The following is a 55573-nucleotide window of genomic DNA, read 5'->3' as shown; positions in this document are numbered from 1 at the left end:
GCACGCCGCGCTGGGCTCGGGCGTCCTGCTCGGCGAGGTCGACCAGGCCCGCAAGCTGTTCCACGGCGAGGAGGCCCTGCTCGACGCCTTCCGCACGGCCGTCCCCGACACCGAACCGGTCGAGATCCGCACGCTGCTGGCCAAGTTCGGCCTGAAGAAGGACCATGTCCTGCGGCCCGCGGGAAGCCTCTCCCCGGGCGAGCGCACCCGGGCAGCCCTGGCGCTGCTCCAGGGCCGGGGCGTCAATCTCCTGGTCCTCGACGAGCCGACCAACCACCTCGACCTGCCGGCCATCGAGCAGCTGGAGTCCGCCCTCGACGCCTATGAGGGAACCCTCCTGCTGGTCACCCACGACCGCCGCATGCTGGACGCCGTGCACGTCACCCGCCGCCTGGACGTGGCGGACGGCAAGGTGACCGAGCGCTAACGGGCCGTCAGGCGCCCGGCCGGTCGCGGATAGTCGACGACGAACCCGTCCTCGTCGAACTCCAGGTCGCTGTGGAAGCCGCCGCAGGAGTAGTGGACGCGCCCGGCTCCAGATGCGTGTACGTCTGCCGTGAGGGCCGCACGGTCAGGTCCGGCACCGATACCCAGGCCATCAGGAAGTCCCGCTCGCCGGGCGTCCGGCGGAGCCCGTGCCGGAGCACCGGCACGGTGTTGGTGAGCGGGCACAGCCCGAGATCGCAGTCGAGGGCTCCGGTCGACGTCCGGGAGCGGCTCGCCGTTCGCGGTCCAGCAGCCCTCGCCGTCGTGGAGCGGGTCGAGCGTGCGGAACCCGTCGGCGGACTCGGCGGTCACCCGCACCCGGCGGGTCACGAAGCGGTCGGCCGTGTCGAGTTCGTACGTGACCCAGCAGGGCTCGGGAGCGGTCCCGACGGCGCGCCCCCGCGCCCGCAGCACGCCTTCCCCCAGTTCGGGCCAGGCGGTCTCGCCTCCCCCCGCTCGCGCACACTTCCCGGGTGATGGCGGACATGCCCTCACTCCAGGTCCCTGAAGGGGGAGCGACGCTCCCCCTTCAGGGACCTGGAGAACCGCGCGCCGCCCACGACGGACCCGCAGCTCCCCACGGCCACCCCGGCGCAGCCGTCAGCGGCGCCCGTTCTTCGGATCGGCCAGACCCGCCCGGCGCAACGCGTCGGCCATCGCGCTGTTGGCCGGCGGCGGAGCCTGCCGCTGCTGACCGCCGCGACCGCCGCCTTGGCCCCCACGGCCACCGCCCTGCCGCTGCTGCGGCGGACGCCCGCCGCGCTGCCGGCGCTCGCCGGGACCGGCGCCCTGCCCCTGCGGGGCCGCCTCGTCGTCCAGCCGCAGCGTCAGCGAGATCCGCTTGCGCGGGATGTCGACGTCGAGGACCTTCACCTTCACGATGTCGCCGGGCTTGACCACGTCGCGGGGGTCCTTCACGAACGTCTTCGACATCGCGGACACGTGCACCAGACCGTCCTGGTGGACACCGATGTCCACGAACGCCCCGAACGCGGCGACGTTCGTCACGACGCCCTCCAGGATCATCCCGGACGACAGGTCGGAGATCTTCTCCACACCGTCCTTGAAGGCGGCGGTCTTGAAGGCCGGGCGCGGGTCGCGGCCGGGCTTCTCCAGCTCCTTCAGGATGTCGGTGACCGTCGGCAGGCCGAATGTCTCGTCCACGAAGTCCTGCGGCTTCAGCGAGCGCAGCACCCCGGTGTTGCCGATGAGCGAGGCGACCTCCTGCCCGGCGGTCTTCACCATGCGCCGGACCACCGGATACGCCTCCGGGTGCACGCTCGACGCGTCCAGCGGATCGTCACCGCCGCGGATCCGCAGGAAGCCCGCGCACTGCTCGTACGCCTTCGGGCCGAGCCGCGCCACCTTCTTCAGCTCACCGCGGGCCTTGAACGGCCCGTTCTGGTCGCGGTGCGCCACGATGTTCTCGGCGAGCCCGGAGGTGATGCCGGAGACCCGGGCGAGCAGTGGGGCCGAGGCCGTGTTGACGTCCACGCCCACACCGTTCACACAGTCCTCCACCACCGCGTCCAGCGAACGCGACAGCTTCACCTCGGACAGGTCGTGCTGGTACTGGCCGACGCCGATCGACTTCGGGTCGATCTTCACCAGCTCGGCCAGCGGGTCCTGGAGCCGGCGGGCGATCGACACGGCGCCGCGCAGCGACACGTCCATGTCGGGCAGCTCCTGCGAGGCGAAGGCGGACGCCGAGTACACGGACGCGCCGGCCTCCGACACCATCACCTTCGTGAGGTTCAACTCCGGGTGCTTGGCGATCAGTTCACCGGCGAGCTTGTCGGTCTCGCGGGACGCGGTGCCGTTGCCGATCGCGATCAGCTCGACCGCGTGATCCTTCGCGAGCCGGGCCAGCTTCGCGATGGCCTCGTCCCACCGGTTGGCCGGGACGTGCGGGTGGATGACGTCCGTGGCGACGACCTTGCCGGTCGCGTCGACCACGGCGACCTTCACACCCGTGCGGAAGCCGGGGTCGAGGCCGAGTGTCGCGCGGGTGCCCGCCGGGGCGGCGAGCAGCAGGTCGCGCAGGTTCGCGGCGAAGACCCGCACCGCCTCGTCCTCGGCGGCCGTGCGCAGCCGCAGCCGCAGGTCGATGCCGAGATGGACGAGGACGCGGGTGCGCCAGGCCCAGCGGACCGTGTCCTTCAGCCACTTGTCGCCGGCGCGGCCCCGGTCGGCGATCCCGAACTTGTGCGCGATGATCCCCTCGTACGAGGAGGGGCCGTCCGTGGCTTCCTCGGGCTCCAGGACGAGGTCGAGGACCTCCTCCTTCTCGCCGCGCAGCATCGCGAGGACCCGGTGCGAGGGCAACTCCGTGAACGGCTCGGCGAAGTCGAAGTAGTCGGCGAACTTCGCGCCCGCCTCCTCCTTGCCCTCCCGGACCTTGGCGACGAGCCGCCCACGCACCCACATGCGTTCGCGCAGTTCGCCGATCAGGTCGGCGTCCTCCGAGAACCGCTCGGTGAGGATGGCCCGGGCGCCGTCCAGGGCGGCCTGCGGATCGGCCACGCCCTTGCCGGCGTCGACGAACGCGGCGGCCGCGGCGAGGGGCTCGACGGAAGGATCGCCGAGCAGCCCGTCCGCCAGCGGCTCCAGTCCGGCCTCGCGGGCGATCTGCGCCTTGGTGCGCCGCTTGGGCTTGTACGGGAGGTAGATGTCCTCCAGGCGCGCCTTCGTCTCGGCGCCCCGGATGCTCGCCTGGAGCTCCTCGGTGAGCTTGCCCTGCTCGCGCACCGACTCCAGGATCGCCGTCCGCCGTTCCTCCAGCTCCCGCAGATAGCGCAGTCGCTCCTCGAGGGTGCGCAGCTGCGCATCGTCGAGCATCTCGGTCGCTTCCTTGCGGTAGCGGGCGATGAAGGGCACCGTCGAACCGCCGTCGAGCAGTTCCACGGCGGCCCTGACCTGCCGCTCCCGTACGCCGAGTTCCTCGGCGATCCTGCCTTCGATGGACCCTACGCTGATGGACCCGTTGGACCCGGGTGTCGTCACGATCCCGTACCGCCTTCTCCACTGAGGTTGCGCGGCAATTGTGGCAGGTGGCACGGACACGCGGGGATCAGGGCGGCACCCGGCAGGCCGGGGTCCCGGTCAGGCCCTGCGGCTGCGGGTGGAGGACGAGGCTCCGCCGAAGAGCCGGGCAAGCGCCCGGAAGGGCAGCGTCACGACGGTGGCGATGGCCCCGCCGATCTGGCGCAGCACGTCTGCGATAGCACGGAACACGGAATTCCCCTTTCTCAGGCCCGGCCGCGGCGGCCGGTGGAGAGTGGGTACCTCACCATCGCGTCACTATGCGTCACCCTTGCCGATCAGATCCGCCGGGAACGCCCCCGCCACGAGCGCCGCGTGTGCGAACGTCCCGCCCAGTTCGGTCAGCCGGGCCACTCCCTCCGGGCCCAGGTGCTCGTACGGGGCACGGTCCAGGCGGTCCGTCTCGTGCTCGATCTCCCGGCGCAGGGCGACACCCTGTTCGGTGAGGTCGCCGGAGGCCTCCAGCAGCCCGCGCTCCCGCAGCCGGTCCGTCGCGGCGTCCCACTCCTGCCGGTTCCAGCCCCGAGTGGAGAAGACCCACTTCGGGGTCATGCCCTTGCCCGTCGCCGTGTGGGTCACCATTGCCTCCAGCCCGTCCAGGCCCGCGGACATCAGGACCGCCAGGTGCCCGTCCCCCCGGTGTTCGCGCAGCAGGGTGGCCGCGTGCCAGTAGGCGAGGTGCGGCTCTTCGGGGACGGGCAGGTCGGCGTGCGCGGAGTACAGCGGCCGCGCCTCGCGCGAGCAGGCCTCGGCGGCGCGCAGGGCGAGCCGCGCCGCCTCGGACATCTCCGCCGACGCGAGGGCCTCCTCACCGAGCAGGCGGCGCAGCGTCGCGTCGACCGCACGCGCGCGTGCCGCCAGCACCTGCCCGGGTGCGGCGGTCTCCCACACCGCCGGCACATGCCGGGCCACGAGCGCGTACTTGTAGGTGTAGAAGGTGGCCGTCACGGCCCCGGCCCCGACCGGCCCGAGGGCGGCGGACCGCACGGCGAAGTTCACGGCCCGCGGATGGGTGACCCCCACGGCGCCCAGCTCGCGCCCGAGGTCGGGCGAGAAGTAGTGCGTCGAGTGGAGGGAGTTGAGCATGTTGTGGCAGCGTCGGCCGGCGCGCGGCTCCAGGGCGGCAGTCGTCATGCCCGGCAGGTTACCAACCGCTTGGTATGTCCTACACGGCCGATCTCGCAGGGCAGGAAAGGTGGGGTACTCGTCATTGCGGCCACCCTCCGCCCCCGCGAACAATCGACGGCATGACCCAGCGCACGGTTCTCGTCGTCCTCTTCGACGGCCTGCAGAGTCTCGACGTCACCGGGCCCGTGGAAGTCTTCGCGGGCGCGGAGCTGCTCTCCCCGGGTGCCTACCGGATCCGCACGGCGTCCCTGGACGGCGCGCCCGTGCGGACCACCAGCGGCCTGACCCTCGTCCCCGACGAGTCCCTGGCCACCGCGCCCGACCCGGACATCCTCCTGGTCCCCGGCGGAACGGGCAGCCTGCGGCCCGACCCGCGTCTGGTGGCCTGGGTACGCGTACGAGGCCCGCGCGCCGCACGCCTGGTCTCCGTGTGCACCGGCGCCACCGTGCTCGCCGAAGCCGGCCTCCTGGACGGCCGCCGCGCCACGACGCACTGGGCGCACTGCGACCGGCTGGCCCGCGAGCACCCGGCCGTCGAGATCGACCCCGACCCCGTCTACGTACGCGACGGGAACATCGCCACCTCGGCCGGTGTCACCGCCGGCATCGACCTCGCCCTCGCCTTGGTCGAGGAGGACCTGGGCCGGGACGCAGCCCTCACCATCGCCCGCCACCTGGTGGTGTTCCTGCGCCGCCCGGGGAACCAGGCCCAGTTCAGCGCCCAGCTCGCGGCCCAGACCGCACGCCGCGAGCCGCTGCGGGACGTCCAGCGGTGGATCACCGACCATCCCGACGCGGACCTCTGCGTCGAGACCCTCGCCGCCCGGGCCCGCCTCTCGCCCCGCCACTTCGCCCGCGCCTTCCGCGCCGAGACGGGCATGACACCGGGCCGCTACGTGGACCGCGTCCGCCTCGAACACGCCCGGCGCCTCCTGGAGGACACCGCCGGCGGCGTCGAGGAGATCGCCCGCACCAGCGGCTACGGCACGCCCGAGGCCATGCGCCGGGCCTTCGTCAGGACCCTGGGCACGCCCCCGGCCGAGTACCGCCGCCGTTTCCGTCCCGCGAGCACACCTTGAACCCAGCGACATCAGCCGACCGAAGGGACCCCATGCAGATCGCCATCGTCCTCTACGACCGCTTCACCGCCCTCGACGCCGTCGGCCCCTACGAAACCCTCGGCCGGCTCCCGGACGCGGAGACCGTCTTCGTCGCCGAGGAAGCCGGCCCCGTACGCAACGACTCGGGGAACCTCGCGCTCACCGCCGACAGGACCCTGGCCGACGTACCGCACCCCGACATCATCGTGGTCCCCGGCGGCCCGGGTCCCCTCCCGCTGGCGGCGGACGGCCCCCTCCTCACCTGGCTGCGCACCGCCGACGAGACCAGCACCTGGACGACGTCCGTGTGCACCGGCTCCCTGCTGCTCGCCGCCGCCGGACTCCTCCGGGGCCGCCGCGCCACGTCCCACTGGCTGGCCCTGGAGGAGCTGAGGCGCCATGGCGCCGAGCCGACGGGGGAGCGGGTCGTCACCGACGGCAAGTACGTCACCGCGGCCGGTGTCTCCTCCGGCATCGACATGGGACTGACCCTGCTCGGCCGGATCGCGGGCGACGACCACGCGCAGATCGTCCAGCTCGCCACCGAGTACGACCCGCAGCCGCCTTACGACGCCGGATCACCCGAGAAGGCGCCCACGCACCTCGTCGAACTGCTCCGGTCCCACGCCGACGTCACCCTGACGTAGGCACACTCCAGCCGAACCGCGGCTGCCGGCGCTCCAGGAACGCGGCGACACCCTCCGCGGTGTCGCCGCTCGCGCGCGCCTGCCCCGCCCAGTGCGCGTCCCGGTCGGCACGCCCGTCCGCGAACTCCTTGGCCGCCGCCTGCGTCAGCTGCGAACGCGACACCAGGATCCGGGTGAACTCGGCCACCCGCTTGACGAGTTCGCCCTCGGGCAGCACCTCGTCCACCAGTCCGGTCCGCAGGGCCCGCGGCGCGTCGATCAGCTCCCCCGAGAACAGCAGGTACTTGGCGGTGGCCGGCCCCACCAGGGACACCAGCCGCCGGGTCGAGGACGCCGGGTACACGATGCCGAGCTTCGCGGGCGTCACACCGAACAACGCCCCTTCCTCGGCGAACCGCAGATCACAGGCCGCCGCCAACTGCGCCCCGCCGCCCACGCAGTGACCCCGGATCGCGGCCAGCGTCGGTTTCGGGAACGCGGCCAGCGCCTCCTCGGCCCGCACGGCCAGCCCCTGCGCCTCCTCGGGCGAGCTCCGCAGCGTCGAGATGTCGGCCCCGGCGCAGAACGTCCCGCCCTCGCCGGTCAGCACCAGCGCACGCACGGCCGGATCACCGGCAGGCTCCTCCAGCAGCGGGGGCAGGGAGCGCCACATCGCGGCCGTCATGGCGTTGCGCTTCTCGGGATGACGGATGACGACCGTCGCGACCGAGTCGGTCACGCGGTACTCCAGCTGCGGCTCCATGCGCCGGATGCTATCCGGATGCCAAACCCGTACAACCCGAATAGTTCGCCGAGACGGCACAACAGGGACAGGACCAGTCCCACAACTGACCGTGTCATACGCCAACGGTCAGAAGTGCTCGATAGTTGCTGACTTCTGTTCAGTCCCGGAGTGTGAGGCGCATCCTTACCAACACTCGACGTGTGGCGACAATCGAGCGCGAGGGTGGCGACCGGACGATGGACGACGACGGGCGAGGGTTCGGCCCCCGCCCAGAGGACGGCGCGGCGCCCCTCGGCCCCGCGCCCGCGGATCCGCTTCCGTACGAAGGGGTCTGGAGGTTCACCGCGTCGGCGGTCGAGGCCTCGGTCCCCCGGGCACGGCACGCCGTACGGGACCTGCTGCTGCGACAGGGGGTGCCGGTCTCGGACGATCTGGCCCAAGGGCTGCTGCTGATCGTCTCGGAGCTGGTGACGAACGCCGTCAAGCACGCGGCGGTGCTGTCCCCGACGATCGCCGTCGAACTGGCCGTCGGCGCCGACTGGCTCCGCGTGTCCGTGGAGGACAACCATCCGTACCGGCCCACCGCCCTGGAGACGGACCACGCCCGCACCGGTGGGCGCGGGCTGCTCCTGGTGCGCGAGATCACCCGGGAGGCCGGCGGGGTGTGCGAGGTGGACCACACGGCGAGCGGCGGCAAGGTGATCTGGGCCGCCCTGCCGCTCAAGCCCGCGCGCTTTTCCTGAACCCGGCCGCCGGGGCCGGACTCACCAGCCCGCGGACGGCCCCGTCAGCTCCCTGATCGCCGGCCGGGCCGCGTCCAGGACGGTCATGAACCAGGCCGAGAAGGTGTCCTTGGCGTGCCGCTCCGCGAGCTCCGGCGGGGTCACGAAGACCGTCGACGCCACCTCCTGCGGGTCCGGCCGCACCACGGCCTGCACCATGCCGACGAAGAGGTGGTTGTACTCCTGCTCCACCAGACCCGACTCCGGGTCCGGGTGGTTGTAGCGGACCGTGCCCGCCTCGGCCAGCAGGGACGGGGAGGCGCCGAGCTCCTCGAACGTGCGCCGTGCCGCCGCCGCGAAGGGCGCCTCGCCGGGGTAGGGGTGGCCGCAGCAGGTGTTGGACCACACACCGGGGGAGTGGTACTTGCCCAGCGCGCGCTGCTGGAGCAGCAGCCGGCCGTACTCGTCGAAGAGGAACACCGAGAACGCGCGGTGCAGTTGCCCGGGCGGCTGGTGGGCGGCGAGCTTCTCCGCGGTGCCGATCGTCACGCCGTCCTCGTCGACCAGTTCCAGCAAAATCGCGTCTGCGGTGCCGTTCGACGGGTTGTGCGTCGCGGTGGCAGGTGTGATCGGCATACCCATCCTTCACATCGGTCTTCGCGCCCCAAGTCTGCCGTACGAATCCGGCACTCCCGGCACTTCGCGGCACGCCCGCATGTCCCGCGCGCTGGCGCGGACCGCGGCCGGCGCCGGTCGGACGCCGGGGAAAGGGACCCGGTAGATGATCGTGCCCGGGCGGGCAGGCGGAAAATCGTCCCCACCGGAGCTGTGGGGCTCAGGACGCGGGCGCGCGCGGCGGAGGGTTGCGTTCCCCGGCGCACTCGCAGTGGAGTGCGCCCCCTCAGTGGCAGAGCCGCGCCTCGTGCTCCGCGTGACCGATCGGTTCCAGCTGGAAGGTGCAGTGCTCCACGTCGAAGTGGTCGCCGAGACAGCCCTGGAGCTCGTGGAGCATCTTCTCGTGGCCTATCGCGTTCAGGGCCTCCGAGCTCACGACCACGTGTGCCGACAGCACCGGCATGCCGGAGGTGATCGTCCAGGCGTGCAGGTCGTGCACGTCCTCCACACCGTCCGTGGCGAGGATGTGCGAACGCACCTCCGCCATGTCGACGCCCTTGGGGGCGGCCTCCAGCAGCACGGCGAGCGTCTCGCTCAGCAGCTTCCACGTCCGGGGCGCGATCATCAGCGCGATGACGAGCGAGGCGATCGGATCGGCGGCCTGCCAGCCCGTGAGCATGATCACCGAAGACGACACGATCACCGTGACCGAACCCAGGGCGTCCGCCGCCACCTCCAGGAAGGCGCCCCGCACGTTCAGGCTCTCCTTCTGCCCGCGCATCAGCAGCGACAGCGACACCAGGTTCGCCACCAGGCCGATCACGCCGAACAGCAGCGCCAGCCGGCCCTCGGTCTGAGCCGGCGCGATGAAGCGCTGGACCGACTCGTACACGACGTACCCGCCCGCACCGAGCAGCAGCAGGCAGTTGGCCAGGGCGGCGAGGATCTCGGCCCGGGCGTAACCGAAGGTGGCCCGCTCGCTCGGCGGCCGGTTCGCGAAGTGGATCGCGAGCAGCGCCATCCCGAGACCCAGGGCGTCCGTCGCCATGTGGGCCGAGTCCGCGACGAGGGCGAGCGAGTCGGCGAGGGCACCACCGACGATCTGCACGACCACGATGCCCAGCGTGATCGCCAGCGCCATGCGCAGCCTGCCGCGGTACGCCGAGGTCGCCGTACCGCCGGCCGCCGCGCCGTGCGCGTGCCCGTGATCGTGCCCAGCCCCCATGAGAAGTCAGCCTCCGTGTGTCCGCCTGATCGCGCTCGGGCACCCCAGTGAACTACGGGGAGGGGGTATGCGCAACGCGGCACTGAACACCGTTGTCATCTGCCCTGACCTGCGTAAACGATGGGCAGGTCAGGACGCCCTCAGGGGGTCAGGAGCCGTGGTGCAGCCGCCAGCCCCGCCAGGCCGACTCGGTCATCTCGCGCACCCCGCGCCGGGCCGTCCAGCCGAGTTCCACGGCGGCCCGGGCGGCCGACGCCACCGCCCGTGGGGCGTCACCGGGACGCCGGTCCTCGACGAGCGGGGGCCGGCGGTCACCGGTGACCTCGCCGATGACCGTGATGAGCTCGCGGACCGAGACGCCCTCGCCGCGGCCGATGTTGACCGTCAGGTCACCCGCGAGGCCGCCCTCGGCCAGCCGCCGGGCCGCCGCCAGATGGGCCTCGGCCAGGTCGGCCACGTGGATGTAGTCACGGACACAGGTGCCGTCCGGGGTCGGGTAGTCGTCGCCGAAGATCCTGGGCGCCTCGTCGCGCGTCAGCCGGTCGAAGACCATCGGAACGATGTTGAAGACACCCGTGTCCGCCAGTTCGGGTGCGGCCGCGCCCGCCACGTTGAAATACCGCAGGCACACGGTGGAGATCCCGTGCGCTTCTCCCGCCGCCCGCACCAGCCACTCCCCGGCGAGCTTGGTCTCGCCGTACGGGTTCACCGGCGCGCACGGGGTGTCCTCCGTGATGAGGTCCACACCCGGGTCGCCGTAGACGGCAGCCGACGAGGAGAACACGAAACGCTCGATCCCGGCTTCGGCCACCGCGTCCAGCAGCGTCACCAGGCCGCCGACGTTCTCCCGGTAGTAGCGCGTGGGCTGTGCCACGGACTCGGCGACCTGCTTGCGGGCCGCGAGATGCACCACACCCGTCACACCGTGCTCGGCGAAGATCCGCTTCAGCAGCTCCCCGTCCAGTGACGAGCCCCGCACGAGCGGCACATCGGCCGGGAGCCGGGCGGGCACCCCGGCCGAGAGGTCGTCCAAGGCGAGGACACGCTCCCCGGCCTCGGTCATGGCCCTGGCCACATGGGCTCCGATATAGCCGGCACCGCCGGTGATCAGCCACGTCATGGTCGCCCACCCTATGCGGCCACGGCGACCGCCCCCGCAATGTCCCCGATGTCCGCTTAGGGGACGCGGTTTGTGGGGCGGGCCCCGGATCCCCGATGATGATCGCGGCAAAGGCTTGTGCGAACCACGTCGATCCAGCCGCCGAACGGCCGGTGAACGTGGCCTTCCCGGTATCCGATAGCCTCTGCCGACATGCCGCCCGGGAGCCACCGGAGAGGGCGCCCCCATCATGTACGTCACCGGCGCGGACGCGTCGGTACCCAGGGAGTGAATTCGGTTGTCGACCGCCATCCTCACCGGCCAGCCGGTCCCCGGATCGTCGATCGAGGCCGACCTGCGGTCCCTCGGGTTCGACCTCCGGACCGCGATCGACGCCGCCGAGGCCGAGACCCTCCTCGCCGAGGTGCCGGGCGACGAACGGGTCGCACTGGTCGACGCCCGGTTCGTGGGGCACGTCCACGCGCTGCGCCTCGGCCTCACCGACCCCCGCTTCCCGCTCGCCGCGATCCCCGGAGCCGTCACCGCCCAGCCCGCCGGCCGTCAGGCGCTGACCCGGGCGATGGCCCGCGAGAACTCGGCCGGCGGCGGCACCACCCTGGTCGACAGCCTCGCCGACCGCATCCTGACCGCCCTCGATGCCGACGGCACCGACGTGCACCGCCCCGAGCTGGGCACCCTGGTCGCCGCCGTCCCCGCCGACCCGCAGGCCCGCAACGAGGCACGGCAGGCGGTCACGGACGTCGACGACGAGGCCGTACGCCTGAAGTCGGCCGTGAAGGCCCGCGACGGCTTCTTCACCACCTTCTGCATCAGCCCGTACTCCCGCTACCTCGCCCGCTGGTGCGCCCGCCGGGGCCTCACCCCGAACCAGGTCACCACCGCCTCGCTGCTCACCGCCCTCATAGCGGCGGCCTGCGCGGCCACCGGCACCCGCGGCGGCTTCGTCGCGGCCGGCGTCCTGCTGATCGCGTCCTTCGTGCTGGACTGCACCGACGGCCAGCTCGCCCGCTACTCGCTGCAGTACTCCACCCTCGGCGCCTGGCTGGACGCCACCTTCGACCGGGCCAAGGAGTACGCCTACTACGCCGGCCTCGCCCTCGGCGCGGCCCGCGGCGGCGACGACGTCTGGGCCCTGGCCCTCGGGGCGATGGTCCTGCAGACCTGCCGGCACGTCGTGGACTTCTCCTTCAACGAGGCCAACCACGACGCCACCGCGCTCGGTACATTGTCGCTGGCCAGCCCCACCGCCGCCCTCTCCGACAAGCTCGACAGCGTCGGCTGGACGGTCTGGGTCCGGCGGATGATCGTGCTGCCCATCGGTGAGCGCTGGGCGATGATCGCGGTCCTGACGGCGGCCACGACTCCCCGCATCACCTTCTACGTGCTCCTCGTCGGCTGCGCCTTCGCCGCGACCTACACCACGGCCGGACGGGTGCTGCGGTCGCTGACGCGCAAGGCCAAGCGGACCGACCGCGCGGCCGTCGCCCTGGCCGACCTCGCCGACAGCGGCCCGCTCGCGCAGGGCTTCGCCGAGGCGTTCAAGAAGGCCGCCCGCAGGCTGCCGGGCTTCACCGCCCCCACCGCCGCCCTGCTGGGCGGTCTCGCCGTGGTCCTCACCGCGGCGCTGACGGACTTCGGCGGCCCCTGGCCGATCGTCGCGGCCCTCGGCTACGCCCTGACCTCCGGCCTCGCCGTCGCCCGCCCCCTCAAGGGCGCCCTCGACTGGCTCGTCCCCCCGTTCCTGCGCGCCGCCGAGTACGGCACCGTCCTCGTCCTGGCGGCCGAGGCGGACGTGAAGGGGGCCCTGCCCGCGGCTTTCGGGCTGGTGGCCGCGGTCGCCTACCATCACTACGACACGGTCTACCGCATCCGCGGCGACGCCGGAGCGCCCCCGGCCTGGCTGGTGCGCTCCATCGGGGGGCACGAAGGGCGGACGCTGCTCGTCACCGTCCTCGCCGCAGTGCTCACCGCCTCGCAGTTCAAGGTCGCGCTCACGGCACTGGCCGTGGCCGTCGCCCTGGTGGTGCTCGTCGAGAGCATCCGCTTCTGGGTCGCCGCCCACCGTGGTGGCGCACCCGCCGTACACGATGAAGGAGAACCCGCATGATCGGCCTCGTGCTCGCGGCCGGCGCCGGACGGCGTCTGCGCCCCTACACCGACAGCCTTCCCAAGGCACTGGTGCCGGTGGGCCCCGCGGGCATAGAAGGCGAACCCACGGTTCTGGACCTGACCCTCGGCAACTTCGCCGAGATCGGTCTCACCGAGGTCGCGGTCATCGTCGGCTACCGCAAGGAGGCCGTGTACGCGCGCAAGGAGGCCCTTGAGCGGAAGTACGGCCTCAAGCTCACCCTCATCGACAACGACAAGGCCGAGGAGTGGAACAACGCCTACTCCCTGTGGTGCGGGCGTGACGCCCTCAAGGACGGCGTGATCCTCGCCAACGGTGACACCGTCCACCCGGTCTCCGTCGAGAAGACGCTGCTCGCCGCCCGCGGCGACGGCAAGAAGATCATCCTCGCTCTGGACACGGTCAAGGACCTGGCCGACGAGGAGATGAAGGTCGTCGTCGACCCCGTCGAGGGCATGACGAAGATCACCAAGCTCATGGACCCCGCCGAGGCCACCGGCGAGTACATCGGCGTCACGCTGATCGAGGGCGACGCCGCCCCCGAGCTGGCCGACGCGCTCAAGACCGTGTGGGAGACCGACCCGCAGCAGTTCTACGAGCACGGCTACCAGGAACTGGTCAACCGCGGCTTCCGTATCGACGTGGCACCGATCGGCGACGTCAAGTGGGTGGAGATCGACAACCACGACGATCTCGCCCGCGGACGGGAGATCGCGTGCCGGTACTGACCCGCCTCATCCCCTCGCCGCTCGTCGTCGACATCCGCCCGGGTGCCCTCGACGACCTGGCGTGCGTCCTCGCCGACGAGCGCATCTCGCACTCCGGCCGCCTCGCCGTCGCCGTCAGCGGCGGCTCGGGGGCCAAGCTGCGCGAGCGCATCTCGCCGAGCATGCCCGGCGCCACCTGGTACGAGGTCGGCGGCGGGACCCTGGACGACGCGGTCCGGCTGGCGAGCGACATAAAGGCCGGCCACTTCGACGCGGTCGTCGGCCTCGGCGGCGGCAAGATCATCGACTGCGCCAAGTTCGCCGCGGCACGTGTCGGCCTGCCCCTGGTCGCCGTGCCGACGAACCTCGCGCACGACGGCCTGTGCTCGCCGGTCGCCACCCTCGACAACGACGCGGGCCGCGGCTCCTACGGTGTGCCGAACCCGATCGCGGTCGTCATCGACCTGGACGTCATCCGCGAGGCCCCGGTCCGTTACGTCCGCGCCGGCATCGGCGACGCCGTCTCCAACATCTCCGCGATCGCCGACTGGGAGCTGGCGAACCGTGTCAAGGGCGAGCGGATCGACGGCCTCGCCGCGGCCATGGCCCGCCAGGCCGGCGAAGCCGTACTGCGGCACCCGGGCGGCATCGGGGACAACGACTTCCTCCAGGTGCTGGCCGAGGCGCTGGTCCTCAGCGGCATCGCCATGTCGGTGTCGGGCGACTCGCGGCCTTCCTCCGGGGCGTGCCACGAGATCAACCACGCCTTCGACCTGCTCTACCCCAAGCGCGCCGCCGCCCACGGCGAGCAGTGCGGTCTCGGCGCGGCCTTCGCGATGTGGCTGCGCGGGGCGCACGAGGAATCGGCGTACATGGCCGAGGTGCTGCGCCGGCACGGCCTGCCCGTGCTGCCGGACGAGATCGGCTTCACGACGGACGAGTTCGTCAAGGCCGTCGAGTTCGCCCCGGAGACCCGGCCCGGCCGCTACACCATCCTCGAACACCTCGACCTGAACACCGAACAGATCAAGGACACCTACGCCCACTATGTCAAGGCCATCGGTAGCTGAACTCCGCCCCGTCGTTCACCCCCCAGGGGTGAAGGACAGGCGCAGCGGTGAGCACTGGATGGGACGCCTCTACATGCGCGAGGTGTCCCTGCGGGTCGACCGCTACCTGGTCAACACCAGGATCACGCCCAACCAGCTCACGTACCTGATGACCGTCTTCGGTGTGCTCGCGGCCCCGGCACTGCTCGTGCCGGGGATCGCGGGTGCCGTTCTCGGTGTGGTGTGCGTCCAGATGTACCTCTTGCTGGACTGCGTCGACGGCGAGATAGCGCGCTGGAAGAAGCAGTACTCGCTGGGCGGCGTCTACCTGGACCGCGTCGGCGCCTACCTCACCGACGCCGCGGTGCTCACCGGCTTCGGCCTGCGCGCCGCCGACCCGTGGGGCAGTGGCCGCATCGACTGGCTGTGGGCCTTCCTCGGCACCCTGGCCGCGCTCGGCGCCATCCTGATCAAGGCCGAGACCGACCTCGTCGGCGTCGCCCGGCACCAGGCCGGCAAGCCGCCGGTCGAGGAAGCCGCCGCCGAGATGCGCTCCTCCGGCATGGCGCTGGCCCGCAAGGCGGCCGCCGCCCTGAAGTTCCACCGGCTGATCCTCGGCATCGAGGCCTCCCTGCTGATCCTCGTGCTGGCGATCGTCGACCAGGCCCGCGGAGACCTGTTCTTCACGCGCCTCGGCGTGGCGGTGCTGGCCGGCATCGCGCTGGTGCAGACCCTGCTGCACCTCGTGTCCATCCTCGCCTCGAGCAGGCTGAAGTGAGCGGCATGAAGGTCGGCGCCGTCATCATCACGATGGGAAACCGGCCCGAGGAACTGCGCGCCCTCCTCGACTCCGTCGCCAAGCAGGACGGCGACCCGGTCGAGGTGGTCGTCGTCGGCAACGGCTCGCCCGTGCCGGACGTCCCCGAAGGCGTCCGCACGATCGAACTGCCCGAGAACCTCGGCATCCCCGGGGGCCGCAACGTCGGCATCGAGGCCTTCGGCCCGGCCGGCCGGGACGTCGACATCCTGCTCTTCCTGGACGACGACGGGCTGCTCGCGGGCCACGACACCGCCGAGCTGTGCCGCATGGCGTTCGAGGCCGACCCGAAGCTCGGCATCGTGAGTTTCCGCATAGCCGACCCCGACACCGGCGTCACCCAGCGCCGCCACGTCCCCCGGCTGCGCGCCGCCGACCCGATGCGCTCCTCCCGGGTCACCACCTTCCTCGGCGGCGCCAACGCCGTCCGCACCCGGGTCTTCGCCGACGTCGGCGGACTTCCGGACGAGTTCTTCTACGCCCACGAGGAAACCGACCTGGCATGGCGGGCCCTCGACGCGGGCTGGATGATCGACTACCGGTCCGACATGGTGCTGTACCACCCGACGACCGCTCCCTCACGGCACGCGGTCTACCACCGCATGGTCGCCCGCAACCGCGTCTGGCTGGCCCGCCGCAACCTTCCCGCGCCGCTCGTCCCGGTCTACCTCGGCGTGTGGCTGCTGCTCACTCTCCTGCGCCGTCCCTCCCGCAGTGCGCTGCGGGCCTGGTTCGGCGGATTCCGCGAGGGCTGGACCAACTCGTGCGGGCCCCGCCGGCCCATGAAGTGGCGTACGGTGTGGCGGCTGACCCGGCTGGGCCGGCCTCCCGTCATCTGACAAGCTCGTATCCGGGAACACCCGGGAGCCCCCGGGCCGTACCCCGGCCCGGTTCATGCCAGGCCGGCACAGGCCGAGCATCTCGAAGACGAAAGTTTCCACTAGTGAGTGAGACAACGCACGACGCCACGGTCGCGGTGGACGCGCCCGCGGCGCCCGACGAGGGCCTCACGGCGAGGGAACTCGCCGCCAAGCACGGGCTGACCGTGAGCGGCGCCCGTCCGTCCCTCATCGAGTACGTCCGTCAGCTCTGGGACCGGCGGCACTTCATCCTCGCCTTCTCCCGGGCGAAGCTGACCGCGCAGTACAGCCAGGCCAAGCTCGGCCAGCTGTGGCAGGTGGCCACGCCGCTGCTGAACGCGGCCGTGTACTTCTTCATCTTCGGCCTGCTGCTGGAGGCCGACCGGGGCATGTCCCGTGAGGTGTACATCCCGTTCCTGGTCACGGGCGTGTTCGTGTTCACCTTCACGCAGAGCTCGGTGATGGCGGGCGTGCGCGCGATCTCCGGCAACCTCGGCCTGGTCCGGGCCCTGCACTTCCCGCGGGCCTCGCTGCCGATCTCCTTCGCGTTGCAGCAGCTCCAGCAGCTGCTGTTCTCGATGGTCGTGCTGTTCGCCATCGCGGTCGGCTTCGGTCACTACCCGGATCTGTCCTGGCTGCTGATCGTGCCGGTGCTGGTTCTTCAGTTCTGCTTCAACACCGGTCTCGCGTTGATCATGGCCCGGGCCGGGGCCAAGACCCCCGACCTCGCGCAGCTGATGCCGTTCGTGATGCGGACGTGGATGTACGCGTCCGGGGTGATGTTCTCCATCCCGATCTTCCTCGCTGACAAGCCGGGGTGGATCGCGAACGTGCTGCAGTGGAACCCGGCCGCGATCTACATGGACCTGATGCGCTTCGCGCTGATCGACGACTACGGCTCCCAATACCTGCCCGACCACGTGTGGGCGGCCGCGGGCGGCTGGGCCGTGCTGTTCGCCCTCGGCGGTTTCGTGTACTTCTGGAAGGCGGAGGAGAGGTACGGCCGTGGCTGAGCAGAACCAGGACGCGCGGATCCCCACCGTCATCGCGGACGACCTGCACATCGTCTACCGCGTCAACGGCGCCAAGTCCGGCAAGGGCAGCGCCACGGCCGCCCTCAGCCGCATACTCAAGAGGGGCTCCGACGACGCGGAGCGCGGCGTGCGCAAGGTGCACGCCGTGCGCGGCGTCTCCTTCGTCGCCTACCGCGGCGAGGCCGTCGGCCTGATCGGCTCCAACGGTTCCGGCAAGTCGACTCTGCTGCGGGCCATCGCCGGACTGCTCCCCGCCGAGCAGGGCAAGGTCTACACCGACGGCCAGCCCTCGCTGCTCGGCGTCAACGCGGCCCTGATGAACGACCTCACCGGCGAACGGAACGTCATACTGGGCGGGCTCGCCATGGGCATGTCCCGTGAGGAGATCAAGGAGCGCTACCAGGACATCGTCGACTTCTCCGGCATCAACGAGAAGGGCGACTTCATCACCCTGCCCATGCGCACCTACTCCTCCGGCATGGCGGCCCGGCTCCGCTTCTCCATCGCCGCGGCCAAGGACCACGACGTCCTGATGATCGACGAGGCCCTGGCGACCGGTGACCGGAAGTTCCAGAAGCGCTCGGAGGACCGCATCCGGGAGTTGCGCAAGGAAGCCGGCACGGTGTTTCTGGTCAGCCACAACAACAAGTCCATCCGCGACACCTGCAACCGCGTCCTGTGGCTGGAGCGCGGCGAGCTGCGCATGGACGGCCCCACGGACGAGGTGCTCAAGGAGTACGAGAAGTTCACGGGCAAGTAGCCGGGCTCGGTCAGGGCCCCGCCGGAACTGCTCCGGCGGGGCTCCGCGTCTGCGAAGGAAACGTCAACTCCGGCCCGTCTCAGGAATCTTGGGGCCAATCGGTGTGTTCTCGTGATGCGCAGGACACCCTGACGAACCGTGTCGCGTTGTACAACGTAAGCTGTACCGGCCCCGAAACACGGCAATCAGGGCAATAATGCGCGACACCGCCCCTCGGACCACCGCGCGGGCCGGTGGGCGGCGTGTCCGAAATAGTGTGTATTGGGTCGGCAGTGTAGAACGGGAGATGTGACGGCGATGGCTACGGAAACTCCCCAGCTCCACGCAGCACGTGCCGTCCCCGCGCCGGGCAGCCGGCGGTGACGGGAACCGGCACGGTGCGCGCCCTCGATCCGGAGCGCGGCACACTCGACAAGGCCGCCGGTGAGAACTTCCCGGTGGCCCCCTTCTTCCTGCCCCGGGCCTGGCGCACCGACCTCATGGCCGTCTACGGCTTCGCCCGTCTGGTCGACGACATCGGCGACGGCGATCTGGCCCCCGGCGGCGCCGACGCCCGCCTGCTCGGCGTCTCCCCCGAGGAGGCCGAGGACCGGCTGGTCCTGCTGGACGCCTTCGAGGCCGACCTGCGCAGGGTCTTCGACTCGACTCCCCGTCACCCCCTGCTGCGCCGACTCCAGCCGACGGTGCGCCGCTGCTCGCTGACCCCCGGGCCGTTCCTCGGCCTGATCGCCGCCAACCGTCAGGACCAGCTGGTCAGCCGCTACGAGACCTACGACGACCTGCTCGCCTACTGCGAGCTGTCCGCCAATCCCGTCGGCCGTCTCGTCCTCGCCGTCACCGGCACCTCGACACCCGAGCGGATCCGCCGCTCCGACATGATCTGCACGGCTCTCCAGGTCGTCGAGCACCTCCAGGACGTGGCGGAGGACCTCGCCCGCGACCGCGTCTACCTGCCGGCGGCCGACATGAAACGCTTCCACGTCCAGGAAGCGGACCTCGCCACGAGATCCGCCGGAGCGTCGGTGCGTGCCCTGATCGCATACGAAGCGCAAAGGGCCCGGGATCTGCTGAATGAAGGCGCCCCCCTGGTGGGTAGCGTCCACGGCAGGCTGAAGCTGCTGCTCGCGGGGTTCGTTGCGGGGGGAAGGGCGGCCGTCCACGCGATCGCCGCCGCCGGATTCGACGTTCTTCCCGGCCCGCCCAAGCCCGGCAAGGTCCGGTTGCTGCGTGAGGTGGGCGTGACTCTGCGAGGAGAGGGGTGATCCGGACCGTGGAGTCGGAACCACACGCGTCACCACCGGTACTCGCCGCCTACAGCTACTGCGAGGCCGTCACCGGGCGGCAGGCCCGTAACTTCGCCTACGGCATCCGGCTGCTGCCGGCGCCCCAGCGCCGTGCGATGTCGGCGCTGTACGCGTTCTCGCGGCGGGTCGACGACATCGGCGACGGCGCGCTCGCCGACGACGTCAAGGTGGCCAGGCTGGAGGAGACCCGGGCGCTGCTCACCCGGATCCGCGAGGACGAGGTCGACGAGGACGACACCGACCCGGTCGCCGTCGCCCTCGCCCACGCAGCCGGCCGGTTCCCGATCCCGCTCGGCGGCCTGGACGAACTCATCGACGGTGTCCAGATGGACGTCCGCGGTGAGACGTACGAGACCTGGGACGACCTGAAGGTCTACTGCCGCTGTGTGGCGGGCGCGATCGGGCGTCTGTCGCTCGGCGTGTTCGGCACGGAACCGGGGACACGCGGAGTGGACCGCGCGCCGGAGTATGCCGACACGCTCGGGCTCGCTCTTCAGCTCACCAACATCCTCAGAGACGTCCGCGAGGACGCGGTCGACGGGCGGACCTACCTTCCCGCCGACGATCTCGCCAAGTTCGGCTGCTCGGCCGGCTTCAGCGGGCCGAGGCCGCCGGAGGGCTCCGACTTCGCGGGCCTCGTGCAGTTCGAAGTGCGACGGGCACGCGCTCTGTTCGCCGAGGGCTACCGGCTGCTCCCCCTGCTCGACCGGCGCAGCGGCGCCTGTGTCGCCGCCATGGCCGGCATCTACCGCCGCCTCCTCGACCGCATCCAGCGCGACCCGGAGGCCGTGCTGCGCGGCCGGGTCTCGCTGCCGGGCCGCGAGAAGGCCTACGTCGCCGTGCGCGGCCTGTCCGGCCTGGACGCCCGGCACGTGACCCGGCGGACCGTCAGGAGGCGTGCGTGACGGATACCGATGCCGCCGTCGGCGCGCAGCGGCGGGCAACCCTCCGGCCTGGGACCGCGTCCCTGACAAAGACGGCCGGCCGTGCACCGTTCGAGCAGCACGCCCGGGCCGCAGGGGAGGGTGCGCGATGACCCGTGGCACACGGCCCGCGGGACCGGTGGCACAAGGCAGGCACGCCGTCGTGGTCGGCGGCGGGCTCGCCGGTGTCACCACCGCCCTCGCGCTCGCCGACGCCGGAGTGCCCGTCACCCTGCTGGAGGGCAGGCCGCGGCTCGGCGGTCTGGCCTTCTCCTTCCGGCGCGGCGACCTCACCGTCGACAACGGCCAGCACGTCTACCTGCGTTGCTGCACCGCCTACCGCTGGTTCCTCGACCGCGTCGAGGGCGCGGCGCTGGCCCCGCTGCAGGACCGGCTCGACGTCCCCGTCCTCGACCTCGCCCGTCCCGAGGGGCGGCGGCTCGGCCGGCTGCGGCGGGACGCCCTGCCCGTGCCGCTGCACCTGGGACGCAGCCTCGCCACCTATCCGCACCTGTCGCTCGCCGACCGCGCCAGGGTGGGCCGCGCCGCGCTCGCGCTCAAGGGACTCGACCTCGCCGATCCGGCGCTGGACACGCAGGACTTCGGCAGCTGGCTGGCCGCCCACGGCCAGTCGGCACGGGCCGTCGAGGCCTTGTGGGACCTGGTCGGAGTCGCCACCCTCAACGCGGTCGCCTCCGACGCCTCCCTGGCACTCGCCGCGATGGTGTTCAAGACCGGTCTGCTGTCCGACCCGGGCGCGGCCGACATCGGCTGGGCGCGGGTCCCGCTGGGCGATCTGCACGACCGGCTGGCCCGCAAGGCGCTGGAGTCCGCGGGAGTGCGCACCGAGGTCCGTACGCGCGTCACCTCCGTCTCCTCGGACGGGGCCGGGCGGTGGAGCGTGCAAGTCCCCGGCGAGACGCTGGAGGCCGACGCGGTGGTCCTCGCCGTACCGCAGCGCGAGGCGCACGACCTGTTGCCGACGGGCGCCCTCGACGCGCCCGAACGGCTCCTGGAGATCGGCACCGCGCCGATTCTCAACGTCCATGTGGTGTACGACCGGAAGGTCCTCGGCCGGCCGTTCTTCGCCGCCCTCGGCAGCCCGGTGCAGTGGGTCTTCGACCGGACCGAGGCGTCCGGGCTGCGCGAGGGCCAGTACCTCGCCCTGTCGCAGTCGGTCGCCCAGGACGAGATCGACGAGCCCGTGGCCGTGCTGCGCGAGCGGTACCTGCCCGAGCTGGAGCGGCTGCTGCCCCCGGCCCGCGGCGCCGCGGTGAGGGACTTCTTCGTCACCCGGGAGCGCACCGCGACATTCGCTCCCACCCCCGGCGTCGGCCGCCTCAGGCCCGGCGCCCCCACCAAGGCACCCGGCCTCTACCTGGCCGGAGCGTGGACCGCCACCGGGTGGCCCGCGACCATGGAGAGTGCGGTCCGCAGTGGTGTGAGCGCGGCGGACGCCGTGCTGGGCGCCCTGGGCCGGCCCCGCCCGCAGCACCTCTTCACGTTCGAGGAGGCGGCATGATGCCGGCCCAGGCCGGAGCGGCAGGCGGCCCCCGCACCCCCGGTACCGCGACAAGAGGAGAGACTGTGCCCACTGTGCCCCCGGCCTCGAATACTGCCGAGGCGGTGGACGTGACCGCGCTGCTGGAGCGCGGCCGAACCCTGGCCACACCGGTACTGCGGGCGGCCGTCGACCGCCTGGCACCTCCCATGGACACTGTTGCCGCCTACCACTTCGGCTGGATCGACGCCCAGGGCAGGCCCGCGGAGGGGGACGGCGGCAAGGCCGTGCGCCCCGCCCTCGCGGTGCTGTCCGCCGAGGTCGTGTCGGCCGCGCCCGAGACCGGCATCCCCGGCGCCGTCGCCGTGGAACTCGTCCACAACTTCTCCCTCCTCCACGACGACCTCATGGACGGCGACGAGCAGCGCCGTCACCGCGACACGGTCTGGAAGGTGCACGGCCCCGCCCAGGCCATCCTGGTCGGCGACGCCCTGTTCGCCCTCGCCAACGAGGTGCTCCTCGAACTCGGCACCGTCGAGGCGGGCCGCGCCACCCGCCGCCTGACCACCGCCACCCGCGCCCTCATCGACGGCCAGGCCCAGGACATCTCCTACGAGCACCGCGACCGCGTCAGCGTCGAGGAGTGCCTGGAGATGGAGGGCAACAAGACCGGCGCCCTGCTCGCCTGTGCCAGCTCCATCGGCGCGGTGCTCGGCGGCGCCGACGACCACACCGCCGACACCCTGGAGAAGTACGGCTACCACCTGGGCCTCGCCTTCCAGGCCGTCGACGACCTGCTCGGCATCTGGGGCGACCCGGTCTCCACCGGCAAGCAGACCTGGAGCGACCTGCGCCAGCGCAAGAAGTCCCTGCCGGTCGTGGCCGCCCTCGCGGCGGGCGGCTCCGCCTCCGAGCGGCTCGGCGAGATCCTCGCCGCCGACGCCAAGAGCAGCGACGTCGAGAACTTCTCCGAGGAGGAGTTCGCGGCCCGTGCCGCTCTGATCGAGGAGGCCGGCGGCCGCGAGTGGACCGCCGACGAGGCACGCCGCCAGCACACCATCGCCATCGAGGCCCTCGACGCCGTGGACATGCCCGACCGGGTGCGGGAACAGTTCACGGCCCTCGCGGACTTCGTCGTCGTACGGAAGAGATGATCACTATCGGCCGAATAACCCTCGCGTAGTCGCCGGCCGGTGCCGCGAGTCATCACGGAGCACCGGCCGACGGCGGACCCACAGCAGCTGCACACCTTGCACCACTGCACGAAGGGGAAGCCATGACAGCGACGACCGACGGAAGCACCGGGGCCCTGCCGCCCCGCGCCGCCGCGGCCAGCGACACCGACCCGGACATCCCCGCGGCGGCCGGGGTTCCGGAAGCCGCCGCACGCGCCGCCCGGCGTGCCACCGACTTCCTGCTTGCCCGGCAGGACCCCCAGGGCTGGTGGAAGGGCGACCTCGAGACCAACGTCACGATGGACGCCGAGGACCTGTTGCTCCGTCAGTTCCTCGGCATCCGCGACGAGAAGACCACCCGGGCCGCCGCCCTGTTCATCCGCGGCGAGCAGGGCGAGGACGGCACCTGGGCCACCTTCTACGGCGGGCCGGGCGACCTGTCCGCCACCGTCGAGGCATACGTCGCCCTCCGCCTGGCCGGTGACGCGCCCGACGCACCGCACATGGCGAAGGCCTCCGCCTGGATCCGCGCGCAGGGCGGCATCGCCGCGGCCCGGGTCTTCACCCGGATCTGGCTGGCCCTGTTCGGCTGGTGGAGGTGGGAGGACCTGCCCGAACTCCCGCCGGAGCTCATCTTCTTCCCCAAGTGGGTGCCGCTCAACATCTACGACTTCGGCTGCTGGGCGCGCCAGACCATCGTCCCGCTGACGATCGTCTCCGCCCAGCGGCCGGTACGCCCCGCGCCCTTCCCGCTCGACGAGCTGCACACCGACCCGGACCGGCCCAACCCGTCCAAGCCCCTGGCACCGGCGTTCAGTTGGGACGGGGCCTTCCAGCGGATGGACAAGGGCCTGCACGCCCTGCGGAAGGTCGCCCCGCGCGGACTGCGCAGAGCCGCCATGAACAGCGCCGCCCGCTGGATCATCGAACGGCAGGAGAACGACGGCTGCTGGGGCGGCATCCAGCCCCCGGCCGTGTACTCGATCATCGCCCTGCATCTGCTCGGGTACGACCTCGAACACCCCGTGATGCGCGAGGGGTTGGCCTCCCTGGACCGGTTCGCCGTGTGGCGCGAGGACGGGGCCCGCATGATCGAGGCCTGCCAGTCGCCGGTGTGGGACACCTGCCTGGCCGCCATCGCGCTGGTGGACGCCGGACTGCCCGCCGATCACCCGCAGTTGGTCAAGGCGGCCGACTGGATGCTGGGCGAGGAGATCGTCCGGCCCGGTGACTGGTCGGTGAAGCGGCCCGGACTGCCGCTCGGGGGCTGGGCGTTCGAGTTCCACAACGACAACTACCCCGACATCGACGACACCGCCGAAGTCGTCCTCGCGCTGCGGCGGATCACCCACCACGATCCGGAGCGGCTCGAGGGGGCCATCGCACGCGGTATGCGCTGGACGCTCGGCATGCAGTCGAGGAACGGCGCCTGGGCCGCCTTCGACGTCGACAACACCAGCCCCTTCCCGAACCGGCTGCCGTTCTGCGACTTCGGCGAGGTCATCGACCCGCCCTCCGCCGACGTCACCGCGCACGTCGTCGAGATGCTCGCGGTGGAGGGACTCTCCCACGACCCGCGCACCCGGCGCGGCATCGAGTGGCTGCTGGCCGAACAAGAGCCGGACGGCTCGTGGTTCGGGCGCTGGGGCGTCAACTACCTCTACGGCACCGGGTCCGTCGTGCCCGCCCTGACCGCCGCCGGCATCCCCGCCGCCCACCCCGCGATCCGGCGGGCCGTGGCCTGGCTGGAATCGGTCCAGAACGACGACGGTGGCTGGGGCGAGGATGTGCGCTCCTACAAGTACGTCAAGGAGTGGAGCGGCAGGGGCGCCTCGACCGCCTCGCAGACGGCGTGGGCGCTGATGGCCCTGCTCGCGGCGGGGGAGCGGGACTCCAAGGCCGTCGAACGCGGTGTCGAGTGGCTCGCCGCCACGCAGCGGGAGGACGGCTCCTGGGACGAGCCGTACTTCACGGGGACGGGCTTCCCGTGGGACTTCTCGATCAACTACCACCTCTACCGGCAGGTCTTCCCGCTCACCGCGCTCGGCCGCTACCTGCACGGAGAGCCCTTCGCCGAGAAGCTGCGGGGGAGCGGGGAGGCAGGGGAGCTCGGGGGGAGCCGGGCCGGGATGCCGCTCGCCGAGGCCAAGGGGAACGGATGAGCGCACAGCCCGCCGCGGCCCCGCTGCTGATCGCCTGCGCGCTCGGCATCGAGCAGTTCGCCCTGCGCGCGGGCGGCCGCGGAGGGGCCGGCGGGCCGGTCACGGTGCTGCGGACGGGCATGGGACCGGTGGCCGCCGAACGGGCCGTCATCCGCGTGCTGGCCGACCCGGCCCTGCGCGGTGCCGCCGTGCTGGCCACCGGCTTCTGCGCCGGGCTCGCGCCGGGCATGCACCCCGGCGATCTGGTCGTCGCCGAGGAGACCCGCGGTCCACGCGGCACGACCCCCTGCGTCGGGACCGGCCTGCTGGTCGAGGAGCTGGCCCGCGCGCTGCCCGGGCGGACCGTGCACACCGGCCCGCTCACCGGCTCCGACCATGTCGTACGCGGCCCCGAACGGACCGCCCTGCGCGCCACCGGCGCGATCGCGGTCGACATGGAGTCCGCCGTCACGCTCCTGAGCGCCGTGCGCGTGGGCGAGCGCCCGGTTGCGGCCGTCCGGGTGGTCGTGGACGCTCCTGAACATGAACTCGTCCGGATCGGCACGGTGCGCGGTGGAATATCAGCTTTCCGTGTTCTTCGCTCCGTTCTTCCCGCTTTTTTCGAATGGCACCGTTCCTTGCTGCTCCCCAGGAGGTGAGCCAGATGGCCATGCCGCTCCGACAGTCCATCAAGGTCGCTACGTACTTGGCTGAACAGAAGATCCGCCGACGGGACAAGTTTCCGCTGATCGTCGAGCTGGAGCCGCTGTACGCCTGCAATCTGAAATGCGAGGGATGCGGCAAGATCCAGCATCCGGCCGGGGTGCTCAAGCAGCGGATGCCGGTCGCCCAGGCCGTGGGGGCGGTCATGGAGTCCGGCGCCCCGATGGTGTCCATCGCGGGCGGCGAGCCGCTGATGCACCCGCAGATCGACGAGATCGTCCGTCAGCTGGTGGCCAAGCGGAAGTACGTCTTCCTCTGCACCAACGCGATGCTGCTGCGCAAGAAGATGGACAACTTCACGCCGTCGCCCTACTTCGCCTTCGCGGTGCACATCGACGGGCTGCGCGAGCGGCACGACGAGTCGGTCGCCAAGGAGGGCGTGTTCGACGAGGCCGTGGAGGCGATCAAGGAAGCCAAGCGGCGCGGCTTCCGGGTCACCACCAACTCGACCTTCTTCAACACCGACACCCCGCAGACCATCATCGAGGTGCTGAACTTCCTCAACGACGACCTGCAGGTCGACGAGATGATGATCTCTCCGGCCTATGCCTACGAGAAGGCTCCAGACCAGGAGCACTTCCTCGGCGTGGAGCAGACGCGCGAGCTGTTCAAGAAGGCCTTCTCGGGCGGCAACCGGCGGCGCTGGCGGCTCAACCACTCCCCGCTCTTCCTGGACTTCCTGGAGGGCAAGGTCGACTTCCCGTGCACGGCGTGGGCGATCCCCAACTACTCGCTCTTCGGCTGGCAGCGCCCCTGCTACCTGATGAGCGACGGGTACGTGCCGACGTACCGGGAGCTCGTCGAGGACACCGACTGGGACAAGTACGGCCGCGGCAAGGACCCGCGCTGCGCCAACTGCATGGCGCACTGCGGCTACGAGCCCACCGCCGTCCTCGCCACCATGGGATCGCTGAAGGAGTCCCTGCGCGCCCTGCGCGAGACGGTCTCCGGGAACCGGGAGTGATGTCATGACCGCCGTTTCGCTGGGTGTCCCCGAGGTACCGGTCCGGCCGGTCGCGCAGCGGCGCGCCTCGCGCCGGATCCAGGTCGGTCCGGTGGCGGTCGGGGGCGGGGCCCCGGTGTCGGTGCAGTCGATGACGACGACCCGTACGTCGGACATCGGCGCCACCCTGCAGCAGATCGCGGAGCTGACCGCGTCCGGCTGCCAGATCGTCCGAGTCGCCTGCCCCACCCAGGACGACGCCGACGCGCTGGCGACCATCGCCCGCAAGTCGCAGATCCCGGTCATCGCGGACATCCACTTCCAGCCCAAATACGTCTTCGCGGCCATCGAGGCGGGCTGCGCGGCCGTACGCGTCAACCCCGGCAACATCAAGCAGTTCGACGACCGGGTCAAGGAGATCGCCCAGGCGGCGAAGGACCACGGCACTCCGATCCGGATCGGCGTGAACGCCGGGTCGCTGGACCGGCGCCTGCTCCAGAAGTACGGCAGGGCCACCCCGGAGGCGCTCGTGGAGAGCGCGCTGTGGGAGGCGTCCCTGTTCGAGGAGCACGGCATGCGGGACATCAAGATCTCCGTCAAGCACAACGACCCGGTCGTCATGATCGAGGCCTACCGGCAACTGGCCGAGCAGTGCGACTACCCGCTGCACCTGGGCGTGACCGAGGCGGGGCCCGCCTTCCAGGGCACGATCAAGTCGGCGGTGGCTTTCGGCGCGCTGCTGTCCCGGGGTATCGGCGACACGATCCGGGTGTCGCTGTCCGCGCCGCCGGCCGAGGAGGTCAAGGTCGGCATCCAGATCCTGCAGTCCCTCGGGCTCAAGGAGCGCCGACTGGAGATCGTCTCGTGCCCGTCCTGCGGGCGCGCCCAGGTCGACGTCTACAAGCTGGCCGAGGAGGTCACGGCGGGACTCGACGGGATGGAGGTGCCGCTGCGGGTCGCCGTCATGGGGTGTGTGGTCAACGGGCCCGGTGAGGCGCGGGAGGCCGATCTGGGGGTCGCCTCCGGCAACGGCAAGGGGCAGATCTTCGTCAGGGGCGAGGTCGTCAAGACCGTCCCCGAGTCCAAGATCGTCGAGACGCTGATCGAAGAGGCGATGAAGATCGCCGAGCAGATGGAGCAGGACGGCGTGGGGCCGGGGGAGCCGGCCGTCACCGTGAGCTGAGCAGCACGGAATGCGAAGGGGGCCCGAGCGTGACGATTCCGGAGTGCATCCGGGGACCACACGACCTGAAGGCGCTGTCCGAGGCGGACCTGGGGGAATTGTCGCAAGAGATCCGGGAGTTCCCGGTGCACGCGGTGGCCAGAACCGGCGACCGTCTCGGACCCGGCCTGGGCGTGGTGGAACTGACCGTCGCCCTGCACCGGGTCTTCGAGTCGCCGGTCGACCGCACCCTGGGGGACACCGGCCACCAGAGCCATGTCCACAAACCGCTGACCGCACGCCAGGACTTCTCCAAGCTGCGCGGCAAGGGCGGCCTGTCCGGCCACCCCTCGCGTGAGGAGTCCGAGCACGACGTCATCGGGAACAGCGACGCCTCCACCGCCCTCGGCCGGGCGGACGGGCTCGCCAAGGCACGCCAGGTGCGGGGTGAGAAGGGCCAAACCGTCGCGCTCATCGGCGACGGTGCCCTCACCGGCGGCGTGGCCGGGGAGGCGCTGAACAACAACGCGATCCCGGCCGTGGACCGGGTGGGCGGACTGGACGTGCTGCACCGGTCGTCTGAACCGCAGGTCCTCCTGGTGGCCGTCGGCGTGATGGCGCCGGTCTGCCTCCAGGCCGCCGATCTGCTCCAAGCGCGCGGAATCGGCTGCACCGTCGTCGACCCCCGCTGGGGCAAGCCCGTCGACCCGGCGCTGTCGGTCCTGGCCGCCGAGCACCGACTGGTCGCCGTCGTCGAGGACAACGGCCGCGCGGCCGGGGCCGGCTCGGCCGTGGCGCCGGCCCTGGGCGACGCCGAGGTCGACGTACCGGTACGGCGGTTCGGCATCCCCGAGCAGTTCCTCCCGCACGCCAAGCGCGGTGAGGTGCTCGCCGACATCGGCCTGACACCCGTCGAGGTCGCCGGACGGATCAGCGCGAGCCTGACCGTCAAGGAAGAGCTGTCCAAGGAGCCACAGGAATGACAACCGCCGAGTCCGCGTCGGAGTCGTCGCAGGCCGGGGAGTTCGACCTCGGCACACTGCTCGCCGAACGCGGAGCCGAGCGCTACGAGCTGCACACCCGGTACCTCAACCACCAGCTCCCGCGCATGCTGCACACCATCGGCTTCGACCAGGTCTACGAGCGCGCCGAGGGTGCCTACTTCTACGACGCGGACGGCAACGACTACCTGGACATGCTCGCCGGTTTCGGGGTGATGGGCCTCGGCCGCCATCACCCCGTCGTGCGCAAGGCGCTGCACGACGTGCTGGACGCCTCTCTCGCCGACCTCACCCGGTTCGACTGCCAGCCGCTGCCCGGTCTGCTGGCCGAGAAACTGCTCGCGCACAGCCCGCACCTGGACCGGGTGTTCTTCGGCAACAGCGGCACCGAGGCCGTCGAAGGAGCCCTGAAGTTCGCCCGGTCCGTCACCGGCAGGCCCAGGATCCTGTACTGCGCGCACGCCTTCCACGGCCTGACCACCGGCTCCCTCTCGGTGAACGGCGAATCCGCCTTCCGGGACGGCTTCGCCCCGCTGCTGCCGGACACGGCCGTACCGCTCGGCGATCTCGACGCGCTGGAGAGGGAGCTGAAGAAGGGCGACGTCGCCGCGCTGATCGTCGAGCCGATCCAGGGCAAGGGCGTCCTGGAGGGCCCGCCCGGCTGGCTCCGGGCCGCCCAGGAACTGCTGCACCGGCACAAGGCGCTGCTCATCGCCGACGAGGTGCAGACCGGCCTCGGCCGGACCGGCGACTTCTACGGCTACCAGCACGCGGACGGGGTGGAACCCGACCTGGTGTGCGTGGCCAAGGCGCTCTCCGGCGGTTATGTGCCGGTCGGCGCCACGATCGGCAAGGACTGGATCTTCAAGAAGGTCTACTCGTCGATGGACCGGGTGCTCGTCCACTCGGCGAGCTTCGGATCGAACGCGCAGGCCATGGCGGCGGGCCTCGCGGTGCTGTCGGTGATGGAGAACGAGCAGATCGTCGCGAATGTCCGGGCCACCGGGGAGCAGCTCAGATCCCGGCTCTCGGCGCTCACCGAGAAGTACGAGATGCTCGCCGAGGTCCGCGGCCGCGGCCTGATGATCGGCATCGAGTTCGGCCGGCCGAAGTCGCTGAAGCTCCGCAGCCGCTGGACCATGCTCCAGGCCGCGCGCAAGGGGCTCTTCGCCCAGATGGTCGTCGTGCCGCTGCTGCGGAAGCACCGCATCCTCACCCAGGTCTCCGGCGATCACATGGAGGTCATCAAGCTGATTCCGCCGCTGATCATCGGCGAGCGGGAGGTGGACCGGTTCGTCGACGCCTTCACGGCCGTGATGGACGACGCGCACAACGGCGGACTGGTGTGGGACTTCGGCAGGACGCTCGTCCAGCAGGCGATCGCCAACCGCTGAGCCACCGCTCCTTTTGCCTGTAAGGCAAGAAATTTGCCGCTGAGGCAAAGGTTCGGCTGAATGGAGGCATGAGCTCCTCCGAGACCGAGCGGCCCCACGGGGCCGACTCGCCGGGCGAACCGGCGGCCGGTGCGCTGCCCGCCGTCGCGCCCCGGCTACGGGCACTGAGACGGCAGGCCTCCCTGACGCTGGAGGCCGCGGCCCGCTCCGCCGGGCTGTCGCCCGCCCACCTCTCCCGCCTGGAGACCGGGCAGCGCCAGCCCTCGCTGCCGATGCTGCTCGCACTCGCCCGGGTCTACGGTACGACGGTCGCCGAGCTGCTCGGCGAGACGGTCGCCGGCCGGGACGCCGTCATCCCCGCGGCCGGTAGGGAACCGACCGAGGCGGGCGGCTGGACGTACTGGCAGGCCGGTGCCCCCGGCCGCGGGATGCAGGCCCTTCGCGTCCACGTCCCCTACGGCTCCCAGGGCGACGTCGTGCGCGTCCATCCCGGCGAGGAGTGGCTCCACGTGCTGCGCGGCCGGCTGCGGCTGCGCCTCGGTGACACCACCCACCGGCTGGCGGCCGGCGACAGCGCCCACTTCGACTCGCTCACCCCGCACCGGATCGCCGCCGAGGACCACGACGGCGTCGAGCTGCTCTTCGTCCACACCCTGCTGCAGAGCCCCACGGCCGCCCTGTGCCTGGGCCCCACCCCCAAAGAGGTGTCATGAGCGACATGGAGGAGAAGTTTCCCCGCGCCCTGTGGGTGAGGCTGTTCGTCTACCTCATCGCCGGCCACATCTTCGCCGCGTTCGTGTACCTGCTGTTCGAGGTCGGGGCGAAGTAGCCCCTGCCCGGGCGGCGCCTCAGTCGAGGAGCCGCTCGCGCAGCCGCTCCCGGGTCTCCGCACTGAGCCGCAGCCCCTTCTCCAGATAGGCGTCGACCCCGCCCCAGGTCTCCTCGATGGTGCCCAAGGCCGCCTCCAGGTATTCGGCGCGCGCGTCGAAGAGGGGACTGAGCAGCTCCATGACCTCGGGGGAGTAGGCCGAGGCGGCGGAGCTGGAGCGGTGCACCTTGTAGCGGCGGTGCTTGGCGTTCGACTTCAGGTAGTCCTCGACGATGGCCTCGCGCTCCACGCCCACCGCGAGCAGCGTCACCGCGATGGACAGACCCGCGCGGTCCTTGCCCGCCGCGCAGTGCATCAGCGCGGGGACGCTGTCCTGCGCGAGCGCGTGCAGCACCCGGGAGTGCTCGCCCGTGCGCTCCTTCACGATCATGCGGTAGGAGGCGATCATCCGGTCCGCGCCCTTGCCGTCCGCGAGGATCGCGCGCAGCTGGTCCAGGTCGCCGTCACGGACCATCTTCCAGAACTCGGCGCCGTCGGCGGGGTCGCTCAGCGGCAGGTTCACATTGCGCACGCCGGGCAGCTCGACGTCCGGCCCCTCGAGCTTCTGGTCGGCCGCGTTGCGGAAGTCGAAGATCGTGTGCAGGCCCAGGGTGGTCAGGAAGGCGGCGTCCTCCCCGGTCGCGTGGGCGAGATGGCCGCTGCGGAACAGCACTCCGTGCCGCACCCGCCGGCCGTCCACGGTCGGAAGTCCGCCCACATCACGGAAGTTGCGCACTCCGGCCAGCTCGGGCTCGGTCGACGGGACCTGCTGTGTCACGAGGGCTCCTCCCCTTCGGCGCCGCCGGCGCGGCTCGTCGACGGGCGTCACTCGACGATACGACATGCCTGCCTGGGGCAATGAGTTGTCCACAGGCGTTGCCCGGAGCCCCCGCGGCCCTCGATGATGTTGCCGCCTGGTCGGACCTGGTCGGGCTTGTTCGAATCTGTGAGGGCATGATGCTGGACATTTCCGAAGACGGTCGTACGTGGGTGCTCTCCGGGCCGGCCAGCAGCTACGCCGTCCATGTCACCGACCGGGACGAGCTGCTGCACCTGCACTGGGGCCCCCGAATCGGCCTCGCCGATGCCGAGGCGCTCGCGGTGCGGCCGCTGCCGGACTACCGGCCCTTCGAGTCCCCGCTCGACGGGCGCGAGGAGTACCCCGTCGAGGGGGGTCCGCGTTTCGTCCGACCCGCCTTGTCCGTGCGCACGGCCGAGCGGCGCGGCACCGAGTGGGTCTTCGAGGGGCACGACACGCAGGACGACGAGCTGCGGCTCCGGTTCCGCGACGGTGACCTGGCCGTCACGCTGCACTACCGGGTGCGCTCCGGGGCGGACGTCGTCGAGCGCTGGGTGACCGTGGACAACCGGGGACCGGCCGTCGAGCTGCTGCGCGCCGACTCCGCGACCTGGACCCTGCCCGACCGGGAGGCCTGGCGGCTGTCGCAGCTGCACGGCCGCTGGGGTGCCGAGTCCCGGCTGACGCGCTCTCGCCTGACTCACGGGGAGAAGGTCATCGGCAGCCGCCGCGGCCACACCTCCCACCAGCACCTGCCCTGGGTCGCCCTCGACACCGACGCCACCGAGGAGCACGGCGAGGTCTACGGCTGCGCCCTCGGCTGGTCCGGCTCCTGGCGCATCACCGTGGCCCAGCTCCCCGACGCCCGCGTGCAGATCACCGGCGGGGCCGGCCACGACGACTCCGGCCTGCTGATGCTCGGCACGGGGGAGTCGTACACGACCCCTGTCTTCGCCGGGCTCTGGAGCGACGGTGGCTTCGGCGGGGCGAGCCGCGCCTGGCACGCCTATCAGCGGGCGCATGTGATCCCGGACGCCGAGCAGGACCGGCCGGTGCTGTTCAATTCCTGGGAGGCCACCGAGTTCGACATCTCCGAGGAGCAGCAGCGGGCGCTCGCCGAGCGGGCCGCCGCCCTGGGCGTCGAGCTGTTCGTGGTCGACGACGGCTGGTTCGGGGCGCGCACCAGCGACCGGGCCGGGCTCGGCGACTGGACCCCCAACCCCGACCGCTTCCCGGGCGGGCTGAAGCCGCTCGCCGACCACGTGCACGGCCTCGGCATGCGGTTCGGCATCTGGGTCGAGCCCGAGATGGTCAACCCGGACAGCGAGCTGTACCGGGCGCACCCCGAGTGGGTGCAGTACCAACCAGGACGGAAGCGGACGGAGTTCCGCAATCAGCTCGTCCTCAATCTGGCTCGCGAGGACGTCCGGGAGTACCTGTGGGAGCAGCTCGACGGGCTCCTCTCCGGCGCGCCGGTCGACTACGTGAAGTGGGACTTCAACCGCTGCTTCACCGACGCAGGGTGGCCGGGCGACCCCTACCCGCAGCGGCTGTGGGTCGACCACGTGCACGGCCTGTACGCCCTGCTGGACCGGCTGCGGGCCGCCCACCCCGGCGTGGCCTTCGAGTCCTGCTCTGGCGGCGGTGGCCGGATCGACCTCGGCGTGCTGAGCCGTACGGACCAGGTGTGGACCTCCGACAACACCGACCCCCTCGACCGGCTCGCCATCCAGCACGGCTTCAGTCAGCTCCATCCGGCCCGGGTCATGGCCGCCTGGGTCACCGACAGTCCGAACGCCATGCTCAACCACCGGGCCAGTTCCCTGCGGTTCCGGTTCGTCAGCGCCATGGCCGGGGTGCTCGGGGTCGGCGGCGACCTCACGAAGTGGACACCGGAGGAGCTCGCCGAGGCGGGGCGGTGGGTGGGGCTCTACAAGGAGATCCGGCCCGTGGTGCAGCGCGGCGACCTGTACCGGCTGCGGCCCCCGGAGGGCGGGCTGAGCGCCGTGCAGTACGTCCTCGGTGAGGAGACCGTCGTCCTCGCCTGGCTCCAGGCGCAGCACTACGGTGAGCCGGTACCGGCGCTGCGGCTGCGTGGCCTCGACCCGACAGCAGTGTACGAATGCCTCGAAACGGGCGAAGTTTACCGAGGGGCCGTACTGCTGCATCACGGACTGCGGGTCGGCCTGAGCGGAGATTTCGACGCCACTGTCGTCCGCCTTGAGCGCAAGTAGACGTTCTGTCCGGATAGAGAGTTCCGTCCGCTAAGGGGTAACGTGCCCCGATCGTAAAGGGGATGAGGTCGGGGTGCGTGACCATCGTCATATTCGTGACGATGTGTTGTCGCCATGTTCACGTAATTCCCACAACAGCAAGGGCCATTGAGGAAAGCGGGAGATCGGTAATCCACGCTCGGTGACGGCACTTGCGTCAGCGCGTCGAGACAAACACCGTCACGGGCAACCGCAAGCTTGTCCCATTGCGTCTTGGTCGCTTACGTTCCACACCCATCCGGACGGACGCCTAATCCTGCCGCCGCCCGGAGCCCCACACACTGACCCGACGTACGGCAGGAGCGGGGGACCCACAGGTAAGACGCCTGTTCCGGTTCCCGGAACGGCTTGGGGTTAAGTCGCACCTCGGCGCGACCGGGCATCTCCAGCCCGCACCCGACAGCTCACCTCGCAGGCGACGGAGAGGAATTCGTCATGCCCGCGAAGGGTAAGCACCGCCGTCCCAAGACCCAGCGTTTCACCCGCTCCATCGCCGTCGCCGGAACGGGCGGGGCCGCTCTCGCCCTGCCGCTCATGGGGGCCGCCGGCGCCCACGCCGCCACCCCGCAGTCGGCTCCGGAAAAGGCCGTCCAGTCGGCTCCGGCCGCCGACAAGAAGGCCGCCGAAAAGGCCACCGGTGCCCGCACGTACACCGTGAGGGCCGGCGACTACCTCGCGAAGATCGCCGACGATCAGAACGTCAGCGGCGGCTGGAAGAAGCTCTACGCGGACAACCGTGACGCCGTCGGCTCCGACCCGTCGCTGATCCACCCGGGCCTGAAGCTGTCGATCGGCAAGAAGGCGGCGAGTGCGCCGAAGGTCTCGGCCCCGTCCGCGCCGAAGGCCTCGGCCCCCAAGCCGTCCGCCGCCGAGTCGGCCCCGAAGGCGGAGACCGCCGCGAAGCCGGCCGCCGCCAAGCCCGCCGCCGCCAAGCCCGCCGCCGAGAGCAACTCCAGTGGCTTCACCCTCCCGGTGGCCGGTGCCACCGTCAGCACCCCGTACCGCATGTCCGGCAGCATGTGGTCCAGCGGCTACCACACCGGTGTCGACTTCGTCGTCCCGACCGGCACCTCCCTCAAGGCCGTCGGCGCGGGCACCGTCGTCTCCGCCGGCTGGGGCGGCGCCTACGGCAACCAGGTCGTCATCAAGCTCGCCGACGGCTACTACGCCCAGTACGCCCACCTGTCCCAGCTCTCCGTCTCGGCCGGCCAGACCGTGACCGCCGGGCAGCAGGTCGGCCTGTCGGGCGCCACCGGCAACGTGACCGGACCGCACCTGCACTTCGAGATCCGCACCACGCCGGACTACGGCTCGGACGTGGACCCGGTCGCCTTCCTGCGCTCGCACGGCGTCTCCGTCGGCTGACCGGCCGCACGACCACCTGCCTGACACGCGACCGAAGGCCGGACCCCGATCCCCGGGTCCGGCCTTCGGCGTATGCGCTCGCCGACCACCCCCGAGGGGCGACAAGGGATCGACAGGCGACGGGAGTTGGGGCAGAGTGATCCCGTCCGGTGTGCAAGCGCTTTCCCCGGTCTTCCCGGTGGATCCCCAGGAGCTGTGTCCCGTGTCGACCACCCGCAGAGCGTTCGGAGCCCTGGCCGCCGGAGCCGCCCTGGCGGCCCTCGCCCCGACGGCCGGCGCGCGGGCCGCGTCCCGTCGTCGCCGCCTCGTCGCCCGCGACGACTTCTGTCACGGTCTCGGGCAGTGGGTGACCGAACTCCAGGACGGCGGCACCGTCTTCGCCTCCCGCGGCACCCTGGAGATCGACGTGCCGAGCGGCGCGACTGTGTGGTTCAGACAGCGGCTCGAAGGGCCGTACGTGCTCGAATACACCGCGACCCCGGTCTCCGCGGGCGGGGTGAACGACCGGGTCTCGGACCTCAACAACTTCTGGAACGCGACCGACGTCCGCTCCCCGGACGATCTCTTCGCGACACCGCGCGCCGGGGCTCTCGACGAGTACGACCACCTGACGACGTACTACGCGGGCTACGGCGCCAACCACAACACCACGACCCGGCTGCGCCGTTACGTCGGTCAACCCGGTGTCCGCCCCCTGGTCTTCGACTACACGGAGCCGCTGCTGGTGCCGGGCGAGCCGAACCGGGTCCGGATCGTCTCCGATGGCTCCACGGTCCAATGGTGGAACAACGGACGACCCGTCTTCGGTTACACCGACCCGCAGCCGTACACGAGCGGGCACTTCGCCTTCCGGACCGTCTGGAGCCATTTCCGTATCAGCGGATTCCGGGTCTGGCGGCTCACCCCGAAACATCCCTGACAAGCAGTGTATTCCGGAGTTGGCGAACCCTTGAGGAGTGGCTTATCTCACCGCCAGTCAACTCTTTCCTACGGTCGCGTAGGTCACATTCGAAGGTGAATCATGGACTGCTGTGGCAGACGATTCGAAGAGTGACAGCAGAGCAGTGATCGGGTCGTACGTAGCGGTGGGGGACAGCTTCACCGAGGGCGTGGGTGATCCCGGCCCCGACGGGGCGTTCGTCGGCTGGGCCGATCGGTTCGCCGTCCTGCTCGCCGACCGCAGGCCCGAAGGCGACTTCCAGTACACCAATCTCGCCGTACGCGGAAAGCTCCTCGACCAGATCGTGGCGGACCAGGTTCCGCGGGCCATCGCCATGGCCCCGGACCTCGTCTCGTTCTGCGCCGGGGGCAACGACATCATCCGGCCCGGCACCGACCCCGACGAGGTCGCCGAGCGCTTCGAGCGGGCCCTGGTCCAGCTCACCGCGGTGTCCGGCACGGTCATGGTGACGACCGGGTTCGACACCCGTGGCGTGCCCGTGCTCAAGCACCTGCGCGGCAAGATCGCCACCTACAACGGACACGTCCGGGCCATCGCCGACCGGTACGGCTGCCCGGTGCTCGACCTGTGGTCCCTGCGCAGTGTGCAGGACCGCAGGGCCTGGGACGCCGACCGGCTGCACCTGTCGCCCGAGGGGCACACGCGCGTGGCGCTCCGTGCGGGCCAGGTGCTCGGCCTCGACGTGCCGGCCGACCCCGAGCAGGCGTGGCCTCCGCTGCCCCCGCGCGGCGTTCTCGACGTGCGGCGGGACAACGTCGCCTGGGCGCGCGATTTCCTGGTGCCGTGGATCGGGCGCCGGTTGCGCGGGGAGTCGTCGGGCGACCATGTGACGGCCAAGGGGGCGCTGTCGCCGGACGACATCAGGACGCGGATCGCGGCGGTGGCGTAGGAGCGGTTCACCGCGCGTGCGGGCCGTGCCGGGTGGAACACCGGCGCGGCCCGCACGCGCGAAGGCACCGGCTACGAGGGCGTCAGCCGTTCGTCCTCCACCAGCCCCAACTCGCGGGCCAGTGCCTCCTGCACCCACTCCTGGGCCCGTGCTCGCGGTACCGCGCCGGCATAGGACGTCAGTTGCACGGCGAGGCCGTCGAGGAGAGCGGTGAGGCGGAGGGCCGTGCCCTGCGGGTCCGGGCAGCGGAACTCGCCGGCGGCGACACCCTCCGCGATGACCTCGGAGAGGGCCGCCTTCCACTGCCGGTCGAGGTCCTGGGCGACCTCCCGCAGCACGGGGTCGCGCAGCGCCGCCGCCCAGCCCTCGATCCACAGCCGCCAGCCCTTGGCCTGCCCGGTCGGGGCGTACCACCGTACGGCCGACCGCAGCCGGCGCAGCGCCGGCGAACGGCGGCCGAGCAGCTTGCGCAGATGCGCGAGGTCGCCCTCCGCCGCGTGCCGGAACGCGGCGGCGACCAACTGCTCCTTCGTGGAGAAGTGATAGAGGACCAGCGCGTTGCTCACGCCGAGCGCGGAGGCCACGTCGGCGATCCTGACCGCCGCCACACCCCTCGCCTCGATCTGCTCGATGGCGGCCCGCAGCAGATCCCCGCGCCGCTGAGCCACACTCAACCGGACTCTGGTCACGCGGTCACCCTACCCATGCGCGTGCGGCCCCTCGGCGGGGCGTTTCGGCCTGTCCGGCCCAGGCCCGCGGCGGTCACCGCGAGCACGACGGCGTCCTCACCGGTACCAGCCGAACCGTTCCGCGATCAGCGGCAGCCGGTCCGCCGCGATCGCGTGGGCCGCGGCCCACGGTGTCGTCCCGTCGGCCCGGGCGCGGGCCAGCATCCGCTCGACCAGGGCCTGCATCGACCGGCGGGTGTACGCGAACGCCTCCTCGGCGTCGGCGCCGATGTCCCCGAACAGCGTCCACCACCACCAGGCGTTCGTCCCCGAGTTGACCACGACGTCCGGCAGCACGGTCACCCCACGCGCGGCCAGCAGGAGCTCCGCCTCCGGCCGCACGGGCATGTTGGCCGCCTCCACGACCCAGCGGGCCGTGATGCGCTCCTGGTTCCCGGCGTCGATGGCATATGACACGGCGGCCGGCACCAGCACGTCCACGTCCGCCGACAGCCATGCGTCCCCCGGCAGTTCACGGTCACCGGGCCGCAGCGCCGAACGGTCCACCGTGCCGTGGGCGTCCCTCGCGGCGAGCAGCGCCTCGACGTCGAGACCTGCCGGGTTGGCGACCGTGCCCTTGAGGTCTGCCACGGCCACGACCGTGAGCCCCGCGCGCGTGAGGAAGCGCGCGGTGGCCCCGCCCATGGTGCCCAGCCCCTGGAGGGCGACCCGTGTCCCCGTGTACGGCACACCGGCCCGGTCCAGGGCGGCCAGGGCGGCCTCGGCCACACCGCAACCGCCGGCCAGCTCGTCCAGCCCGATGCCGTCGACCTCGACCGCGAACGCGTCCCGGAGCCGCCGCCGCGCCTCGGCCTCGTCGTCCAGCAGCGGATACACGGCCTGGATCGAGGAGACCAGCCCCGCCTCCGCGGCGGCCCGGTCCACCAGATCCTGGGTGAGTCCCAGGTCCTCGCCCGTGGTCCAGCAGCTCTCTATGTACGGCCGCATCGCACGCAGATAGCGCACCAGCAGCGGGTACGCCTCCGGGTCCCGGGGGTCGCAGTCGATGCCGCCCTTGGCGCCGCCGAGCGGGACGTAGCGGCTCGCGGGGTCGTAGTGCAGTGCCTCCTTCACGGTCATGCCGCGGGCCAGGCCGGTGACCTCCTCGAGGGTGCAGCCCGCGCGCATCCGCAGACCGCCGCTGGCGACCCCGCGCACCAGCCGGTCGACGACCAGGAAGCCCCGCCGTCCCGTGAGGTGATCGGTCCAGGTCAGGGACAGCAGGGGCATGGCCATTCGGTCTCCTTCGCCGTCGGATTACTGAATCTTCGGTCAGTATCCCCTTCGGTGGGACCCCTGTGGCCCGGTGATGTCGGAGGGGCCGACCATAATGGAAGGCCTGACCGACTTCACCTGGAGGTACCGTGGCCGGTTTCCGTACCCCGAGTTCCGGGCTCCGCGCGCTGCGGCCCGGGGCGTTCGGCGCGGACCCTGACGGTGAGCGCATGGCGCGCATCCGCAGATCGCCCCACTTCAAGGACGGGGTCTTCCAGAACCCCGGCGGCCCCGCCCGGACCCGGCCCTCGGGCTCGACCCTGGACTTCGCGAAGGTCTTCTTCGACAAGGACACCCGGCCCCGCCGCACCCCGAAGGGCACCGTTCCGGTGCACTCCACCACCCTCGCCGACATCGCCCGGCCCCCGGTTACCGGGCTGCGGCTGACCTGGATGGGGCACTCCAGCGTGCTCGCCGAGATCGACGGCCGGCGCGTCCTGTTCGACCCGGTGTGGGGCGAGCGCTGCTCCCCCTTCTCCTTCGCCGGGCCCAAGCGGCTGCACCCCGTGCCCGTGCCACTGGCCGCGCTCGGCCCGGTCGACGTCGTGGTCATCTCGCACGACCACTACGACCATCTGGACATGCCCACGGTCAAGGCGCTCGCGGGCACGGACACGCTCTTCGCCGTGCCCCTCGGCGTCGGCGCGCACCTGGAGCACTGGGGCGTGTCCGCCGATCGGCTGCGCGAGCTGGACTGGCACGAGGCCACCAGGATCGGCGGCCTCACCCTGACCGCCGCCCCGGCCCGGCACTTCTGCGGCCGCGGGCTGCGCAACACCCAGCACACGCTCTGGGCGTCCTGGGTCGTCGCCGGTGAGGAGCACCGGATCTACCACAGCGGCGACACCGGCTATTTCGACGGCTTCAAGGAGATCGGCGCCGAGCACGGGCCGTTCGACGCCACGATGATCCAGATCGGCGCGTACTCCGACTTCTGGCCCGACATCCACATGACCCCGGAAGAGGGCATGCGTGCCCACCTCGATCTCCAGGGTGGACCGGAGCACGGCCCGATGCTGCCGATCCACTGGGCCACCTTCAACCTGGCGACGCACCCGTGGGCGGACCCCGGCGAGGGGACGCTCGCGGCCGCCCGTGCGGTGGGCGCCGGTGTAGCCCTGCCCCGGCCCGGTGAGCCCTTCGAGCCCACGGCGGAGACCGTCCCGTCGGAGCCGTGGTGGCGTGGTGTGGCGCTCACCCCGAAGGGCGGCCGTCCGGTGACGGAGGCCCTCGCCGGAGCTGGCATCAAGACCGCGTCGGACGCGGCAGCCGTGGCCCAGGCCGACACGGTGAGTGACGGTTTCGGTCGGCTCGACAAGAACACCGAGGACCCCGAAACGCTCCCGGCGGGCTGACCCGGGGCGCACGGCAGGCGGACGGCGAGGGCCGGGGAGCGAAAGGCTCCCCGGCCCTCGCCGTCTTCATGTGATCGCTCCTGACCAGGTTGGATCAACACCTTTCGTTCATGGTCGTATGTGCGGACGTGTTATCGGTCTGTCGTGCGAGACCTCATACCAGAGCGGGACGCTCACCGTATGAGTTTGTCAACTGCCCACCGCACATGATGCGGTGGTGACTACTGTCAGTGGCCGTCGGGAAACAGGACGGATCAGGAGCGGGGGCCGACACGTGCAGGCGCAGGGCGGACGAGGGAGTCGACGCGACGGGGATCCCCGCTGCCCACGTACCACCGACGCCGGCACGGGTGCGGTCAGCGAGGTGGGTGCCGGCGCCGGCGACACGGTGGCCGCCGTCGACGGTGGTGCCGGTGCGGGTGCCGCCGAGGCCTCCGGCCCGGGCCGGCACCCGGGTCGCGGTGGGGCCGGGGCCGTGCGGAAGCGGGGGGAGCTCGGGCGCGCGGCCCGGGGGGCGCGCAAGCGGCCACGCGAACCCGGTCGCACCGCCGCGAGCGCCCCCGGCACCCAGTCCCGACGGACCAGTACGAGGACACCGATGTCTCACCTCCGCGCCCCGGCCGCTCGCGCAGACCGCCGTGAGGGCGGACGGCACGGGCGGCCTGCCGTCCGCACCGCACCCGCGTTGCCCGAGACCCATATACGGCTCCAGCTGCTGCGCCTCGCGGTGCTGCCGCCCGTCGCCGTCGCCCTCAGCGGCTGCGCGGCCGTCCTCTTCACCGTCCGGTCCACCGGCACGCGGACCGGCCCCACCCTGTGGGCCGTACTCGGCGGCGCGGTCTTCGTGGCCCTCGTCGGCATCGCGGTCGCCGCGGTCGCCGCCAACCGGGCCGCCCGGTCCGTGCACGACCGCATCGGCGTGCTGCGCCGGAGCACCGCGCGGCGCGAGGCCGACCTGCGCACCCTCGTCGAGACACTGCGCCGCGGCGACGGCCCGCCGCAGCTCGCACCGCAGAGTCGGCACGGGGAAGCCACCGAGGACGCCGACGACTTCGACCTCCTCACCGCCGACCTGTCCCGCCTGCACGACGGGGCCGTCACCGCCGTCGTGCAGGCTTCCCAGCTCTCCAGCCAGGCCGGCAGCGAACAGAAGCTCGAGGTGTTCGTCAACCTCGCCCGGCGCCTGCAGTCACTGGTGCACCGCGAGATCTCCATCCTCGACGAGCTGGAGAAGGAGATGGAGGACCCCGACCTGCTCAAAGGGCTCTTCCACGTCGACCACCTCGCCACCCGCATCCGCCGCCACGCCGAGAACCTCGCCGTGCTGGGCGGGGCCGTGTCCCGCCGCCAGTGGAGCAATCCGGTCTCCATGACCGAGGTGCTGCGCTCGGCCATCGCCGAGGTCGAGCAGTACTCGCGGGTCAAGCTCGTGCCGCCCATCGACGGACAGCTGCGCGGCCACGCGGTCGCCGACGTCATCCACCTGCTGGCCGAACTCGTGGAGAACGCCACGGTGTTCTCCGCCCCGCACACCCAGGTGCTGCTGCGTGCCAACCTCGTCACCTCCGGGCTCGCCGTGGAGGTCGAGGACCGCGGACTCGGCATGCCCCTGGAGGAGCAGACGCGGATGAACGCGCTGCTCGCCGATCCCGACCAGGTGAACGTCGCCCGCCTCCTCGCGGACGGCCGGATCGGGTTGTTCGTCGTCTCCCAGCTCGCCCGCCGGCACGGCATCACCGTCCGCCTCCAGACCAACATCTACGGCGGAGTACAGGCCGTACTCGTCGTGCCGCAGGCGCTCCTGGGAGCGGAACCGGGGGCAGGGGCACCCGGGGGCACGGGGCAGCCGGAGGGCGCAGCGACGGCCGGTACGGCACGTCCGGCTGTGCCGGGGCGACAGGACGGGCAGGCCGGCCGGACCGGGCCGGGCGGGCAGTCCGGGCGTCATCGACATGGACAGAACGGGCAGGCCGGTGCCGGTGCCGGAGTCGGCGGTGTGAGCGGGGGGAGTTCCCCGGCCGGGGACGGCGCCTGCGGGGTCTCCTCCGTGCCGCTGCCCGCGTCCGGATCAGGGCCGTCGGCCCCGCTCGCCGCACCCGCCGTGCCCCAACGGCCCGAGTCCGTGCCTCAACGGCCCGAGTCCGTGCCTCAACGGCACGAGTCCCTGCCCCAACGGCACGAGGCCCTGCCCCAACGACACGAGTCCGCACATCAAGGGCACGGGTCCGCGCCCCAACGGCACGAGGCCGCACATCAAGGGCCCGAGTCCGTGCCTCAACGGCACGAGGTCCTGAGACAGGGTCACGATGTCCTGCATCAGGGGCACGGGACCCTGCCTCAGGGATACGAGCAGGAAGCCCGACAGGGCTTGGACGAGACCCCGCAGGGCGGCCGGCCCGCGCCTCTGCCCGTGCGCGGGGCCCGGCGCAAGCGGCCCACCCCGGCCGAGGCACCACCCGGCGTCACACCCGACGACCGGCGCGTCCTGGCCGTGAACGGGACCGCGCCGCCCACCCCCCGCAAGGGCGCCGTGCGCGGCACCATGGGCAAGCCCCATCTGCCCCGTCGCCGCGCGCAGGAGCACATCGCACCCCAGCTGCGCGACGGCCCGACGCCCCGCCGGGACCCCGAACACCTCGTGGGCCACGACCCGGGTCTCATGGCGGCCTTCCAGCGCGGCATCAGCCTCGCAGAGGCCCAACAGCACATGGAGGCCGGCACCACGGAGTGGTCCGACGTGGAGGGGACTCACATGGAGTCTCCCCACATGGAGTCCCCCCACATGGACTCCGCCCACACAGACCCGGCACCCAACGAGTCCGCCACCCCCAAGGACCCGATGCCCGTTCGGCCGGTTCACCTCGAGGCGCTCCCCTCGGAGCTGTCCCCCTCGAGCAGGCCGGCCCCCGGGGTCCGTTCCGACCACCGCACGACCACCACCCGGCAGGACGGGAGCGCACCCGCCGGATGACCACCCCCCCCGGTTCCATCCCCGCACCCAGCGCTCCCGCAGACCTTCGTAACCCCAAGGAGTCGATCCACCATGGCGAGCGATGCGCCGACCGCCCATGTTTCCGACCTCGACTGGCTGATGAGCGGCCTCGTGCAGCGCGTGCCGCACACGACCGCCGCCGTGCTGCTGTCCTGCGACGGGCTCGTTAAGTCCGTTCACGGCCTCGACCCGGACAGCGCCGACCACATGGCAGCCCTGGCCTCCGGCCTGTACTCCCTCGGCCGCAGCGCCGGTGTCCGCTTCGGCGACGGCGGCGACGTGCGGCAGGTCGTCGTCGAACTCGCCTCGACCCTGCTGTTCGTCACCACCGCGGGCTCCGGCACCTGCCTGGCCGTGCTCGCCGGCCGCGAGGCCGACGCGGCCGTGCTGGGCTACGAGATGGCGATGCTCGTCAAGAGCGTCCGTCCCTACCTGGTGACCGCTCCCCGGCAGTCCGTCGAATCCCCGGCGATGAGGCCTTGAGCGTGACGGCGGCCGGTGACGGGCCCTGGCTCGACGACGCGGCCGGGCGGCTGGTGCGGCCGTTCACGGTCAGCAACGGCCGCACCCGTCCCACCGTCGCGCTCGACCTCGTGTCGCAGGTGATGGCCACCGGGGCGACCCCCCTCGGCTATCTCGGCCCCGAACACGCGCAGGCGCTCGAACGGTGCCGGGTACCCGTCGCCGTCGCCGAGGTCGCCGCCCATCTCACACTGCCGGTGGCCGTCACCAAGGTGCTGCTGGCGGACCTCGTCGACTGCGGGGCGCTGACCACCAAGCCCCCCGCGTTCCACCACAACCCGACGGACCGGGCCCTTCTGGAGGCAGTGCTCGATGGACTACGACGACAGCTCTGACTACACCGACGGACCGGCCCACGGCGCCGACCCGTTCCCCACCGCGCTGAAAATCCTGGTGGCGGGCGGGTTCGGCGTGGGCAAGACGACCTTCGTCGGCGCGGTCAGCGAGATCGCGCCGCTCAGCACGGAGGAACTGCTCACCACCGTCAGTGCCGCGACCGACAATCTCGACGGCATCGAGAACAAGGTCGAGACGACCGTGGCCATGGACTTCGGCCGCATCACCCTCGACCCGAAACACGTGCTGTACCTGTTCGGCACCCCCGGACAGGAGAGGTTCTGGTTCATGTGGGACGAGTTGTGCGAGGGCGCGCTCGGCGCGGTCATCCTCGCCGACACCCGCAGGCTCCAGGAGTGCTTCGCGGCCGTCGACTTCTTCGAACAGCGCGGCCTCGGCTTCATCGTCGCGGTCAACGAGTTCGACGGCGCCTACCGCTACGACCCCGAGGAAGTGCGAGGTGCCCTCGACCTGTCCGAGGACGTGCCCGTGGTGCGCTGCGACGCGCGGATCTCCAGCTCCGGGGTCCAGACCCTGCTGGCCCTGGTGCGTCATCTCATCGCCCACATGCCGGCCCCCGCGACGGGGTACGGCGCCCACATGTGACCCCCTCACACCGCCAGGGAGCCCCTCTATGACGCACGTCCACAGCCCAGGAGCACGCCCATGACCTACGACCCGCCGCGCCCGGCCGGTCGTCTGCTGCTCACACCCGAGGACAAGGAGGCCCCCGCCCGCACCCGCCGACTGCGCCGACTGGGCCTGGGGGAGCGCCCCGAACCCGCACTCGACGCCTTCGCGCACCGCCTCGCCGAGTTCACCGGGACGCCGTACGCCATGGTCAACCTTCCCGACGAACACGGCCAGTTCTACGCCGGCCTGTACGTGCCGACCGTCGCACCGGTGGTGCGCAGCGACGGCACCACCCCGCGCCTGGGGCGTGTCCTGCCCCGCGACCACGGCTTCTGCCCCCATGTGGTGGCGCGCCGCAAGGCCCTCGCCCTGGAGGACGTGGGCGACTTCCCGCGGTTCGCCGGCAACCCCGTGGTGGACGAATTCGGCATCCGCTCCTATCTGGGAGCTCCGCTCGTCGACGGCACGGGACTGGTGCTGGGCACGGTCAGTGTCGCGGACGTCGGGCCGAGGCCGTGGGGGAAGCCGGGCCTGTCGGCGATCAAGGAATACGCCGCGCAGCTCGTCATCGAGCTGGAGGCCCGGGACGGCCTGCCGCCCTACTGAAACCCGCGGGCCTGGCGGGACCCCCGAGGGCGTGAAGGAAAGCTGAGGCGCCGCTTAAGAAAACCTCGATGGACCGGCGTGCCGCCGTACGGCAGATTGCTGTGCGATCCCACTCCTCTCCCGGTCCAGGGGTTCCTTCGGCATACCCGGAGCCGGGACTCATCCTCAGGAGCCGTAGCGGTGAAGGCGCTGGTCAAGCAGAAGGCGGAGCCCGGGCTGTGGCTCGCGGACGTCCCCGAGCCCACCGTCGGGCCCCACGACGTACTCATCAAGGTGCTGCGCACCGGAATCTGCGGCACCGACCTGCACATCCGGGCGTGGGACGGCTGGGCGCAGCAGACGATCAGCACCCCGCTCGTGGTCGGGCACGAGTTCGTCGGCGAGGTGGTCGAGACCGGGCGGGACGTCACCGACATCGCCATCGGCGACCGGGTCAGTGGCGAGGGCCATCTGGTGTGCGGCAAGTGCCGCAACTGTCTGGCCGGACGCCGGCACCTGTGCCGGGCCACCGTGGGGCTCGGGGTGGGACGGGACGGGGCGTTCGCCGAGTATGTCGCGCTGCCCGCCGCCAACGTCTGGGTGCACCGGGTCCCCGTCGACCTCGACGTGGCCGCGATCTTCGACCCGTTCGGCAACGCCGTGCACACGGCGCTGTCGTTCCCGCTGGTCGGCGAGGACGTCCTGATCACCGGCGCGGGTCCGATCGGCCTGATGGCCGCCGCCGTGGCCCAGCACGCCGGCGCCCGCAACGTCGTGATCACCGACGTCAGCGAGGAGCGGCTGGAGCTGGCCCGCAAGATCGGTGTCAGCCTCGCGCTGGATGTCTCCGGCTCCACCATCGCCGACGGCCAGCGCGCCCTCGGACTGCGCGAGGGCTTCGACATCGGTCTGGAGATGTCCGGCCGCCCCGAGGCCCTGCGCGACATGATCGCCAACATGACGCACGGTGGCCGGATCGCGATGCTCGGCCTGCCCGCGCAGGAGTTCCCCGTCGACTGGGCCCGCGTCGTCACCTCGATGATCACCATCAAGGGCATCTACGGCCGCGAGATGTTCGAGACCTGGTACGCCATGTCGGTCCTGCTGGAGGCCGGCCTGGACCTGGCGCCCGTCATCACCGGCCGCTACGGCCACCGTGACTACGAGGCGGCGTTCGAGGACGCGGCGAGCGGCCGCGGCGGCAAGGTCATCCTCGACTGGACCGCGTGACCCCCTTTCACCGCAAGCACCTCAGGAGCTTCCCGATGTTCGACTCCGTGCGCGACGACCTGCGCGCCACCCTCGACGAGATCCGCGCCGCCGGCCTGCACAAGCCCGAGCGCGTGATCGGCACCCCGCAGTCCGCCACCGTGAACGTCACCGCGGGCGGCCGCCCCGGCGAGGTCCTCAACTTCTGCGCCAACAACTACCTCGGACTCGCCGACCACCCCGAGGTCGTCGCCGCCGCCCACGAGGCACTGGACCGCTGGGGCTACGGCATGGCGTCCGTCCGCTTCATCTGCGGCACCCAGGAGGTGCACAAGGAACTCGAGGCACGGCTCTCGGCGTTCCTCGGCCAGGAGGACACGATCCTGTACTCCTCCTGCTTCGACGCCAACGGCGGTGTGTTCGAGACGCTGCTCGGCCCGCAGGACGCGGTCGTCTCCGACGCGCTGAACCACGCCTCCATCATCGACGGCATCCGCCTGTCCAAGGCCCGCCGCCTCAGGTACGCCAACCGTGACATGGCCGAACTGGAGGCCCGTCTGAAGGAGGCCTCCGACGCGCGCCGCCGCCTGATCGTCACCGACGGCGTCTTCTCCATGGACGGCTACGTGGCCCCGCTGCGCGAGATCTGCGACCTCGCCGACCGCTACGACGCGATGGTCATGGTCGACGACTCCCACGCGGTCGGCTTCGTCGGCCCCGGCGGCCGCGGCACGCCCGAGCTGCACGGCGTCATGGACCGCGTCGACATCATCACCGGCACCCTCGGCAAGGCCCTCGGCGGCGCGTCCGGCGGCTATGTGGCGGCCCGCGCCGAGATCGTCGCCCTGCTGCGCCAGCGCTCCCGGCCCTACCTGTTCTCCAACACCCTCGCCCCGGTGATCGCCGCGGCCTCGCTGAAGGTGCTCGACCTGCTGGAGTCGGCGGACGACCTGCGCGTCCGGCTGGCCGAGAACACGGCCCTCTTCCGCAGCCGTATGACCGAAGAGGGCTTCGACGTCCTCCCCGGCGACCACGCCATCGCTCCGGTGATGATCGGCGACGCGGCGGTCGCCGGCCGCATGGCCGAGCTGCTGCTGGAGCGCGGCGTCTACGTCATCGGCTTCTCGTACCCGGTGGTGCCGCAGGGCCAGGCCAGGATCCGCGTCCAGCTGTCGGCCGCGCACTCCACGGACGACGTCAACCGCGCGGTCGACGCGTTCGTGGCGGCCCGCGCCGAGCTGGAGGGCTGACCGGGAGCACGGGGCGAATTTGAGACAATCGATCGCATGATCGAAGCGCGGCGGCTGCACATCCTCCGGGCGGTGGCCGACCACCGTACGGTGACGGCGGCTGCCGCCGCGCTGTACCTCACCCCGTCGGCCGTCTCCCAGCAGCTCGCCGCCCTGGAGCAGGAGACCGGCCACCGGCTCGTCGAGCGCGGCGCCAAGGGTGTACGGCTCACCCCGGCCGGCGAGATCCTGCTCAACCACACCAACGCCGTCCTCGCCCAGCTGGAGCGGGCGGAGGCCGAGCTCGCCGCGTACAGCTCGGGCGCGGCCGGCACCGTCACGGTCGCCTCCTTCGCGACCGGCATCGCCCTGGTCGTCGCGCCCGCCGTGGCCTCTCTCGCCCGGTCGGCGCCCGGGATCCGCATCCGTGTCCAGGACGCCGAGGGCGACGCCAGCCTGCCGATGCTGCTGGACCGGCAGGTCGATGTGGCCGTCGCCGTCGAGTACCGCGGCGCCCCGCCCGCCGACGACCCGCGACTGGCGCACCTGCCGCTGTACGCCGAGCCCTTCGACGCCGTCGTCCCGGTCACCCACCGCCTGGCCGACGCGGCCGAGGTGCCGCTCGCCGAACTGGCCAAGGACCCCTGGATCGGCCCGTACCCCGGCAACCCCTGCCACGACGTGGTGGTGCTGGCCTGCGAGAGCGCCGGTTTCCAGCCCCGCATGGAGCACTCCTCGGACGATTTCCGCGCGGTCGTCGCGCTCGCCTCGGCCGACGCGGGTGTCGCCCTGGTGCCGCGCTCGGCGCTGCGCGGGATGGACCTCGCCGGAGTGGTGGTCCGCCCCGTCGACGGAACGGTCCCCACCCGCCGGGTCTTCGCCGCCGTACGCCGGGGGGCCGAGGAGCACCCCCTCATCCGCCCGGTGCTGGACGCCCTCGGCGCGGCGGCCCAGGAGTGAGGAGTCCGTAACCTCGCTGTCTCACATCCGGGATAGCGTCCCGAATATGAGAAGTGACGAGGCGGAGCCCCTCGACGCCCGGCTGGGCATGCGCCTGGCCGAACTGCGAGCCGAACACGGGTGGTCCCTGGGCGAGCTGGCCGAGCGCAGCGGGGTGAGCCGGTCCACCCTGTCCCGGGCCGAGCGGGCGGAGATCAGCCCCACCGCCGCACTCCTGAACCGCCTGTGCGCCGTCTACGAGCGCACCATGTCCCAGCTCCTCAGCGAGGTCGAGGCCGAACCGCAGGCCGTCGTCCGCTCCACAGGCCAGCCCGTCTGGCAGGACCGGGCCTCCGGCTTCGTACGACGGTCCGTGTCGCCGCCGCACCCCGCCCTGCGCGGCGAACTCGTCGAGGCCCGCCTCTCACCCGGCGCCGACCTCGCCTACGACCGCCCGCCCGTGACCGGCCTGGAGCAGCACATCTGGGTCCTGGAGGGCGCCCTGGAGGTGACCACGCAGGCCACCGAACACCGCCTGGACGCCGGTGACTGCCTGCGGATGCGGGTGTGGGGCCCCACTCGGTTCCGGTGCACGAGCCCCGAGGGCGTCCGCTATCTGCTGGCGGTGGTGCGGCCGTGATCCGCCTGGACGCACCCCGACTGCTCGCCTGTTCGGCGCAGTTGGCGGATCTGCTGACCGCCACCGTGAACGGGGGCGCCTCGGTCGGCTTCCTCGCCCCGCTCGGCCACGCGGAGGCCCGTGACTGGTGGGAGGAGCGGGCCGTTGAGGTCGCCGCGGGCCGGCTCGCCGTGTGGGCGGCGTGCGACGGGGAACGGGTGCTCGGCACCGTGAGCCTGGCCTTCCCCGGCAAGGCCAACAGCCGGCACCGCGCCGAGCTCGTGAAGCTGATGGTGCACCCGGACGCCCGTGGACGCGGCCTCGCCCGTGGGCTCCTGGCCGTGGCCGAGACCACCGCCGCGGCGGCCGGTGTCACCCTCCTGCACCTGGACACCGAGACCGGCAGCCCCGCGGAACGTCTGTACCGATCCGCCGGCTGGACCCCGGTCGGAGCGATCCCCGACTACGCGGCGAGCCCCGACGGGGTGCTGAGGCCGACGACGATCTACTACAAGCACCTACCGGCAACCGCTCTCACCAGGTGATTGTCAGTGAGGGCCGATACGGTGCCTGCCATGCCGGATGCCGAAGACGTACGACGGATCGCCCTGTCCCTGCCGGACACGACGGAGAAGATCGCCTGGAGCATGCCCACGTTCCGGGTCGCGGGAAAGATGTTCGCCACACTGCCGGAGGAGGAGACCTCCATCGCCGTGCGCTGCCCCAAGGAGGAGCGCGACGAACTGGTGCTCGCCGAGCCGGGGAAATTCTGGATCGCCGACCACGAGTCCCAGTTCGCCTGGGTGCGGGCCCGGCTCGACGCCATCGAGGACGAGGGCGAACTGCGCGACATCCTCGCCGATTCGTGGCGTCAGGCGGCCCCGCCCCGGCTCCTGGAGGCCCACCCCCGGCTCGGCCTGCCGGCGGTGTGACGCCTCGCGGTCTCACTCCCGGACGGCCGCCCCGACGAAGCTCCCGAGGCGCTCCCGCAGCGACCGGGCGTCGAGTCCGTGGGCGGCGGCGTGCTCCGCGGGCTGCCCGTAACGCCGCAGTTCGCGACGTCCCACGCCCAGCCCGAGGACCCGGTGCCGTACGTCCGACAGCGCGTCGTTCGCGGCGGCCGTCGACGTCCCCGCCAGGTAGGGCTCGACGAGGACGACGTCCGTCCCGGCCGCCTCGGTGGCCCGGCGCAGGGCGGCCGTGTCGAAGGGACGGACGGTGGTGGCGTACAGGACGGTCACGTCCAGCCCTTCGGAGGCGGCGAGCACCGCGTCGAGCATCGGCCCCAGGTCAAGCGGTGCGGCCGGGAAACGGATGCGCGATCACCGGCGCGAGTGCGGTATTGTTTCCCTGCGCGTTCAGCCGGGGGAATCCCCAGGTCAGACGGGCAACGGGACGTGGCGCAGCTTGGTAGCGCACTTGACTGGGGGTCAAGGGGTCGCAGGTTCAAATCCTGTCGTCCCGACAGAGTCGACCAGCGGGTCTGCCGATATCGGCAGACCCGCTGGTCGCGTTCGGGGCAGTCGCCGGGCCGGGTCGGCCGCCGCCGTCAAGTCGTCCCGTCGGCGGGAAACCTCCGGCTCGTGGCCGTCGAGCAGCATCTCGTACAGCTTGCCGCGGGCGTTCTCGAGGGGCCGGTGGAGGATCATCGTCGGGTCGTGTCGTCGGCGACGACGAACGGGTCGTGCAGCGGCATGTCGACAAGCCGCGTCGGCGAGTGTCCTCTCCGGTTCTCCGCCGGCCTCCCGGCGGTCAGATCACGCAGCCCGCATGCGCCAGCGCCTGCTTCAGCAGCACTCCGTGCCCACCCGGCATCTCGCTCTGCACCGCCTCCGAGACGGCCTCCTGCGGGCTGAACCACACCAGGTCGAGCGCGTCCTGCCGGGGCCGGCAGTCGCCCGTCACCGGCACGATGTAGGCGAGGGACACCGCGTGCTGGCGGGGGTCGTGGTACGCCGTGACGCCCTGCGTCGGGAAGTACTCCGCGACCGTGAACGGCTGGAGCGACGCCGGAACGCGGGGCAGCGCGACCGGGCCGAGGTCCTTCTCCAAGTGGCGCAGGAGGGCGTCGCGGACGCGTTCGTGGTGCAGCACGCGGCCGGAGACCAGCGTCCGGCTGACCGTGCCGTCGGGTCCGATGCGCAGCAGCAGACCGACGCTGGTGACTTCGCCGCTGTCGTCGACGCGGACCGGGACGGCCTCGACGTACAGGATCGGCATGCGGGCGCGTGTCATCTCCAGTTCGTCGGAGGACAGCCAGCCGGGCGTGGTTTCGGTCATGTCAGACATTGCTTGATCATACTTTCAGCCGTTCGGACTTCCTGGGTAGCCGCTCCAGGAGAACTGTGACCGGCCACACGCCCGTTCAATCGTCCTCCTGCCCCCGGCCTTGAGGACGTCGTCCCGCCCGGGCTCTCCTGGTTGCCGCTACGGCACCGCCGCGTGTCAGGGTTTCACGGCCACCGCGCCGTACTGCGGCACCAGCACGGCCGAGCCGGGCTCGGCACGCCACTGCCCGCACGACACCATGCCCGGCTCCAGCAGCTCCAGCCCCTCGAAGAACGCGGCGATGTCCGCGCCGGCGCGGGCGGTGATCGGGGGAGTGGCGTTCTCGTTCCAGAACTTCATGGCCGGGATCTGGCCCGCGCCGCCCAGCTCGTCGTCGAAGGTCGGGTGGGTGAGGACCAGGAAGCTGCCGGACGGCACCGCGGCCATCACCCGGCGCACGATGTCCCGGGCCTTGTCGGCCTCCAGGACGAAGTTGAGGATGCCCAGCATCATCACGGCGACGGGCTGTGTGAAGTCGAGGGTCTGCCCGGCCCGTTCGAGGATGGCGTCCGGGTCGTGCACATCGGCGTCGACGTAGGAGGTGACGCCGTCGTGGGTGCCGGTCAGCAGTGTGCGGGCGTGCACCAGCACGATCGGGTCGTTGTCGACGTAGACGATGCGCGCGTCGGGCGCGAGGCGCTGGGCGATCTCGTGGGTGTTGTCCGCCGTCGGCAGTCCCGTGCCGATGTCGAGGAACTGCCGCACACCGCGCTCACCGGCGAGGAACGACACGGCCCGGCCGAGGAAGTCGCGGTCGGCGCGGGCGATGTCCCGGATGATCGGGAACATGCCGGCGACCTGCTCGCCGACCCGCTGGTCGACCTCGTAGTTGTCCTTGCCGCCGATCCAGTAGTTCCACACGCGCGCGTTGTGCGCCACACCGGTGTTCAGCCTCGCCGACCCGCCTGAAGGGGTGTGGCCATCACTCACGACTCGTCCTCTCCTCGCACTCGCACGAACGACCGAAACCGGTCATCGGCGCCATTGTGCCGCTCCGGTGATCACGCTGTCCCGGAAATCGGTGGAGCGACGACGGAGTTCGGGGCGGGGCAGGCCCGCGGGAGGAGGCGCTTGCCGTGCCGGCCGCTCTAGTCGGGGCTCGCGGCGGGCGACTTCCCGGCCAGGACGTCCTTCAGCCGCTGGGTGCCCTGTTGCACCGCCTGCCGGACGGAGTCGTTCTCGTCCCCGTCGAGCCCGCCCGCCGTCACGGTGATCGCGTCGTCACCGACGCGGACGGCGGCGACGTCCAGGGTCAGCGTGGCCTCGTCGCCGCCGGTCGGGCCCTGCACCGTCACGCGCAGGCCCTGACGGGCGTCGCCGGCCTTGGGCAGCGGGATCTCGATGACCTGGACGGTGCGCTTGTCCTTGCCGTCGGTCACGGTGAACTGATCGCACTTCTCCGGCAGCGTCGCCATCCACTTCAGCAAGTCCTGCGGGTCGGTGCGGTCGTAGGAGGCGACCTGGTACAGCAGGCGGGAATCGCCCTGCCGGAAGCCGCGCAGTTCGGACGCGTCCGACGGCCTGCCCAGCAGATCGTCGTCGTAGAGCGAGTCGAGGAGCCGCTGGCAGTCGGACGCCTGGGCCTTGGCGGTGAGGAAGTCGGAGACGTCGACCGTGCCGATGAGCAGGCTGTCGTGCCAGCTCTTCGCCTCCGCGTCCTTCACCTGCGTCCAGTCGTCCTCGATGTCCGCCTCGGTGATCAGCGCGTTCCGGGCGCCGTCCGTGGGAAGCGTCGCGGTGGGGGAGGGGGTCTGCCGCTGCGCGGCGGCCTGGGAAGCGGTGACGCCCGGGACGCGCGCGCCGTCCGTGCCGCCGCCGTCCGAGCAGGCTGCGGTGGTGAGCAGCGTGCCCGCCGCCAGGGCGGGGGAGAGGACGCGGACGAGGCGGGACGGACGACGGGTCATCGGGAGTGCCTCCTGGGAACGTGACGCCTGCCCTCAGCGCACCACCGCCCCCCCACGGCCCACCACCGGCGCCGGACCGTTCGGGTGAGGTCCGCGAGGCAGGGAGACTCCGACTTCTGGCGTCAGGGCTCGCACGCGCTGTTCAATGAAGCTGCACACGCTGTCCGAGCAGAGGAGCCGCCCGTGTCATCCGCCGTCGTGCCGCCCGTCGGCGCGCGCATCCGGCAGGCGCGCCTGGAGCGCGGCACGACCCTGCGTGCGCTGGCCCGGGAGATCGGTGTGTCGGCGAGTCTGGTCTCGCAGATCGAGACCGGGAAGAGCCAGCCGTCCGTCAGCACGCTGTACGCGATCACCATGGCGCTGGGGATCTCCGTGGAGTCCCTCTTCGACGCGGGGAAGGGAACCGGGGAGGGGGATCGGGAGCCGGTTGGGACGGGCCTCGGAGCGGGCCCCCTCGTCCCCGTCCCCGTCCCCGCCACCGTGCCGCACGCGCTCGCCACCTTCGCGGCTGCTCCGGGGCGGCGGATCGGGCCCCTGGTCGGTGCGGGCGGGCGGGAGACGCTGGAGCTGGACTCGGGGGTCGTGTGGGAGCGTCTCGGGCGGGTCCCCGGCGTGGAGGCCGACTTCCTGCTGGTGACGTACCGGCCCGGTGGCTCCTCCTCCGGCTCCGGCGCGCTGATGCGGCACCCGGGAGCCGAATACGGCTATCTGACCTCCGGCGAGCTGATCCTCACTCTCGGTTTCGAGGAGTACACCGTGCGGCCGGGCGACTCCGTCTGCTTCGAGTCGACGACCCCCCACCGCTACCGCAACGATGGAGAGGTACCGGCTGTGGGCGTCTGGTTCGTCTCCGGCGAGGCCGGGTGACCGCCTTGTTCAGTGACACTTGACACCCACCGCACTCGGGCGTTCACTCCGAAGTGGGGGTGGTCGCCATGGCGATCCACACAAACGCCGTCGACTGGGAAGAGCGCATCGACCTGGACCGGCTGGGCGGACAGCGGCCGGCCCGGCTGCACGAGTGGCCGAACCGCTCCGAGCTCGGCGCGGTGCTCAGCTTCGACTTCGCCGACACCCGCTACACGACGGCCACTCACATCGGCACCCGGACGATGGACAAGCTGATCCGCTTCGCCCTGTTGGTGCGCGACGGCGAACGGGTCGTCCGGGACTTCGGCTCCGCCGCGCGCCACCACCAGCTGTACAACCCCTGGTTCGACTACAGCGACGGCAAGGGCGGCCCGTCCACCGGTGCCCGCGCCGGCATCTCCACCCTGCGCGGCGCCTTCCACCCGGACGCCGGGATCGCCGAGGACGTGGCCGCGAAGATCGC

The 55573-nt window shown here is 71.7% G+C and carries 55 protein-coding genes, 1 tRNA gene, 4 pseudogenes and 1 riboswitch (2 of these 61 running past the window's edge); of the genes and pseudogenes, 43 read left to right on the top strand and 17 right to left on the bottom strand.

Going from position 1 to position 55573, the window contains the following annotated elements; translation table 11 throughout:
• Positions 1-427: the 3' portion of an ABC-F family ATP-binding cassette domain-containing protein gene (locus tag ACIQHQ_RS07135; RefSeq protein WP_402610727.1), read on the top strand. The gene continues 1214 nt to the left of window position 1, outside the view; 427 of the gene's 1641 nt are visible here — the last part of the coding sequence; its start codon lies off the left edge, out of view; the stop codon is at positions 425-427.
• A gap of 7 nt (positions 428-434) precedes the next feature.
• Here the strand turns inward: ACIQHQ_RS07135 and ACIQHQ_RS07130 are convergent, their stop codons facing one another.
• From ACIQHQ_RS07130 to ACIQHQ_RS07110, 5 genes and pseudogenes are all read right to left on the bottom strand, one after another.
• Positions 435-653 carry a putative glycolipid-binding domain-containing protein gene (locus tag ACIQHQ_RS07130; RefSeq protein ID WP_402611587.1) on the bottom strand — a complete coding sequence of 73 codons (219 nt, stop codon included), beginning with the start codon at positions 651-653 and terminating at the stop codon, positions 435-437.
• A gap of 73 nt (positions 654-726) precedes the next feature.
• Positions 727-981: pseudogene (locus ACIQHQ_RS07125) on the bottom strand (putative glycolipid-binding domain-containing protein); the annotation flags it as partial.
• A gap of 105 nt (positions 982-1086) precedes the next feature.
• Positions 1087-3489 (bottom strand): Tex family protein, encoded by a 2403-nt coding sequence (locus tag ACIQHQ_RS07120; protein ID WP_402610726.1) that lies wholly within the window; start codon positions 3487-3489, stop codon positions 1087-1089.
• A 99-nt stretch (positions 3490-3588) separates the two neighbouring features.
• Positions 3589-3720: an LPFR motif small protein gene (locus ACIQHQ_RS07115; RefSeq protein WP_252100478.1), complete on the bottom strand. Its 132-nt coding sequence runs from the start codon at positions 3718-3720 to the stop codon at positions 3589-3591.
• Positions 3721-3786: 66 nt separating this feature from the next.
• Positions 3787-4662 (bottom strand): hypothetical protein, encoded by an 876-nt coding sequence (locus ACIQHQ_RS07110; protein WP_402610725.1) that lies wholly within the window; start codon positions 4660-4662, stop codon positions 3787-3789.
• Positions 4663-4775: 113 nt separating this feature from the next.
• Between ACIQHQ_RS07110 and ACIQHQ_RS07105 the strand changes: the two genes are divergently transcribed.
• Both ACIQHQ_RS07105 and ACIQHQ_RS07100 read left to right on the top strand, forming a co-directional pair.
• Positions 4776-5735 carry a GlxA family transcriptional regulator gene (locus ACIQHQ_RS07105; RefSeq protein WP_402610724.1) on the top strand — a complete coding sequence of 320 codons (960 nt, stop codon included), beginning with the start codon at positions 4776-4778 and terminating at the stop codon, positions 5733-5735.
• Between the two features lie 32 nt (positions 5736-5767).
• Entirely contained in the window at positions 5768-6403 is a 636-nt protein-coding gene (locus tag ACIQHQ_RS07100) for a DJ-1/PfpI family protein (protein WP_402610723.1), read from the top strand.
• Here ACIQHQ_RS07100 and ACIQHQ_RS07095 read toward each other — a convergent pair.
• Positions 6390-7145 carry an enoyl-CoA hydratase/isomerase family protein gene (locus ACIQHQ_RS07095; protein ID WP_402610722.1) on the bottom strand — a complete coding sequence of 252 codons (756 nt, stop codon included), beginning with the start codon at positions 7143-7145 and terminating at the stop codon, positions 6390-6392. The two genes, ACIQHQ_RS07100 and ACIQHQ_RS07095, sit on opposite strands and share 14 nt — an antisense overlap.
• Positions 7146-7363: 218 nt before the next feature.
• Here ACIQHQ_RS07095 and ACIQHQ_RS07090 point away from each other — a divergent pair, with 218 nt between their 5' ends.
• The gene (locus tag ACIQHQ_RS07090) at positions 7364-7870 is read left to right on the top strand and encodes an ATP-binding protein (protein ID WP_402611585.1); all 507 of its coding nucleotides are present in this window, start codon (positions 7364-7366) and stop codon (positions 7868-7870) included.
• 21 nt (positions 7871-7891) lie between these two features.
• Here ACIQHQ_RS07090 and idi read toward each other — a convergent pair whose 3' ends face one another.
• The 3 genes from idi to galE all read right to left on the bottom strand — a co-directional run bounded on the left by idi (position 7892) and on the right by galE (position 10809).
• Positions 7892-8485, bottom strand: coding sequence for an isopentenyl-diphosphate Delta-isomerase (gene idi / locus ACIQHQ_RS07085; protein WP_388315525.1), 594 nt, complete (start codon positions 8483-8485; stop codon positions 7892-7894).
• 265 nt (positions 8486-8750) lie between these two features.
• Positions 8751-9689, bottom strand: a complete 939-nt coding sequence (locus ACIQHQ_RS07080; protein WP_402610721.1) for a cation diffusion facilitator family transporter — start codon at positions 9687-9689, stop codon at positions 8751-8753.
• A gap of 148 nt (positions 9690-9837) precedes the next feature.
• Entirely contained in the window at positions 9838-10809 is a 972-nt protein-coding gene (galE, locus tag ACIQHQ_RS07075) for a UDP-glucose 4-epimerase GalE (protein ID WP_402610720.1), read from the bottom strand.
• Between the two features lie 277 nt (positions 10810-11086).
• Between galE and ACIQHQ_RS07070 the strand changes: the two genes are divergently transcribed.
• From ACIQHQ_RS07070 to ACIQHQ_RS06975, 20 genes are all read left to right on the top strand, one after another.
• Positions 11087-12916 carry a DUF5941 domain-containing protein gene (locus ACIQHQ_RS07070; RefSeq protein WP_402610719.1) on the top strand — a complete coding sequence of 610 codons (1830 nt, stop codon included), beginning with the start codon at positions 11087-11089 and terminating at the stop codon, positions 12914-12916.
• The gene (locus tag ACIQHQ_RS07065; RefSeq protein WP_402610718.1) at positions 12913-13665 is read left to right on the top strand and encodes a sugar phosphate nucleotidyltransferase; all 753 of its coding nucleotides are present in this window, start codon (positions 12913-12915) and stop codon (positions 13663-13665) included. Before ACIQHQ_RS07070 ends, ACIQHQ_RS07065 begins: the two co-directional genes overlap by 4 nt.
• Entirely contained in the window at positions 13653-14714 is a 1062-nt protein-coding gene (locus ACIQHQ_RS07060; protein WP_402610717.1) for an iron-containing alcohol dehydrogenase family protein, read from the top strand. The genes ACIQHQ_RS07065 and ACIQHQ_RS07060 overlap by 13 nt, the downstream gene beginning before the upstream one ends.
• Positions 14692-15471: a CDP-alcohol phosphatidyltransferase family protein gene (locus tag ACIQHQ_RS07055; protein ID WP_402610716.1), complete on the top strand. Its 780-nt coding sequence runs from the start codon at positions 14692-14694 to the stop codon at positions 15469-15471. Before ACIQHQ_RS07060 ends, ACIQHQ_RS07055 begins: the two co-directional genes overlap by 23 nt.
• Positions 15472-15476: 5 nt before the next feature.
• Positions 15477-16349, top strand: a complete 873-nt coding sequence (locus tag ACIQHQ_RS07050; protein ID WP_402610715.1) for a glycosyltransferase family 2 protein — start codon at positions 15477-15479, stop codon at positions 16347-16349.
• A gap of 104 nt (positions 16350-16453) precedes the next feature.
• Complete coding sequence (locus ACIQHQ_RS07045) at positions 16454-17383, top strand: ABC transporter permease (protein WP_402610714.1); 930 nt, start codon at positions 16454-16456, stop codon at positions 17381-17383.
• The gene (locus ACIQHQ_RS07040) at positions 17376-18164 is read left to right on the top strand and encodes an ABC transporter ATP-binding protein (RefSeq protein WP_402610712.1); all 789 of its coding nucleotides are present in this window, start codon (positions 17376-17378) and stop codon (positions 18162-18164) included. Before ACIQHQ_RS07045 ends, ACIQHQ_RS07040 begins: the two co-directional genes overlap by 8 nt.
• Positions 18165-18523: 359 nt before the next feature.
• On the top strand, positions 18524-19426 hold the full coding sequence (hpnC, locus tag ACIQHQ_RS07035) for a squalene synthase HpnC (protein WP_402610711.1): 903 nt from the start codon (positions 18524-18526) through the stop codon (positions 19424-19426).
• Complete coding sequence (gene hpnD, locus ACIQHQ_RS07030; RefSeq protein WP_402610710.1) at positions 19423-20373, top strand: presqualene diphosphate synthase HpnD; 951 nt, start codon at positions 19423-19425, stop codon at positions 20371-20373. Before hpnC ends, hpnD begins: the two co-directional genes overlap by 4 nt.
• Entirely contained in the window at positions 20370-20504 is a 135-nt protein-coding gene (locus tag ACIQHQ_RS07025; RefSeq protein WP_402610709.1) for a DUF6380 family protein, read from the top strand. The genes hpnD and ACIQHQ_RS07025 overlap by 4 nt, the downstream gene beginning before the upstream one ends.
• Complete coding sequence (gene hpnE, locus ACIQHQ_RS07020) at positions 20501-21913, top strand: hydroxysqualene dehydroxylase HpnE (RefSeq protein ID WP_402610708.1); 1413 nt, start codon at positions 20501-20503, stop codon at positions 21911-21913. Before ACIQHQ_RS07025 ends, hpnE begins: the two co-directional genes overlap by 4 nt.
• Entirely contained in the window at positions 21913-23046 is a 1134-nt protein-coding gene (locus tag ACIQHQ_RS07015) for a polyprenyl synthetase family protein (RefSeq protein WP_402611584.1), read from the top strand. Before hpnE ends, ACIQHQ_RS07015 begins: the two co-directional genes overlap by 1 nt.
• Positions 23047-23168: 122 nt before the next feature.
• A complete protein-coding gene (shc, locus tag ACIQHQ_RS07010; protein WP_402610706.1) occupies positions 23169-25229 on the top strand; it encodes a squalene--hopene cyclase in 2061 nt (686 codons plus the stop codon).
• The gene (locus tag ACIQHQ_RS07005) at positions 25226-25867 is read left to right on the top strand and encodes a 1-hydroxy-2-methyl-2-butenyl 4-diphosphate reductase (protein ID WP_402610705.1); all 642 of its coding nucleotides are present in this window, start codon (positions 25226-25228) and stop codon (positions 25865-25867) included. The genes shc and ACIQHQ_RS07005 overlap by 4 nt, the downstream gene beginning before the upstream one ends.
• A 5-nt stretch (positions 25868-25872) precedes the next feature.
• A complete protein-coding gene (hpnH, locus tag ACIQHQ_RS07000) occupies positions 25873-26895 on the top strand; it encodes an adenosyl-hopene transferase HpnH (RefSeq protein ID WP_402610704.1) in 1023 nt (340 codons plus the stop codon).
• A 4-nt stretch (positions 26896-26899) separates the two neighbouring features.
• The gene (ispG, locus tag ACIQHQ_RS06995) at positions 26900-28057 is read left to right on the top strand and encodes a flavodoxin-dependent (E)-4-hydroxy-3-methylbut-2-enyl-diphosphate synthase (RefSeq protein ID WP_402610703.1); all 1158 of its coding nucleotides are present in this window, start codon (positions 26900-26902) and stop codon (positions 28055-28057) included.
• A gap of 29 nt (positions 28058-28086) precedes the next feature.
• Positions 28087-29019 (top strand): 1-deoxy-D-xylulose-5-phosphate synthase N-terminal domain-containing protein, encoded by a 933-nt coding sequence (locus ACIQHQ_RS06990; RefSeq protein WP_402610702.1) that lies wholly within the window; start codon positions 28087-28089, stop codon positions 29017-29019.
• Complete coding sequence (locus tag ACIQHQ_RS06985) at positions 29016-30431, top strand: aspartate aminotransferase family protein (protein WP_402610701.1); 1416 nt, start codon at positions 29016-29018, stop codon at positions 30429-30431. Before ACIQHQ_RS06990 ends, ACIQHQ_RS06985 begins: the two co-directional genes overlap by 4 nt.
• Positions 30432-30499: 68 nt before the next feature.
• Complete coding sequence (locus ACIQHQ_RS06980; protein ID WP_402610700.1) at positions 30500-31144, top strand: helix-turn-helix domain-containing protein; 645 nt, start codon at positions 30500-30502, stop codon at positions 31142-31144.
• Entirely contained in the window at positions 31141-31260 is a 120-nt protein-coding gene (locus ACIQHQ_RS06975; protein ID WP_361300521.1) for a DUF6126 family protein, read from the top strand. Before ACIQHQ_RS06980 ends, ACIQHQ_RS06975 begins: the two co-directional genes overlap by 4 nt.
• A gap of 19 nt (positions 31261-31279) precedes the next feature.
• Here ACIQHQ_RS06975 and ACIQHQ_RS06970 read toward each other — a convergent pair whose 3' ends face one another.
• Complete coding sequence (locus tag ACIQHQ_RS06970; protein WP_402610699.1) at positions 31280-32077, bottom strand: tyrosine-protein phosphatase; 798 nt, start codon at positions 32075-32077, stop codon at positions 31280-31282.
• Between the two features lie 179 nt (positions 32078-32256).
• Here ACIQHQ_RS06970 and ACIQHQ_RS06965 point away from each other — a divergent pair, with 179 nt between their 5' ends.
• The 4 genes from ACIQHQ_RS06965 to ACIQHQ_RS06950 all read left to right on the top strand — a co-directional run bounded on the left by ACIQHQ_RS06965 (position 32257) and on the right by ACIQHQ_RS06950 (position 37586).
• Entirely contained in the window at positions 32257-34332 is a 2076-nt protein-coding gene (locus ACIQHQ_RS06965) for an alpha-galactosidase (protein WP_402611582.1), read from the top strand.
• A 308-nt stretch (positions 34333-34640) separates the two neighbouring features.
• Positions 34641-34802, top strand: a riboswitch (cyclic di-AMP (ydaO/yuaA leader).
• Positions 34803-34806: 4 nt separating this feature from the next.
• On the top strand, positions 34807-35736 hold the full coding sequence (locus ACIQHQ_RS06960; protein ID WP_402610698.1) for a LysM peptidoglycan-binding domain-containing M23 family metallopeptidase: 930 nt from the start codon (positions 34807-34809) through the stop codon (positions 35734-35736).
• A 202-nt stretch (positions 35737-35938) separates the two neighbouring features.
• On the top strand, positions 35939-36655 hold the full coding sequence (locus tag ACIQHQ_RS06955) for a DUF6250 domain-containing protein (RefSeq protein ID WP_402610697.1): 717 nt from the start codon (positions 35939-35941) through the stop codon (positions 36653-36655).
• Positions 36656-36800: 145 nt separating this feature from the next.
• Positions 36801-37586, top strand: a complete 786-nt coding sequence (locus ACIQHQ_RS06950) for an SGNH/GDSL hydrolase family protein (RefSeq protein WP_402611580.1) — start codon at positions 36801-36803, stop codon at positions 37584-37586.
• Between the two features lie 71 nt (positions 37587-37657).
• Here the strand turns inward: ACIQHQ_RS06950 and ACIQHQ_RS06945 are convergent, their stop codons facing one another.
• Both ACIQHQ_RS06945 and ACIQHQ_RS06940 read right to left on the bottom strand, forming a co-directional pair.
• Entirely contained in the window at positions 37658-38275 is a 618-nt protein-coding gene (locus ACIQHQ_RS06945; RefSeq protein ID WP_402610696.1) for a TetR/AcrR family transcriptional regulator, read from the bottom strand.
• 96 nt (positions 38276-38371) lie between these two features.
• Complete coding sequence (locus tag ACIQHQ_RS06940; protein WP_402610695.1) at positions 38372-39550, bottom strand: Glu/Leu/Phe/Val dehydrogenase dimerization domain-containing protein; 1179 nt, start codon at positions 39548-39550, stop codon at positions 38372-38374.
• 128 nt (positions 39551-39678) lie between these two features.
• On the opposite strand from ACIQHQ_RS06940, the gene ACIQHQ_RS06935 reads away from it, so the two are divergent.
• The 12 genes from ACIQHQ_RS06935 to ACIQHQ_RS06880 all read left to right on the top strand — a co-directional run bounded on the left by ACIQHQ_RS06935 (position 39679) and on the right by ACIQHQ_RS06880 (position 50940).
• A complete protein-coding gene (locus ACIQHQ_RS06935) occupies positions 39679-40944 on the top strand; it encodes an MBL fold metallo-hydrolase (protein ID WP_402610694.1) in 1266 nt (421 codons plus the stop codon).
• A 598-nt stretch (positions 40945-41542) separates the two neighbouring features.
• Entirely contained in the window at positions 41543-43915 is a 2373-nt protein-coding gene (locus ACIQHQ_RS06930; RefSeq protein WP_402610693.1) for an ATP-binding protein, read from the top strand.
• 72 nt (positions 43916-43987) lie between these two features.
• On the top strand, positions 43988-44419 hold the full coding sequence (locus tag ACIQHQ_RS06925; RefSeq protein ID WP_030840841.1) for a roadblock/LC7 domain-containing protein: 432 nt from the start codon (positions 43988-43990) through the stop codon (positions 44417-44419).
• A gap of 2 nt (positions 44420-44421) precedes the next feature.
• Positions 44422-44793: a DUF742 domain-containing protein gene (locus tag ACIQHQ_RS06920; RefSeq protein ID WP_142166483.1), complete on the top strand. Its 372-nt coding sequence runs from the start codon at positions 44422-44424 to the stop codon at positions 44791-44793.
• The gene (locus tag ACIQHQ_RS06915) at positions 44771-45400 is read left to right on the top strand and encodes a GTP-binding protein (RefSeq protein WP_402610692.1); all 630 of its coding nucleotides are present in this window, start codon (positions 44771-44773) and stop codon (positions 45398-45400) included. The genes ACIQHQ_RS06920 and ACIQHQ_RS06915 overlap by 23 nt, the downstream gene beginning before the upstream one ends.
• A 60-nt stretch (positions 45401-45460) precedes the next feature.
• The gene (locus ACIQHQ_RS06910; protein ID WP_402610691.1) at positions 45461-46033 is read left to right on the top strand and encodes a GAF domain-containing protein; all 573 of its coding nucleotides are present in this window, start codon (positions 45461-45463) and stop codon (positions 46031-46033) included.
• Between the two features lie 180 nt (positions 46034-46213).
• On the top strand, positions 46214-47242 hold the full coding sequence (tdh, locus tag ACIQHQ_RS06905; protein ID WP_402610690.1) for an L-threonine 3-dehydrogenase: 1029 nt from the start codon (positions 46214-46216) through the stop codon (positions 47240-47242).
• 35 nt (positions 47243-47277) lie between these two features.
• Positions 47278-48471 carry a glycine C-acetyltransferase gene (locus ACIQHQ_RS06900; RefSeq protein ID WP_402610689.1) on the top strand — a complete coding sequence of 398 codons (1194 nt, stop codon included), beginning with the start codon at positions 47278-47280 and terminating at the stop codon, positions 48469-48471.
• 36 nt (positions 48472-48507) lie between these two features.
• Positions 48508-49410, top strand: a complete 903-nt coding sequence (locus ACIQHQ_RS06895; RefSeq protein ID WP_402610688.1) for a LysR family transcriptional regulator — start codon at positions 48508-48510, stop codon at positions 49408-49410.
• A gap of 46 nt (positions 49411-49456) precedes the next feature.
• The gene (locus ACIQHQ_RS06890; RefSeq protein ID WP_402610687.1) at positions 49457-50029 is read left to right on the top strand and encodes a helix-turn-helix domain-containing protein; all 573 of its coding nucleotides are present in this window, start codon (positions 49457-49459) and stop codon (positions 50027-50029) included.
• Positions 50026-50553, top strand: a complete 528-nt coding sequence (locus ACIQHQ_RS06885) for a GNAT family N-acetyltransferase (protein WP_402610686.1) — start codon at positions 50026-50028, stop codon at positions 50551-50553. The genes ACIQHQ_RS06890 and ACIQHQ_RS06885 overlap by 4 nt, the downstream gene beginning before the upstream one ends.
• 30 nt (positions 50554-50583) lie before the next feature.
• Entirely contained in the window at positions 50584-50940 is a 357-nt protein-coding gene (locus ACIQHQ_RS06880) for an MmcQ/YjbR family DNA-binding protein (protein WP_402610685.1), read from the top strand.
• Between the two features lie 12 nt (positions 50941-50952).
• Here ACIQHQ_RS06880 and ACIQHQ_RS06875 read toward each other — a convergent pair.
• Positions 50953-51297: pseudogene (locus ACIQHQ_RS06875) on the bottom strand (transketolase); the annotation flags it as partial.
• Between the two features lie 102 nt (positions 51298-51399).
• On the opposite strand from ACIQHQ_RS06875, the gene ACIQHQ_RS06870 reads away from it, so the two are divergent.
• A tRNA-Pro gene (locus tag ACIQHQ_RS06870) sits at positions 51400-51473 on the top strand.
• 85 nt (positions 51474-51558) lie between these two features.
• Here the strand turns inward: ACIQHQ_RS06870 and ACIQHQ_RS06865 are convergent.
• The 4 genes and pseudogenes from ACIQHQ_RS06865 to ACIQHQ_RS06850 all read right to left on the bottom strand — a co-directional run.
• A pseudogene (locus tag ACIQHQ_RS06865) lies at positions 51559-51657 on the bottom strand (glycoside hydrolase); the annotation flags it as partial.
• 103 nt (positions 51658-51760) lie between these two features.
• A complete protein-coding gene (locus tag ACIQHQ_RS06860; RefSeq protein WP_402611578.1) occupies positions 51761-52288 on the bottom strand; it encodes an NUDIX hydrolase family protein in 528 nt (175 codons plus the stop codon).
• 165 nt (positions 52289-52453) lie between these two features.
• A complete protein-coding gene (locus tag ACIQHQ_RS06855) occupies positions 52454-53266 on the bottom strand; it encodes an SAM-dependent methyltransferase (RefSeq protein WP_402610684.1) in 813 nt (270 codons plus the stop codon).
• 158 nt (positions 53267-53424) lie between these two features.
• Positions 53425-54240: a hypothetical protein gene (locus ACIQHQ_RS06850; RefSeq protein ID WP_402610683.1), complete on the bottom strand. Its 816-nt coding sequence runs from the start codon at positions 54238-54240 to the stop codon at positions 53425-53427.
• A 183-nt stretch (positions 54241-54423) separates the two neighbouring features.
• Here ACIQHQ_RS06850 and ACIQHQ_RS06845 point away from each other — a divergent pair, with 183 nt between their 5' ends.
• Together ACIQHQ_RS06845 and ACIQHQ_RS06840 are read left to right on the top strand one after the other, a co-directional pair.
• A complete protein-coding gene (locus tag ACIQHQ_RS06845; RefSeq protein ID WP_402610682.1) occupies positions 54424-55107 on the top strand; it encodes a helix-turn-helix domain-containing protein in 684 nt (227 codons plus the stop codon).
• A gap of 68 nt (positions 55108-55175) precedes the next feature.
• A pseudogene (locus tag ACIQHQ_RS06840) lies at positions 55176-55573 on the top strand (aminopeptidase P family protein) (its annotated part continues 28 nt past the right edge of the window); the annotation flags it as partial.

The sequence above is a fragment of the Streptomyces sp. NPDC092370 genome (genome assembly GCF_044755265.1).
Taxonomy (GTDB): domain Bacteria; phylum Actinomycetota; class Actinomycetes; order Streptomycetales; family Streptomycetaceae; genus Streptomyces.
This window is presented reverse-complemented; position numbering and strand designations above follow the sequence as displayed.

What these genes read in the sequence shown, in the direction of transcription:
- ACIQHQ_RS07110 (WP_402610725.1), bottom strand. Translation starts at nt 4,662, where the DNA reads ATGACGACTGCCGCCCTGGAGCCGCGCGCCGGCCGACGCTGCCACAAC.
- ACIQHQ_RS07105 (WP_402610724.1), top strand. Translation starts at nt 4,776, where the DNA reads ATGACCCAGCGCACGGTTCTCGTCGTCCTCTTCGACGGCCTGCAGAGT.
- ACIQHQ_RS07100 (WP_402610723.1), top strand. Translation starts at nt 5,768, where the DNA reads ATGCAGATCGCCATCGTCCTCTACGACCGCTTCACCGCCCTCGACGCC.
- ACIQHQ_RS07095 (WP_402610722.1), bottom strand. Translation starts at nt 7,145, where the DNA reads ATGGAGCCGCAGCTGGAGTACCGCGTGACCGACTCGGTCGCGACGGTC.
- ACIQHQ_RS07090 (WP_402611585.1), top strand. Translation starts at nt 7,364, where the DNA reads ATGGACGACGACGGGCGAGGGTTCGGCCCCCGCCCAGAGGACGGCGCG.
- idi (WP_388315525.1), bottom strand. Translation starts at nt 8,485, where the DNA reads ATGCCGATCACACCTGCCACCGCGACGCACAACCCGTCGAACGGCACC.
- ACIQHQ_RS07080 (WP_402610721.1), bottom strand. Translation starts at nt 9,689, where the DNA reads ATGGGGGCTGGGCACGATCACGGGCACGCGCACGGCGCGGCGGCCGGC.
- galE (WP_402610720.1), bottom strand. Translation starts at nt 10,809, where the DNA reads ATGACGTGGCTGATCACCGGCGGTGCCGGCTATATCGGAGCCCATGTG.
- ACIQHQ_RS07065 (WP_402610718.1), top strand. Translation starts at nt 12,913, where the DNA reads ATGATCGGCCTCGTGCTCGCGGCCGGCGCCGGACGGCGTCTGCGCCCC.
- ACIQHQ_RS07055 (WP_402610716.1), top strand. Translation starts at nt 14,692, where the DNA reads ATGTCAAGGCCATCGGTAGCTGAACTCCGCCCCGTCGTTCACCCCCCA.
- ACIQHQ_RS07050 (WP_402610715.1), top strand. Translation starts at nt 15,477, where the DNA reads ATGAAGGTCGGCGCCGTCATCATCACGATGGGAAACCGGCCCGAGGAA.
- hpnE (WP_402610708.1), top strand. Translation starts at nt 20,501, where the DNA reads ATGACCCGTGGCACACGGCCCGCGGGACCGGTGGCACAAGGCAGGCAC.
- ACIQHQ_RS07015 (WP_402611584.1), top strand. Translation starts at nt 21,913, where the DNA reads ATGCCGGCCCAGGCCGGAGCGGCAGGCGGCCCCCGCACCCCCGGTACC.
- shc (WP_402610706.1), top strand. Translation starts at nt 23,169, where the DNA reads ATGACAGCGACGACCGACGGAAGCACCGGGGCCCTGCCGCCCCGCGCC.
- ACIQHQ_RS07005 (WP_402610705.1), top strand. Translation starts at nt 25,226, where the DNA reads ATGAGCGCACAGCCCGCCGCGGCCCCGCTGCTGATCGCCTGCGCGCTC.
- hpnH (WP_402610704.1), top strand. Translation starts at nt 25,873, where the DNA reads ATGGCCATGCCGCTCCGACAGTCCATCAAGGTCGCTACGTACTTGGCT.
- ispG (WP_402610703.1), top strand. Translation starts at nt 26,900, where the DNA reads ATGACCGCCGTTTCGCTGGGTGTCCCCGAGGTACCGGTCCGGCCGGTC.
- ACIQHQ_RS06985 (WP_402610701.1), top strand. Translation starts at nt 29,016, where the DNA reads ATGACAACCGCCGAGTCCGCGTCGGAGTCGTCGCAGGCCGGGGAGTTC.
- ACIQHQ_RS06980 (WP_402610700.1), top strand. Translation starts at nt 30,500, where the DNA reads ATGAGCTCCTCCGAGACCGAGCGGCCCCACGGGGCCGACTCGCCGGGC.
- ACIQHQ_RS06975 (WP_361300521.1), top strand. Translation starts at nt 31,141, where the DNA reads ATGAGCGACATGGAGGAGAAGTTTCCCCGCGCCCTGTGGGTGAGGCTG.
- ACIQHQ_RS06965 (WP_402611582.1), top strand. Translation starts at nt 32,257, where the DNA reads ATGCTGGACATTTCCGAAGACGGTCGTACGTGGGTGCTCTCCGGGCCG.
- ACIQHQ_RS06960 (WP_402610698.1), top strand. Translation starts at nt 34,807, where the DNA reads ATGCCCGCGAAGGGTAAGCACCGCCGTCCCAAGACCCAGCGTTTCACC.
- ACIQHQ_RS06940 (WP_402610695.1), bottom strand. Translation starts at nt 39,550, where the DNA reads ATGGCCATGCCCCTGCTGTCCCTGACCTGGACCGATCACCTCACGGGA.
- ACIQHQ_RS06930 (WP_402610693.1), top strand. Translation starts at nt 41,543, where the DNA reads ATGTCTCACCTCCGCGCCCCGGCCGCTCGCGCAGACCGCCGTGAGGGC.
- ACIQHQ_RS06925 (WP_030840841.1), top strand. Translation starts at nt 43,988, where the DNA reads ATGGCGAGCGATGCGCCGACCGCCCATGTTTCCGACCTCGACTGGCTG.
- ACIQHQ_RS06915 (WP_402610692.1), top strand. Translation starts at nt 44,771, where the DNA reads ATGGACTACGACGACAGCTCTGACTACACCGACGGACCGGCCCACGGC.
- ACIQHQ_RS06910 (WP_402610691.1), top strand. Translation starts at nt 45,461, where the DNA reads ATGACCTACGACCCGCCGCGCCCGGCCGGTCGTCTGCTGCTCACACCC.
- ACIQHQ_RS06900 (WP_402610689.1), top strand. Translation starts at nt 47,278, where the DNA reads ATGTTCGACTCCGTGCGCGACGACCTGCGCGCCACCCTCGACGAGATC.
- ACIQHQ_RS06895 (WP_402610688.1), top strand. Translation starts at nt 48,508, where the DNA reads ATGATCGAAGCGCGGCGGCTGCACATCCTCCGGGCGGTGGCCGACCAC.
- ACIQHQ_RS06890 (WP_402610687.1), top strand. Translation starts at nt 49,457, where the DNA reads ATGAGAAGTGACGAGGCGGAGCCCCTCGACGCCCGGCTGGGCATGCGC.
- ACIQHQ_RS06880 (WP_402610685.1), top strand. Translation starts at nt 50,584, where the DNA reads ATGCCGGATGCCGAAGACGTACGACGGATCGCCCTGTCCCTGCCGGAC.
- ACIQHQ_RS06860 (WP_402611578.1), bottom strand. Translation starts at nt 52,288, where the DNA reads ATGACCGAAACCACGCCCGGCTGGCTGTCCTCCGACGAACTGGAGATG.
- ACIQHQ_RS06850 (WP_402610683.1), bottom strand. Translation starts at nt 54,240, where the DNA reads ATGACCCGTCGTCCGTCCCGCCTCGTCCGCGTCCTCTCCCCCGCCCTG.